This window comes from Clostridium tetani, assembly GCF_900167265.1.
GTDB lineage: Bacteria > Bacillota > Clostridia > Clostridiales > Clostridiaceae > Clostridium_G > Clostridium_G tetani.
The window spans coordinates 57672-115342 of the sequence record NZ_FUWT01000003.1 but is presented as its reverse complement, the minus strand read 5'-3'; the positions used below and the strand labels follow the sequence as shown (position 1 = coordinate 115342).

Genomic DNA, 57671 nt, shown 5'->3' with positions numbered 1-57671 from the left:
TTATCATTTATATTAATTTCATACTTTATTCTATCTTTAAATCTTATGGACTGAATTTTAAGATATAGTATAATATTTTCTATATCTTCTTCTAAAATAACTTTACTCCCTATGTGTTTTGAAGTATATCTTGAAAATTCTGCTAATAAAACAATCATTTCATAGGTTTTAGGGGAATCTTCTATTAATGCAAGTCTTGATATGGAATTTAATGCATTAAATAAAAAGTATGGATTTATTTTAGATTGCAATAGTGTTAACTTGGAAACTTTTAGTTCTTCCTCTAGTTTAATCCTATATTCCTTTTCTTTCATTAATTTTATATTATTAAAATTCAATTCTTCCTCAATAGATTTTAAATATGTTTTCTCAACTAGCTGATTAACAATAATTTGAACTAAGTATGCTATTGATTCTATTTTATAATAATCTAGGTACAAAATATTATTGTAATCATCTATAAATTCAGAACATTTTTTATGCTTTTTTAAATAGTAATTTGAATTATTAATTGACGATAGGTTATCATTATTAGTTCTAACCTGTCCAAAAAAAATTGCTCCAAGATAAGTATCATTTACAATTATGGGTATTGCAACATCTACCAAGCCGGCAGGGCATCTAAATATATATGGTTTTTTTCTTAATGCTGCTTCAAGCCCTGCGTGGGCATTGGCATCGCAACATATGCGTAATCCTTCATGAGTGCTCCTCATTTTTTTACAAAATGAAGAAAAATTTGAATATTCATTAATAGGTATTCCTTTAAAATTTACTATATTATAAGCAAGTCCTGTAATTTCCGCAAGTCTATCTTGAATGTTTTTTAGTATATTTACATCTATTAAATCATGTAAATTCCTATTATTTAACACAAAAATACCCCCTGTAGACTAATGTTGAATATTAATTAAATGTATAGTCCATATATCAATTATACAAACCTTTAAGAATATACACAACTATTTTTATTATATGAATATACTTTTAATTTATAATAAATATAATTCTCAATAACAAAATAAGGCTCTCTTAAACAAAAGAGAAGCCCTGTTTTGTTATTTATCATTTACTTTTTTAATAAATGCCCCTTCTTTCATAATAATTTCCATATTATCAGTATTTACATTGTGAATATCTTCTAATGGATTTTTGGATAAAACAAGAAGGTCAGCAAATTTTCCCTCTTCAAGAGTTCCTGTGATATCATCTATTCTAAGCATTTCTGCTCCATTTTTAGTAGCAGCCAAAATTGTTTCCATTTTTGTTAATCCAGCTTTATTAAGTGTATACATTTCTGTAATAGCATATTCACCATATGGAGTTAAACTACTACAAAATGAATCAGAACCAACAGTTATTCTAATGCCTTTTTTATTTGCGTTTTGCAAATTATCAATTATACGATTAAGCTCTTTTTCAGCAGTATTCTTACCTGGATACTTATCATGAATAGCTCTATATGGTGGTTCATATACAGTAAACCATTCATAGAAGAACTGTAAAGTTGGACAGAATGTAATATCCTTTTCTTTCATTATTTCAAGACATTCTTCATTTAGTTCTTGTCCATGAATAATTGCAGATACTCCAGCTTTACATGAATTTAGTGCTCCTTCATAGCCTTCTGCATGTGACCATACAGGAAGTCCAACCATGTTGCACTCATCCACAACAGCTTGTATTTCTTCCATACAATAATGTAAATCAGCCTTTGCATCAAGTCTCCATATGCCTCCACCTGTAGACCAAATTTTAATAGCATCTGGATTTTCACGAATTCTCCTTCTTATTGCTTTTCTAAGATCCCAAGGTCCATCTACTCTCTCAGCCCAAGGATGAGAGTCATTATTATAATCTAACGGTAATTTATGTGAATCACCATGTCCTGCTGTCCTACAGAAACCAAGTCCTGTTGTAACTACACGTGGTCCAGGAATTACTCCTTCTTCAATCATATTACGTATATATATACCTGAACGAGAAATTTCGCCTACAGATGTTAATCCATGTTCAAGAGCTTCACGAGCCTGAGCAACAGCTACAATTGTTTTTTGTATAACAGGATCTAGCACCCATTCAGTGTCATTATCAGTTCTATTTCCACTAAAATGAAGATGAGTGTCAATTAATCCAGGCATAATTATTTTTCCTGTAATATCTATTTTTTCATATTCTTCATTAACATCCATCATTGGTCCAGCATATTTAATTTTTTTATTATCAACAAGTAATAAGGAATTTTTTATAGGTTCCTTTCCTGTACCATCTATTAATAAACCACCTATAAATGCAATTTTACTCATGAAATTCCCCCCAAAACTATAACTTTTTAACTATTTATAATTAACTTTAGTTAGCACCACTATCTTTAGTTTCTACTTTTTTACCTCTAATTAGCATAAGTGCAAATCCTATTAAAAACCATGTAAGCACAACCATCCATTCAACAAAATTTAAAGAAGCAGGACTACCAGGAATAACTAACAATCCTATAATAATAAGCGAAGACATACATGCGAGTATTATTCCAACTTTTCCTCCTGGAACCTTATAAGGTCTTTTAATGTTAGGTTCCGTTCTTCTCATACGTAAACAAGCTAAACTTACCATAAAGCAAGCAAATATAAAGGCTAGTGAACTAACATTAGTAAGTGGAACCAACATATTTTTACCTAAAAATGGCCCTATTATAGTAAGTGTTGCCATTAAAATATTAGCAGTCTTTGGAGTTCCATTATTTTTATCTAGTTCCTTAAATTTTTCAGGAAGTTGTCCTTTACGTCCCATAGCCAATAAAATTCTAGCAGTAGCTCCAAAAAAGGAATTCATAGGTCCTAATGGTCCCATAATAGCAATAAGCATCATAACTTTTGAAAAAATTTTAAGTCCTATTACTGATAAAATAGTTAGTGCTGGAATAGTATAAGTAACAAACTTTTGCCAAGGAACTATGGTTCCAAAGGAATATATGCAAATTACATAAAATATACCTGAAGCAATTAAAACCATACTAATAACTTTCCCAAATTTATTCCAATCCAAATCTTCCGATGCTTCTTCAGCCTGTTGCGGAATAGTATCAAAACCTGCATAGAAAAATGGTGTCATAACAAGTACAGGAAGAATTCCTGCCCAAATAGATCTAGCATTACTAGCTTTAGGTTGATATATAGGTTGCAAGTTTTTAGGTCCTCCTCTAAATAAAGAAATAATCATGGCAATTACCATACCTGCAAGTAATAATTTAGTAAGAAACCCTTGAAGTTTAGCAGCCTCTGATGCACCTTTAAAGTTTAATCGAATAACATAAATAGCAAATGCAAGTGATATAAGTAGTGGTGGAAGATATACTGTAGCTCCCATAACTTCATATAATGGAATAACTTTAAGTGCTGGAATGAATTCTCCTACTAATGAAGAAATAGCAATTGCTTCCCATGGACAAAGAATTCCATTTCCTAAAGCAAGAAACCATCCAGTAAAATATGATGGCTTATTACCAAAAGTACGTGATACATATTCAACTATACCACCTGAAATTGGAATAGCAGATGTAAGCTCACCAAAAACAGCTCCTATAGGAAGTAAAAATAGTGATCCTATTAAAAATGCGATCATGGCAGCTATTGGTCCTCCCCCTATAATCATCCAATCGCCTACTAATAAAACCCATCCAGTACCTATGATAGCTCCAAATCCTATAGTGAAAAAATTCCATAGGGATAAAGTTTTTTTCATTCCTCCTCCTTTAGTAGATGTGTCAGCGGACATTTTTATTACCTCCTCTCTTATACATTAAATCGTTAGTAAAATTTTTTTCTGTACTAACAATATTTAGTATATTAGTCCTTTTCTCGATTTATGATGAATGATGTATTTTTTTTAATTGCATATTTAAAAATTTTCCTAAAGCTTTATCATTGCTTATTACAGCATCTACACCATTAATCTTTACCTTTTCAATTTTATGTGCACCACTTACATATTCCATTTCTCCACAAGCCAAACGCTGCTACATAAAAATGTTTTTTCCTGTTTTTCCGTTGACAAAATGTAAATCGACAAATTTATCACTTACATTACCTTTATCATCCTTAGAAAATTCTGCTCTATCAAATTTATAACCTTCTGGTAAATAAGAGGGGAAAATAACCTTAAAACAAGCATTCTTATTTATTTCATTAGGATCCTTTACTTCTAAAATCTTCTCTTTTCGTAATTTCTTTTCTTGTTCTACAGTTATTATTTTGCCATCTGAAAATTCAGCAATTTTTTCTCCCTTAGCTGTATACACTTCATCCTCTGCATTTTCTTTTGTAAATATTTCTATTTTATTTCTATGCTTATCAAAAATTTTACCTTTATATTCATCTAGAACAGGCATCTTTTCTATTTTAGGTCTTTCCTATTGTATAACACTTATATATCCCAGGGATATTGTTCTCACTACTTTATCTGCTAAAGTCTTTGCCAGTTTTAAAATTTCATTGTATTCTTGGGAATTTAAGTTATTGAACTCTTCTATACCATTAAAATAAGCATCTATATCTATATAAAATTTATCTTCAATGCTTTTTTAAACTTCTAAAATAATCATTTACTACATTTCTAGCTATAGCAAATACCCATACTTCAAATGGTGCTTTACTTTCAGAATATGTTTTAATTTTAAGCATAATTTTTTCAAAAACCTGGCTTGTTAAATCTTCTGTTGTATAATCACAATTAACTTGATAATATATATAGTTATAGACCCTTTTGTAGTACATTTGAAAAATATAAGTAAGTTCTTTTTCTTCCCCTATGGTTTCTTTAACTTCTCTTTCATTCGGAGTCTCATTCACTGCAGGCTGCCGCATATTTTAAAATTCTTCCTTTCATTAAATTTTTACTTAGCTAAGTACTTCATATGTTAATACGATTTATTGCGCTATTTTATAATCCCTCTTATTTCATCTAAACTTTGAATATTGTTATCTATCATGTATTTTTCCATACCTTGTATTATGTCTATTGAAATATCAGGTTTCATAAAGGATGCCGTACCAACTTGAACAGTAGTAGCACCAGCCATTATAAATTCTATAGCATCCTGCCATGTAGAGATTCCTCCAAGTCCCATAACAGGTATAGTTAATTCTTTAGCTACTTGATTTACCATTCTTAAAGCTATAGGTTTTATGGCAGGACCTGAAAGTCCAGCATAGCCATTATTAAATACAGATTTTCTTTTGTTTATGTCTATAGCAAGTCCTAAAAAAGTATTTACAAGGGATATTCCATTTGCCCCTTCTTCTTCACAAACTTTAGCTATTCCCACTATATCTTCAGCATTTGGAGAAAGTTTTACAACTAATTTATGTTTACAAACTTCTCTTATTTTTCTTACAACTTCCCTTGCAAAATCTGTCTTAACACCAAAATTCATTCCACCCTGTTTTACGTTTGGACAAGATATATTTAATTCTAATAAGTCTATTTTTTCTTTATTTAATAGCTCCACTGCCTGTAAATAATCATCCATAGAATGTCCGCCTAGATTAACTATATTCACAATATTCAAACTATTTATCCAATGTAAATCCTTTTCTATAAAGGCTTTTACCCCTGGATTTTCAAGTCCAACACTATTCATCATTCCACTGTCTGTTTCCCATACCCTTATTCCATCATTTCCTGCTCTTGGATTTAGTGTAAGTCCTTTAGAAGACAGCCCACCTAACTTTTCTATATCAAATATTTCACTATATTCTCTTCCAAAACCACAAGTTCCAGATGCTAATACCACAGGATTTTTAAATTTTACTCCTGCAAAGTCAACTTCTAATCTACTCACTTAAAACACATCCTCTCCTAAAAATACTGGTCCTTCTTTACAAGCTCTTTTATTCCCTTTTTTAGTCTTACAAGTACATACTAGGCAAACTCCAACTCCACAAGCCATTCTGTTTTCCATAGAAACATATAATTTAGTCTTTGAATTTTTAGTTTTATTGTATAAAACTTTCATCATTACCTCAGGTCCACAAGTAAATATATAATCATATTCATCAGGATTTATATCATCTGTTATAAATCCACCTAAATTAACTACAACCTTATCTGCCACTTTTTTATATTCTTCTTCTAATAAAGCTTCATCACTGAATCCTAAAAATATATCTACTGTAGTATCTTTGCTTGTTCCTTTTAAAACCTTAGATGCTAAATATAATGGAGCTATTCCAACTCCTCCCCCTACAAGTGCTATTTTTCCTTTAACTTTAGAAAATCCATTTCCATGTGGTCCATCTACCTTTATTTCATCTCCCTTTTTAAGAGTTGCCAATATTTCAGTTCCTTTTCCCACTACTTTGTATAAAAAAGTTATTCCTTCATGGTCTATATCATATATACTTATGGGTCTGGAGAGAGTAGGATATTTATCCCACGCTCTTAACATACAAAACTGACCCATTTCTCCATTAAAATTTCCTTCAACTTTCATAATATAAAAATCTTTTGATAGTTGTTTATTATAAATTATCTTCGACAAATTATTCTCCTCCAATACTTTAAATTTAGTTTTATATTAAGCAAAGAATCTTTCTTCTGCTCTTGTATTATCTTTGCATTTAAATGCTATGGAGATTACCATTAAACATAATATATTTATAAAGAACCCCCATAAAAATCCTGGAATTCCTAATGGTGTTACATTTAATATTCTTGTTGCAAACAATATTATTGTTCCTACAGTCATTCCAACTATTGCCCCTTCTTTTCTTGCATTTTTCCAGTATAGTCCTAATACAAAAGCTGGTGCCATTTGAGCAAGTCCAGTATAAGCAACATCCTGTACAACCTGAACTAAAGTTTTAGGAGGTCTTAGAGCTATTAATGATCCTATAATAACTATTGTCAATATTATTATTCTTGATAATATTAAGTTTTGTTTGTCTGTAACCTTGTCCTTTTTCTTCATAAGGATTAAATCTTGAGATACTATTTGTGATGTAACTAGTATCATAGAGTTTATTGTAGACATACCTGCAGCTACAGCAGCCGCCATTATAAGAGCAGCTAAAAACCAATTTGCATGATTATTCATTAATATTGGTAATACGTTATCTGCCGCATCTACTTTCCCTATTAATTGATGACCTGCTAGTCCTATAAATAATGTAGCAAATCCATATATTAATACTTGTGAAACTGGTATACTTAAAGCTGATCTTGATAAAGCTTTTTCATCCTTTGCCATTAATGATTTTATCCATACATGTGGACATAACCATATACCAAAAGGTAAAACTATAAACTGCATTATCCAATATTTACTATTATATAAACCCTTTGGACCTGGTCTAGATAATAACTCCGGAGTAGTCTCTATTGCTGTTTTAAATAGATTCTCAACTCCTCCTGCTGGTACTATAGCAACTGCTGCTGCTAAAACCATACCTACTAAAAGTATTACTGCTTGTATAGCATCTATTAAAACTACACTACTTGCTCCTCCTATTACAACATATAATAATGAAAATATTGCAGATACTAATATAGCAGACTTATAAGATATCATACCACCACTTATAACAGATATCGCCCTTGCATTTCCAACATATTGCATGGATAAAAACACTATAGTCATAAGTACAGATATACAAGATGCTAATACCTTTAAATAATCACTCTCATATCTGTCCTGAAAATAATCTCCTATGGACATATATCCGTATTTTTTACCTAATTTACATATCTTATTTCCAAAATAAATTACCATTAGTGCAACCCATACCTGGCTTAAAACTAATACCATGTATGAAATACCATGAGTATAATACATTCCTGGTGCTCCTAAAAAAGCAAATGTACTTTGCATAGCGGCTATCATTGTAAGGGGCAGTAAAAATGAGTTTACTCCTCTGTTAGCAAGAAAAAATCCTTCTGCATTACTAGCTTTACTTTTTCTTGAACTATGAATTGTTATTCCAAGCATTAATGCTAAATATATAACTATTATAAAAAAACTTAATAATCCTGTATTCATTATTTTACTTCCTCCTTTTTATCCTTTTGAGCACTCTTTACAAAACAACTACATACCCAAAGTATAAAAATAAGGTTTACAAACATAAGTATCCACCAATATAATAATGGAAAAGGCAACCACCCAAATATGTATGGTGATGGTTTAGAAGTAAATCCAAATGGCACCATTGCTGCACATAATAAAATAGCGAATATGCTTAATATTAATTTATTATTCATATTTTTCCCCCTTTTTAAGATAAAATAATTCTTTAAAAATATTTTGATTTTTATAACATTTTTAATTCATCCTTAATCTTTGTAAACTATATTTCCTTTACATATGGTATATTTTATTTTTCCATAAAGATTTTGTCCCTTAAAAGGAGAATTTGAAGATTTTGAGGCAAAACCTGAAACCACCCAATTTTCTGATGGATCAAATATTACTATATCTGCAATTGCTCCTTCAGCAATAAATCCTGTGTCTAAGTTATATAATTTAGCTGGATTTATAGTCATTTTCTCTATTAATTTCATTATAGTAAGATGTCCTTTTCTAACTAAATTAGATATACCTAATGCTAAGGATGTTTCAAGCCCTATTATTCCACTAGGAGCTTTTGTTAACTCTTTTTCTTTTTCTTCTATACTATGAGGAGCATGATCTGTAGCTATTATTTCTATAATGTCATCTTTTAACCCCTGTATTATTTTATACTTATCTTCCTCAGTCCTAAGTGGAGGATTCATTTTAGCATAAGTCTTATGCTCTAATACTGCTTCTTCAGTTAATGAAAAATGGTGAGGAGTAGCTTCTGCCACTACATTAGCTCCTAAAGATTTAACAAATCTTACGATGTCCACGGATATCCCCGAACTTATATGCTGTATATTTACTTTTGCTCCGGTTTTTAAAGCTAATATACAGTCTCTTGCTACCATAGTATCCTCAGCTACATTAGGTGCTCCTTTACCACAAAGTTTATCTGATATTTTTCCTTGATTTATTCCAGAACTTCCAATTAATGCAGGATCCTCTTCGTGAAAACTTAATGGTACGTTAAGTTCTTTAGCTTTAATCATAGCTTCCATAACTAATTTGCTATCCATTATTGGAACTCCATCATCACTAAATCCAACAGCACCTATTGATTTTAAATACTCCATATCTACTAATTCTTTTCCTTTAAATCCTTTTGTTATTGCTCCTACTTGCAATACATTTATTTTAGATTTTTCACTCTCTTTTTTTATGTAATTAAGGGTTTCTTCATTGTCCACTATAGGATTAGTATTTGCCATACAAACAACAGTAGTAAATCCACCTCTTGCTGCTGAATCAGAACCCGTTTGTATATCTTCCTTATAAGTAAAGCCTGGGTCTCTAAAGTGTACATGAACATCAATTAATCCTGGTGCCACTATTTTTCCTTTTGCATCTATAACAGTTTCATACTTATCACTTGATTGAAACTTACCTATCTTATAAATTTTATTATCTTTAATAATTAAATCTAAAATTTCATCTTTATTAGTTTTAGGATCTATTAATCTACCATCTTTAATAAGTATCATTTATATATTTCTCCCTTCAAATATTCATACATAACTTTGGTTCCATCAAGAATGCTCTCTAAAGACGTGAACTCATTTTTATTATGACTTATGCCCTTAGAACAAGGTATAAATATTAGAGCTGTATCACATATTTTTGGGAAAACCATAGCATCATGACCTGCTCCACTTGGAAGTATCTTATATGATATTTTTGTTTTTTTACAACATTCAGCCAATCTTTCTTGCATGTATTGACTCATTTTTACTGGAAGTAATTCACTTGTCTTTTCAATAAAAATTTCTACATTTCTTTTTTTAGATATGTTTTCTGAAACTTCTCTAATTTCTTCTTCCATACTATTTAAACTATTTTTATCTATGCCTCTTATGTCTACACCTAATTTAACTTCTCCTGGTATAACATTTAAAACATTTGGTGAATTATTAAGAACCCCAACTGTAGCAACCGATTTTTTCATTGCTTCTTTTTTTCCTATTTTTTCTATTGATAAAATAACTTCAGAAGCTGCACATAAAGCATCATATCTCATATTCATAGGTGTTGCTCCAGAATGTTCTGCCTCTCCTTGTATATATATATTAAATCTTCTTGGTGCTGCTATATCAGATACTACTCCTACTCTAACCCTGTATTCTTCAAGTACTTTTCCTTGTTCAATGTGAAGCTCTAAATACTGCTTTATATTAGATATCTTTTTAGGATTTAAGCTATACCCTTTTTTCCCAAATATTTCTTTTAATGTTTTTCCTTTTTTAGATACTAAATTTTCAATATCATTCTTACTAATTTCATTTGTAATAAGTCCACTTCCTATGGTACACATTCCAAAATTACTAGATTCTTCGCATCTAAAAGCTACTACTTTAATTGGTATGTTAAGCTTATCTTTCTTTGCCCATTTTAAAATCATAAGTCCCGCTATTACTCCTGCTACACCATCATATCTTCCACCATTAATAACAGAATCTAAGTGAGAACCGATTAAATAATGTTCATTACTTTCTTGATTATTTAATACATAAGTATTACCAACTTCGTCCTCATAAGTTTGGAATCCCTCTTCTTCTCCAATAAGCTTAAAAATATTATGCATTTTATCCTCTTCTTCAGAATATCCTAATCTGGTTACTCCACCTTGATTATTTGAACCAATTGTATAAAATTTATTAAATATATCCTCTAAATATTGCATGTCCTCTATTGTTGAAATCATTTTATAACCTCACCTTTATCTATTAATCTCATATTATCTACATTTTAACAATGTAAATACCTGTTTTCTATGTTCTATTAATTAAATATTCACTCATTTTTTTGTTGAATTTAACAAAATCTTATTTGCAAGCACAGCTAAGTATAATTTAAAGCTATCCTCATGAACTTTTACATCTAATCCTGTTATCTCTTTTATCTTTTGTAATCTGTATTTAACAGTATTTTTATGTATAAATAGTTCCATAGCAGTTTCATCTAAATTAGCATTACATTCATAGTACTTTATCAATGTATCTAGTAAATCCTTGTCCTTTACATTTTTTAAGACTAAATTCATTAAAGGTTCTGTACATTCTCCAATAACTTCTTTTAGAATACAATATATTTCCATATCTTTATAGTAAAATACTTTATTCTTCTCTTTAAATATGTTCCCTGATTTTATAGCTTTTATAGAATTAAAATAAGAATTCTTTATCCCCTCTATATTAGTTTCAATGCTTCCAACACCTATAAATAAATTTTTACCTTTCAAATAATGTTCTACCTGTAATAAAGCCCCTTTCTCTATGTATGGTAACATTTTTTCTATGTTGCTTTTTAAAGATGATTGAAAAATTATAGATACACTTCTATCCGCGTCTATATAGGGACTCAATTCAAAGTTTTTATTGTTTGTTACATATTTTGAAATTTCTTTAGCTACTCTTTTTAAACAATTCATGTGATTGTTATTTATTTCCTCATTCTCATCAAATTTTAGCGTAAATGCTACAAAATAGTCTCTATTAACATCTATACCTAATAAGTTTCCTCTTTGTACCATAAGTTTCTCATCCTCATAAATATCAAATATTATATCTTTTATATATTTTTGAATTATTGAATCAGCATCTCCTTCTTCAAAGATCAAATGCATAACATTCATTATAATATCTATATAGGATAATTCATAAGGTATCTCTATTAAAGGCATTTCACATTTATTAGCAATATATTTTATCTCCTTTGGAATTTTTTTAATATATTCTCCTACTTTTATAGCAACACATGAACAAGATGAACTTGATAAATCTTTTATGATTTCACACTGCTTTTTCACATCATCTTTTACTGAATATAAACTAGTAATTAAAAAATCATCCCCCCTCATCCATTTAACTATATTAGGAACTTCCATAACAGTTACATGCCTTACATTTTTATCTAATCCTTTTGCTCCCGCTACTACTTTAAAATTTGATAGTTTAGGTATCGCCAAAATTTCCCTCACTGTTGCCATAATAATCCCCCCCTTTTTAATTCACCTCTACAATCTAATTAAAAATCAAAATAACTAGATATTAGCATAATAATACTTCTATCTAGTTATTGAAATATATTAATTGAAAAACTTTTATGAAAGTTTATATAAGTTTATTATCAGACTAAATTTTAAACTTATCAATCTGTGCCATCATAGTTCCTGTCATATTACTTAACATTTGAGATGCAGCTGCTACTTCATCTGTAGAAAAATTCATCTCTTCTGTAGAGGATGCAATTTCTTCCGAGGATGCTGATACTTCTTCTGAAATTGATGATGTTGATTCTAACTTTTCTAATATAGATTGTTTTCTTTTATCCAAGATTATAGCTAATTTACTAGTTTCATTAATTTTAGGAATTACTATATCTACAGATTTAGTTATCTTTTCAAAAGAAGTCATTGCAATATCGATTTCTTTCTTTTGGCTATCTAACTGGATTTTAACATTTTCTGTAGTATCAATCATAATATCTGTGTCTTTTGATATGTTACTAACAATTACCGTAATACTTTCTGATGATTCCTTACTTTGTTCTGCTAATTTTCTAATTTCATCTGCAACTACACTGAATCCTTTTCCCGCTTCCCCTGCTCTTGCTGCTTCAATTGCTGCATTTAAAGCTAACAAATTAGTCTGTTCTGATATAGTATTGATAAGAGCCGTTATATCATTTATTTTTGTTATATTACTACCTACATTTTTAATTTTTACGATCAATTCATTGAAAGTATTATTAACTCTTTCAACAGAATTTATTACATTGTCCATATCCTTACTGCTTTTATCTGCTACAATTTTGATATCTTTATTGCTTGTATCAACTTCTTCTATATCTCTTACCATATCATCTAATTGAACACTAAAATCATTAAGTATACTAGTTATCTCCATTAAATCTGAAGCTTGTTCCCCTGCCCCTTTTGCGACATTTTGAATAGACATAGATACATTTTCAGATGAATTTGACATTTCTTGTGAAAGATTTGCTAAATTATCAGATTGCATATCTATATTACTTGAGTTTTCCTTAATATTTTTTATCATTTCTGTAATAGAGTTTTGCATTCCGTCAATAGCCTTAGCCATATATCCTATTTCATTTTCTTTATTTAAGTCATTTTGAGATACTTCAATACTAAAATCGCCATCTGCAATAACTCTTAAATGTTCTACATATCTTTTTATAGGTTTAGATATGCCTTCACTAATTAAATATGCTATAACTAATCCAACCCCTAAAAATACTAATGTCAATATACTCATATATTTATTTAATGAATTAATCTCATGCAATATTTCACCCTTGTCTACATCTATTCCAATTGACCAACCTGTGCCTTTTAATGGCGTATATGCTACATATTTTTCAACACCATCAGCTAAATATTCATCAGTTCCACTTTCACCCTTAATCATTTTTTTATGTACGTCCACTACAGATTGAAGATCAGAATTTTTTTTTACAGCATCAATGGCAGAATACATTTTTTTTACTAAATCTTTGTTCTTAGCAGCAATGACCATTCCTTGCTTATTTATAATAAATGCTCTTCCTGTTTCACCTATTTTAATTTTATTAGCAAAATCACTAAATACATTTGCATCTCTAACAGTAGTTATAACTCCTATAACCTTTCCATTTTTTTTAAGTGGTGAAGCATAAATTATAATAATACTCTTGTCTACTTTACTAACCATTGGATCAGTTACACTACTAACTCCTTTCAAGGCTTTTTTAAAAAATTCTCTATCACTTATATTAATTAAATCTCCTTCAGTTGTTTTAAGATTTCCATTTAAATCACCAATTCCCATGTTAACATGTCCACTTCTTTTTACCTCATTAGAGAGAAGCTTTAACTTATCATCAAGGGAAACTTTTTCATCTTTAAATATTTTTTCATTAGTCACTAATTCTAATTTATCTAATTCACCTTCAATGTAAGTCTCTATTGCTAAAGAGCCCTGTTTAACAATTTCAGGCATAGTCATTTTTACGGTATTTTCCAATGTATTTTTTGAGTTTATATAAGATACTCCACTTAACCCTATTCCTATTGCAATTAATAATATTCCAAAGTATAACATAATATAAACTTTTATACTTTTAGATCTAATTTTTCTCACGTAATTCCCTCCATCATTAGCATAAATTATTATATCGTCTTTGCTTAAAAATAGCATTAATTTAAATTATTACGAACTATCGAAAATCAAGCATCTAAAATGTCCTTGAAACAACCTCACAATTTTATTTATACTATTATTCAAATTAGGATGCTTTTTATGTACTCTCCCAAAATTTATTTGTGGTAGAAATAAATTTTTGTAGTTCATACAAATCCTCCTAGCTTTTAATAAGTAATCAAATTGCATAAATTAAAATTTAATTATGCATTACTTTATTTTATGTTGTTTCCAGTAATTATACAATCTACTACATATTTCAACATATGTTATACAATTCTTTTATTCGTAATAAATAAATTAAACTTAAGTATTTTCTAATATTTTTTATTTTTAAATAACTTATAAAATAAGAATATTATATGTTTTTTAGCATTAATCCTGTGAATTCCTTTACATCTTAATAACATGCATGTAAAAAATGCGTTGGTTCAAGAATGTTAATTCTATCTACAACGCATTTAATTTCATATTTTAATATTTATAAATTGATTTCATTTTCCAATGTATTATTTATTACCACTGTATTTTCCATTACTTGTGATGTATCAGGTTTTAGATAGACAAACCAATATATAAGACCTACAAATATAGCACCACCGATTATATTTCCAAGGGTTACAGGTATTAAATTATTGAATATAAAATTACTCCAATTTAAATTGGCTAACTCTTCTGGTGAAAGCTTAGATGCATTGACCCAATTAATATTTGATTTTGCTAATATTCCTGCAGGAATATAATACATATTAGCAATGCTCTGTTCAAAACCAGATGTGACAAAAAGCCCTATTGGACAGAATATTCCAAAAATCTTGCCTACCATGCTTTTCGCTCCATGGGCTAACCATACAGCTAAGCCAATAAGCCAATTTGCCATAATTCCTAAATACAGAGCAGGCATGAAAGATAAGCCAACCTTGTAAGCAGCAATTTTAATGGTTTGTCCACCTAGTATATGGGCTCCACTATTAAATAATCCTGATTCTACCATCATAAAGGCTATTATTAAAGAGCCTATTAGATTTCCCATATATACAGTACACCAATTTCTCAGCATTTCTCTTAATGTTACTTTTTTTTCTAAAACACTTATAATAATCAATGTATTTCCTGTAAATAGTTCTCCTCCTGCGAAAATAACTAGCATAAGTCCTATACCAAACATTGAACCAGCTAGAGCTTTTCCAAGTCCATAGGTTTCATGGTTTTCAAATAAATTAAATGCTGCCATATTAGATCCTTCAGATGCAAATGCAATGAATGCTCCTGCTAAAATCCCTAAAATCAACTGGTGTGAAAATGAAAGTTTTGCCTTTTTTACTCCTGTTTCCACCGTTGTAGTAGCGATTTCTGCAGGTGTTAAGTAATTTCTCGTATTCACTTTATAACCACCTTTTACTATAGTTGCTTAATATAAGCATTATAATCTAATTCTATTATAATGCTTTCTTGTCTATAAATCGTCTGTAAAATGCATATAATCTGAATTTTCATCCAAAACTTTGTATACAAATGAGATAGTGATCTAATTTAAAAGTTTAAAAATTGTTACCTGTCCCTCACTACATGTTCATTTTCTTCTCTTAATAAAAAAAGCTATAGCAGTTAATGCAGCAATAAATATAATAGTAATAACTGCAGTTGATCCTATTATTGCTATTATTGATAATGCCTTTTTAGATATAGGGATATATGTTTTCTTCTCAACTTTACATTTAGTTTCCATTTTGTTTTCAGTTAATTCACTATTAGGTTCTTTGCCAATTAAAATATAGTCAGTACTCACATTATAAATTCCACTTAATTTTATAACATTACTTATATCAGGATTAGATTGTCCACTTTCCCATTTTGAAATTGCCTGTCTAGATACACCGAGCATGTCCGCCAATTGCTCTTGTGAATAATTAGCTAGCTTTCTAAGTTGCTGTAATCTTTCAGATATTTCCATTCCTCTTGCCTCCTTTTTAAGAAAACCGCCTTATAATTTCTCTTCATATAATTTTTTAGTTAGGGAAAATCTCCTGCTAAATCTGAATATCACTTTATGGCAGTAGATTATATATAAAACTTGGCATATCACCGCAGATAGCTTTGGCAAATTCTTTAGTCATTTTAATTTTCCATCCCTTATCACTTTTCTCAAGTAAAAGTGTTACATCATATTTCTTTGTTTTATCCGTACTTCTTATTAAACTTATAAGCAAATTGTTTTCATCTCCATGATCTTCTTTAAAGGTCTCCTGTTCAAGTCGCCTATTTATATCTGATAAATCACGATTGGTAATCTGTACTTTTATTGTTGCAGTATTTTTCTTTTCTTCACTATGAATGATTTTATAAGAAAGTTTTGATACAATACTTTCTATGTAGTCTTTACTTTCACCATCAAGGTTATCCCCAAAAATAACATTATCCTTAAACACAATACCATTTCTTATAGTATCTACATATTTAATATATTCATTAAATTCTCTTGTATTCAATGAAGTCAAAGCATTAAAAGTAGCTTCTACTGCATCTATTGGTGATATATTTTTTGTTGAATGAACTATAGATGTATTTTGCATTACTTGTTTTGTATCCTTATTCTCTTTTTGCCCAGCACAAGCCATAAGAAAAGTTGAAAACACTACAATAAACATCATCAAAAAAATTTTTATCTGTTTCATTATTTATATCATACCTTTCATCTTTACATTGACCTTCCTTTAATAAAAAAAGCTATAGAAGTTAATTCAATAATAAATAAAATGGTAATAACTGCAGTTGACCCTATTATTGCAATTAATGTAACATATAAACATGGTTGCACACAACCAACAAGTGCTTAAATCTTGTCAATCTTTGGTTGCAAATCAGTATTTCTTAATTACATCTGAATATTTTCATAGAAAAAAACATTAAAATCTTATTGATGATGAAGATCGTGAAAATGAAGGAGGTCTTATTTCCCTGCTGAAACCATTACAATACCTCAAATGGTTCCTAATAATACATGTAAGTATGAAACTGCATTTACTATCTCAATTAAAGCTAAGAAAGGTGTTTCTGTCGCTGATAGAGTTACTCCAATTCTTACTGCTGTAAAGGATAACTGTAAACCTGAAGAACTATGTCATCCTGGTCATGTTTTCCCACTTCGTACACGTACAGGTGGTGTTTTGACTAGACATGGTCAAATCTTATGAGTTTAGTAGGATATAAACCAGCAAGAACTTTATGTGAACTTACAAATCCAGATGGAACCATGGCTCACCTACCACAGATAGTTGGCTTTGCTAAAAAATACAATATGCCGGTTGTTTCCATTGAGGATATTTGTGAATATAAACAAAATATAAAATCATACATTTGTTTTTAATTGAGGTAGTACCAGCGAAATGTCATGTACTGCAAAGTACGTGTATGGTTAATGACGTAATAGAGTGAATAGTACACAAGGTACTTGTGTACTATTCACTCTATGCCTTAGTATAGTTAAGCCGGAAATATTGGAGACACCTCTTATAGTAATTTTCACATAAAATTAATCCTTTGCTATCCTACATTATAACACCATCTTCTATCTTTACAATTCTATTACATTGATCAGCTATTTTAGAATCATGAGTTACTATAATAACTGTCTTACCCTCTCTATTTAAATCCTTAAAAATATTCATTACATCTTGTCCAGTTTTTTGATCTAATGCTCCTGTAGGTTCATCTGCAAGTATTATTTCAGGATCGTTAGCAATAGCTCTTGCGATTGCTACTCTCTGACACTCACCACCAGAAAGTTCTTTAATACTTTTATTTATTTTATCATCTAGTTTTAATTTTCGAAGTATACTATTTATTATTTCTTTTCTATCTTTATATTTTACTTTTGCATACTCTAAAGGTATTTCAATATTTTCAAATACTGTATATTCACTAATTAACGCAAAATGCTGAACTACAAATCCAAAAGTCTTGTTTCTAACTTGAGACAATTGAGAAATATTTAGTTTTTCAACTTGTTGATTCTTTAATAAATATTGTCCATCCGTAATTTTATCTAATGTTCCAATTATATTAAGTAAAGTAGATTTACCTGAACCAGATGGCCCAACTATTGCAATTAATTCTCCTTTGTTAATATTTAAATTTATATTGTTTAATGCATTTACTTTATTTTGTTTTGAAGAATATATCTTATTTACATTATTTAATTTTATAATTTCCATATCTATTCATCCCCTTTAACTAATTGACTAACATCTAAATTAAATATTCTTATTATGGGAATTAAGGCTGAAACTGTAGATATAGCTACCATTAAAATCAATAACATAAGTAAGCTATTAGTATTTATTAATCTTCCATCTCTATAGTATATAATTGATGCTGTAATCATATATGCCATAAAAAAAGTAATAAATATTTCTAAATACGTAATTCCAGCAATATCAGATAATTTTCCTCCACTCATAATATGTATACCATATTCCTTTTTTCTTTTATTTATAGAATCCAATATTGATATAATAAATGTTATACATACAAATATAATGACACTAATAGATGTTATAACTACTATTTCATATTGTTCTTTAAGCATGTCCAAATCTTGAGTTACATATTTTGTCAAATCCCTTATACCAGCTTCCCTTATAACAGGTATATCATTAAACATTTTTTTAATTTTTGTAAGCTCCTTATATATTTCAGATTCATTTGTAGAATTATCAAATAGAATGTAATTTGCATTATATAATGTCAAATCACATAAAATTAGTTTGCTTTCATAAATTGCATCTGTAGATATAATATAGTTATTTAAATTTATATATCTAATATCTGGCTGGCATATATCTCCGGGACCACACTCATCTTCTTTAAGTATTCCTATTATTTTGCCTATTCGTTTTTTACTTGAATCTAGTAGAAATTCATCTCCTACTTTAAAATATTTACCATAATTTGCTCCAACTACAATAGGAAATACAAAACTATCTTTACCAATAAAATCAAATTCATTACTGGTAAATAATCTTCCTTTTTCAACCTTTAACGGATAGGTTTTAAGATATGATTTATTTATACTATTATGCTTAAATTGAAAACATGTTTTACCATTAGAATTAGCTTCAAAATCACTTGCTGCAAATTGTTTATAATTATTAAAAGTAGGAATCATCTCTCCTGTCATTGTAGTTTTTATAAAAGTATACTTAGAACTATCTTCCATTATCCTGAAAGCATCCATTATTTTTTGAAATTCTATATCATTACTATTATAATTGATACTTTCAACCTCTAAGGCATAAGCTTTTTTATCTTTAAAAAATTTTTCTACCTTGTTTGTCTCCAAATTCATTTTTTTATATAAATTTATGTTTTCATACATAGAATAAAATCCAAAAATTAATTGAGCAATAATTAAAAATGAATAAAAAAATCTGCTTGATATTCCTCTAATAGCATATTTAAATTTCATAATTATACCTTCCCTTTGATAAGATAACTTATTTGAGTTTTATTTATATTAAATGCACTTATGCTGATAACTATACTTCCTATAATTAATATAAAAATAACACTAACAAGTATATTAAATATATTTAAAGTACTATTTTGTATTTGAAGTACATTACTTAATATCAATAACTTTTGAAATATAAGTGCTATAACTAGTGAAACTCCTGATATACTTAAATATCTTTTAGCTATATGTAAAATAATATTTTTATTTGAAGCTCCATACATTCTTCTTACGCCTAGTTCCAAAGCTATTTTATCTATCCAGTGTGCTGTAGCTCTTGTAAGAGATATAATAATACATAGTATTATAAGCGAAAAATTAAGTAATAAAGTTCTAGAATTTTGTATAGCGCTTATTAATGGACTAACTCTTTTATCTTCATAAATTGTTTTTATAAAATTGCTATTATATTTTTTATTAACTACATCAATACTATCTTTTAAATGGCTTTCACTTTTTAATACACTATCTAAATTCCACCTCTGCTGTAAGTAGTTTATATCTTTCTCCTGAAAATCCATATTTAAATTATATAAAATACGAGAATCGTATTGTGTGTCCCTGTTTTTCTTTCCTATTACTCCTATAACTAAAAATTTATCATTACCTCTATATATGTATCTTTTGCCATTCTCTGTTTCTACATTATCTATAAGTTTTTTACCAATAACTACTACCTTTTCATCTTTTTCAAAATCCCCCAAAGAAAAAAATCTTCCTTCTAATAAATTGTACCCATTTTTATACATTCCATTAAAATAAATTCCGAATTGAGACGCACCTGGAATAAAGACTCGTCCTCCTTCATGAGTTATTATTATATTTTTTTGTAATTCAATTTCTTTTAAAGATTTTATTATATTCTCTGAACTTAAATTCCTTCCATCAAAATAAAAAGAAACACTATTAATTGTTTTAAAATTATTTGCTTCTAACATCATTTGGTATATCTTTTCAACATGTCCCACCATTAATGATATGAAAATTAGTATGGAAGTTAAACATAAAATTAGAAATTGTGTTTTTCTAAGATATTTTTTGAAAATTTTCATAGAATGCCTCCAAATTATTTAACGTTAATTGGAATATTTTAAAAAGGTTCATCATGAAGTTTTCTGATGAACCTTTCTTTTATTTTTTAAGTTTATAATCTACTCTGTGTATTTCAGTAGCTGTTAAATTTCCAGGAGCACATACACTTGTAGTTTGTGCATAATGTTTATCATGAACCTCCCGACCCTCACCACCAGGAAGTTTTATTTTACTGCCAACGCTATATCCATAACAACCACAAGCTGCTAATGCATAGGTCTGGTTTGCACTTGTGTTATGTGTTATTCTAATTTTTACACTATGTTCTGGTCCATTATCTTGGCTACACATTGTATCGTCACCGTTATATCTTTCAGTAAAATAACTATGACCTGAACCCATGGCCAATACTGGAGTAGCCATCATTGTGGCTATCATTCCACTAAATAATAATGTTTTCAATTTCATTACAATTCCCCCTTAAATATTAAATAATTAGTCGCTTGCAAAACCTCAAGCCCGTTAGGGCTCAACGAATTTCAAGCTCTATCAAAAATGATTTCCCCCACTAAATGTCGAATTTATATAAGTACTATCCAATATAAATTTAAGGAGAAACCTTTATGATCAATTTAAAAAACCAAATTCATCTTTGTAATATTTATGAAGAAGTCGTAGACTGTTTTGAAGAAGATAAGCCTAAATTTATTAAGCTTTTTGAAAAACATATTAACATGAAGATGTTAATACCTCAAAGTTTTTACAATGCCTACTATTCTTCAAGTGGTCGTCCTAGAGAATACTCTCTTTCCTCAATGCTAACCGCATTTATAGTTCAAAAGATACTTGGTATCTCTGAAACTGAATTATTTATAAATATATTGAATTTATCTAAAGAATTAAGATCCCTTTGTAATTTCAATAAAGTACCTCATGAATCACAGTTCTCTAGATTTAAATCTAACTTTATTCAACATCTTCATAGTTTCTTCAACCGTTTAGTTGATATTACTGAACCTATTTGTAGAAAACTTAATTCTGAGTTATCTAAAATAATAATTGCTGATACTGCTGGTATTGAAGCTTATGTTAAAGAAAATAATCCTAAATATTTTGAATCTCTTTTAAATACTGGTAAAGTTGCTAAAAAGAAAAGTTCAAATATTGTTCCTTATAAATTCGGTCATTATTGTTATGCACTTAAATCAACTACTCTTGTTAATGCTCTTGGAATCTTAAGACATATTGATTTTAACGATACTCAATCAATGGATTTTGAAAACAATGTTTCTGCTAAACAAGCTAAAGATGAATATGATTCAAAAACCTTAATTCCTATGATGAAACGTTATTTAGCTATGCATAAAGATTTCAAATATAATTATTTTCTAGGTGATGCTGCTTATGATCGTGATGACAATTATAAATATCTAATTAAAGATTGCAACATAATACCCATTATTCCAATTAACCCTCGTAATTCTTCTGATTTACCACAGCCTAGCGGCTTTACTGATAATGGAATTCCATTATGTCCGAAGGACTCTTCTCTTCCAATGAAACTTGATGGAGTCACAAGAGAAAAAGGACGTTCTATGCGAGTTAAATGGCTTTGCCCTAAATCTAAAAAAGTAAGAATTAATGGCAAAACTAAGTATATACTTTCCTGTGAAAATCCATGTACATCTTCACCTTGTGGAAGAATATATCATCCAACCATCAATAAAGACCTTAGACTTAATTGTCCTATTCCTCGGAATACAGAAAAGTGGAATAACTTATATAAAATCAGAACTACTACTGAAAGAACCAACAATATTATTAAACACCCGCTAGGTCTATCGACCTTAAAGATTAATAAGACGAATTCTTTAAAAGCTGAATTATTATTAGCAGGCATAACTCAATTAATTACTGTAATTATTGGATATAAAATTAATAATAAAAATAAGATACTCTCAATAAAATCATTAATTGCTTAATCTATAGGTTGTTTTTTAAATTTAATATTTATATCTTAAGGTCAGTATTTAATTTTTTAAAGCATTAGTTTTGCAATCAACTATATTAAATAATGCTTTTTTGTAAGTATATATTATATTATACATAAAAAACTAATTTTTTTAATATAATTTCAATAAATACGTATATTAGAAAAATAATATACGTATTAACTAATAAAAGCAGAGCATTCAATGGATTTATTAAGGGGTAATTATGAATGCATAATTTCAATCATAGGATATCAAAATAAGAAAACATTTTAATAATGATATAATATCTCTAAGTTAATGCCCTTTTAAGAAGGAGTACCATATTTAATAATAATTCGGAGATGAAAGAATTATAATAGTTTATATAAGTAAGTTAAGAGATAAGATAGAAATAATTATATTATTCATATTAAATTAAGGAGAGGTTAAAAATGATGAAAAGCGAAAAAGAAAAAATGTTATCAGGTGATTTTTATAATGCTAATGATAAAGAATTGGTTAAAGAAAGAGACTATGCAAGAAATTTAACTTTTGAGTTTAATCATATAAATCCGACTGAAAAAGAAAAAAGACGAGAAATTATAAACCAATTAATTAATACCAAAGGTTCATTTCATATTGAAGCACCCTTTAATTGTGATTATGGTTATAATATTGAAGTTGGTGAAAACTTTTATGCTAATTATGGATGTACCATATTAGATGTAAATAAGGTTAAAGTTGGAGACAATGTACTTTTAGCACCGAATGTTCAAATCTATACTGCTACTCATCCCACCAATCCTACAGAAAGACTCACTGGCAAAGAATACTCTACACCAATTGTTATAGGAAATAATGTTTGGGTTGGTGGTGGAACAATAATATGCCCTGGAGTAAAAATTGGAAATAATGTAACTATAGGAGCAGGTAGTGTTGTGGCTAAAGACATACCTGATAATGTAATTGCTGTAGGAAATCCTTGCAAAGTTATTAAAAAGGCTACCATACTATAAAAATTTTGTGAAGCGAAATTTTTATTAATGAACAAGGAATAATGAATAATGAACAATTATGGATATTTAGCCTTCCTAAACGAATTAATCCGTAGGTTAGCTATCTATAGTTTATAATAAAATTTACCTTAATTGTTCATTGTTAGTTATTCATTAAAAGTGCGTCGCACTTTTTTATATTGCCCAGTTTTGTGCTTTTTCCATTTCATTATACATATTATAATATCTCTTTTTATTTTCAATTAATTCTTTATGACTGCCTTTTTCTTCTATATAACCTTCATTTAATACTATAATTTGATCTGCATCTTTTATAGTATTTAACCTGTGGGCTATTACTATTACGGTTTTATTTTCTGTAAGTTTTTTTATAGCTTTTCTAATTTCAAGCTCATTATCTGCATCTAGAGAAGCAGTAGCTTCATCTAAAAGAACTATATGTGCATCCTTTAATATAGCTCTAGCTATGGATATTCTTTGTTTTTCTCCACCTGATAGGGTTGATCCTCCTTCCCCTACCATAGTGTCATATTTATTTTCTAGCTTATCTATAAATTCATGACAATTTGCAACCTTAGCTGCCTTTATAACCTGTTCTTTCGTAGCTTCTGGGTTTCCTAATTTTATATTGTTGTATATGGTATCATTTAAAAGATATACATCCTGAAATACCATACTTATATGCTTTAATAATGAATCTGGCTTTATATTTTTTATATCCTGTCTTCCTATTTTTATTGTTCCACTATTTACATCCCAAAACCTTGCTATAAGACTTGTAACTGTGGTTTTTCCTGATCCAGAAGGCCCTACTAAAGCTGTCATAGTGCCTTCCTTTGCTTTAAAACTTAAACTATTAATAGTATTTTCTCCTTCTTCATATTGAAAACTTACATTATCAAATTGGATATCATGATTTTCAAATTTTGCTTCTTCATATTTATAACTCATTTCTGGATGATTATAGGTACTTATTAATTTTTGTGATGCAAGTTTCATATACCTAAAGGTTCCATATTGTGCACCAAAAGCCCTTAATACATTTGTAAGCGCCATGTTTATTATAATAAATGTTAAAAAAGCTTTCCTATCAATGCTTGTCATCCCAAATTTCATTGTAGCTATAAGTAATAATATAGGGAAACTTATATCAACTATTACTTGAAATATAAGCACAAAAGGAACAATTGAAATTTCTGTTCTTATACTTTCCCTTTTCAAATCTCTAAAGGATTTTTCCAATCTTTTAAACTTTTCACCTGCTAAGTTATGAGCTTTAAACACCTGTATACCGCTAAGATACTCAACCATTCTTGATATAACTTCATTCATAACTTTCTTTTTTTCTCTACCTATAGTGCCAACCCTTTTTCCTCCCATTAAAATAATAGGAATAGCCACAATTACAAATATAAGTTGAATAGTAGCTAATTGAATATCAATAAAAAACGTTATTATAAGTAGATAAGAACTAAGAATTACTGTTTTTATTAAATCACTAGTATTATGAGTTATAATTTTTTCAAAATCTTGTAAGTCATTAGTCATTATATTAGATAAACTTCCTATACTATTTTTATTAAAAAATCCTAAGTTTATATTTCTAATATGATCTCCTAAGGATATTCGCATACTTTGAATTCCCCTTGCACCTTTAGCTTGTATTCCTGTATATCCTATGGCATTGACTATAACTCTAAATACAAAAGCTATTATCATTGCTATAGTATAATTCTTAATTTTATCAAAACTTAACTGTGAATTAATTAAATCTAACAATACAAAATACAACATTGAATAAAAAAACATATTAAATAAACTATCTATGGTTAACAAAATTATGGGTTTTCTAAGTTTTTTACTATGCTCACCTAATAATATCTTTATATCACCTACCATATTACATCCCCCCTGCCACTTGTGGTGTTTTTGTAATTTCATAATCGTACATGTCCCAAAGATGCTTATATAAGCCTTTTTTATTCATAAGGTAATTATGTTTTCCCTGTTCTATAATTTTCCCTTCATCTAAAACCACAATTTTATCTGTATTTTTTATAGTATAAAGTCTATGTGCTATAATTATAGCTGTTTTATCCTTTAATAAATTTCTAAGGGCTTTTTGTATTCTACTTTCATTTTCTATATCTGAATAGGAGGTAACTTCATCTAAAATTACAATAGGGCTATCCTTTAATATGGCTCTAGCAATAGAAATCCTTTGTTTTTCTCCTCCACTAAGTTTAATTCCATCCTCTCCAAGAGATGTATCATATCCATCAGGTAAACTCATTATAAAGTCATGAATTTGTGCCTTTTTACTAGCTTCAATAACCTGTTTTATAGTTTTATTAGAACCCATTTTAATATTTTCTAATATGCTATCCTGAAGCATAAATACATCCTGAAATACAAAAGATACTTTGTCCATAAGTTCTTCCATTTTTATATCTTTTATATCTACATCATCAATAGTAATGTTACCTTCTTTCACATCCCAAAACCTTCCTAGCAATTGACCTAATGTAGTTTTTCCTGAACCTGAAGGTCCTACAAGCGCAACCATAGTTTTAGGCTCTATAGTTAAAGACAAATTTTTTATAACTTCCTCTTTATCATATTTAAATGTAACCTTATTGAACTTTATCTTTCCATTAATATCTTTATCTAAGCTTTTATTTCCTTCTGCTTGTACCTCTTTATCAAGTATATCTCTTACCTTTCCAGCTCCTTCTAATAACATTGAAAAAGTTCCCCCAAATTCCAATAACTGTTTAAAAGAAGTAAGAAAGTTTGCACTTAAAATTAAAAATAATATATAGGTAGGTGCGTTTATACTTCCCTTTAAAAACATAAATCCACCAATAGGAATTATAAATAAAAGTCCTGAATCTATAAGAACTAAAAACACCCCGTAAAGTGGAGCAGTTTTCATGCTTAAATCAATCCAATAATCTGCATATTCTTCTGTAACATCTTTATAATTTTTAAAAGATTTTGCAGATAAATTAAAGGCCTTCATTACGTTCATGCCGTTTATATACTGAATAATAGTAGAGTTAAGCCTTTTAACTAACTCATGATAATGAGCCATCATATCTTTCATACCTTTAAACATACTTATTTGACTTAAAAAGCCTAAAATAATTGGAATAAATAAAACTAAAGCCAGTTTCCAATTTAAATATAAAAGATAACCTATAATTATAATAGGAGCTACAACAGCTGAAGATAGATCTGGAATTTGATGTGCTATAAAATTTTCTAGTTTTTCTATATCTTCATTAATTGTTTTTTTAACATTTCCTATAGTATTTCCTGTGAAAAACCCCATGTTAAGCTTTGACATATGATTTATTGCTTTTATTCTAAGTTCATACAATATTGTAAAAGCTGCTATATGGGAAAATACTCCCGATAGTAGAAATATAGCCATTCTAGCAACTATGGTAATGCTTACAATTATGGCCATAGATTTAATTTTTTCATAATCCACTGCATTGCCAAAAAGCTCTAAAACTATATTGTACATCAAAATATATGGTACTATAGCAAGTAGCGAACTTATTATGCTAAACAAAGCAGCTAAATATAATTTAAATTTTTCCCTACCAGATATCTCTAGAAGAAATCCTAAATTTGATTGTTTTTTCATAATCATCCTCCCTTATTCTTTTTTATTTGCATTATCTACTTAAAATTTTATTGTAAGTATAAAAATAACCTTTCTAAGTCATTATAATTGATATTGATTATCATTATCTACTCCAAAAGAAATAAAAAATGCTCCAAAAAACAAAACTAAGTAATTTTGTTAAATTTGAAGCATTTCCTTATTTCAATATTTGGTTATATTTAATTTTCTATATTTTAGTGGAGTTACATTATTATATTCTTTAAATGCATTAGCAAATTTACTTGGATTTTCATATCCTATTTCATTTGCAATTTCTAAAACTGACATATTTGTACTCTTTAGTAAGTATTTAGCCTTTTCCATTCTAACTTTTTTTATATATTCATAAACCGTACACCCTATTACATTTTTAAATTCTTCTTGCAATTTATATATGCTTATATTTAAATTACAAGCTAACTCTTTAACTGATGGTACTCTTTGGAGATTTTTGTTTATTATTTCTTTAGCATTAACTATAATCTCTGTTTCTTGTTTGTTTAAATTTTTTTTATTAAATTTGTCTTTAAAAAAAGTAGATAAAAGTTCTATAGTCTTAAGTTTTAAATTTATATAATCTAACATATTCTTTATTGGAATATTCTCTATTTGCTCTGCTATTTTTCTTATTTTATCAGTAGCCCTTTCAATTATTAATGTATCATCTTTAAATATTTCATTTATATGATTTTCCCAATCTGTTATCATTTTGTCTTCCCATATTGGATTTATCACATTTTTAATAATACTAAAATCCATATGAATAGACATAGTTTTACAATTATCATATTTAAATTTAAAATAATCCACATCGTTTAATGATTTATAAATACAAATTTGCCCTTTTTTAAATATATACTTTTTGTTCTGTGGCAAAGTTCTAATTTCTCCAATGCCGCTATAACAATAGCTTATTTCTAAAATATCATCCTTATACATCCTATTATCAAAATGTGTATCTGCTTTATACATATGAAATATTGAAATTTCTATTCCATCTTCTATTTTCATTCTTGAAAGATTACCAATTCCAAATTGTTTAGCAATAATATATTTTTTCCCTAGTATTTCTTCAGAAGTTTTACAGTCAAATTCTTTTTCAATGTATTTACAGTAACTATTTACAGTATCCTTTTTAATATCCAAAAACCTCCCCCCACTTACCAATTAATTTTAGTAAAATTTAATACTTATAGTAACTTAGTACCATTTATAACTAAATCAAATTTAGAATCTAAAAAATCTGCTGCCTTTCTACACATCATCATACGATTTAAAAATATTTCAAAATACTCCATTAAAGAAGAAATAGTAATGTCGATTTTCATTTCTAATAAAATAATTCTTTTTTCGCTATTAACTTTAACCTCTGCATCTTCAACTGCATAGTTTACTCGATCATGAATGTCAAAAGTAGCAAAATCCCTGTTTCTTACTCTGCTTCTTCTAACGTCACTTTTATCTGCTAATATTAATGCTGCTGATACTGTATTTACCGGTTGACCTGTGCCTTCATCATGGTTTCCAATAGAGGAAACTATAGTAGCAATTTCTTCAGGAGGCATTTCCATTCTAGTTAAAATATCAAAAGCTAATATAGCACCTGTTTGAGCATGATCAATTCTATTTATCATATTGCCAATATCATGAATATATCCAGCTATTTTCCCAAGTTCTCTTTCCCTTTCACTATATCCTAAACTAGCTAATATACTATCTGCAGTATAAGAAACCTTGCCTGCATGTATAAAGGAATGTTCAGTATATCCCATAACTCCAAGTAGTTCATCGCCTTTTTGAATATATGTTTGGAATTCTTTATTATTTTTTATATCTTCAAAAGTTATATGTTTCATATGTATCTCCCCTTAACATTTTATCTAAGTTATAATTTAGCTTACTTCCTCATTACTAAATTCTAAAATTGCCTCAGTATATGTAATATATTCTAATTCTATATATAAATATTATGCCCAATCTTGTTAATTATTTTCTCACTTAAGTATAATCCAATGCCTGTAGAGCAACAATATACTTAAATTATAACAAATCTCCTTAAGCAATATAACAACTTTATTACACTGTTATAAATAATGGGTTGCCTCAAAATAAAACTTTGAGGCAACCCATTATTTAAAACTATTAATATTATTTAAATATTCTCTAATTGCACTTACCACCATATTATGATCTTCTTCTTCAGTAAGACCTGATACAGTTATTACTCCTACAACACCTACATCTTTCATTATTATAGGAAATGCTCCACCATAAGGACAATATTCAAAAGAACTTATATGATACATTTCTTCTATAGATTTTTTCTCATCTTTTAATAATATTCCTATGTATAAAGAACTATTATAAAACCTATTTACTACTCTATTTTTTCTAGTTATCCAATCATCATTATCTGGTGAAGTTCCATCAAATGCATAATGAAATATTTGTTGCTTATTTTTTTCTATATTTATAGTAATTTTTTTATTATCTTTTTTAGCATTTTCTATTATTATTAGTCCTATATTAAGTGCTGTTTCATTTGTAAACTCAGAAAATACTAACTCTTTTTCTTGTTGTTCTAAGTCTTTTAACATCTTTTTATAATCCTTCATATTAATACCTCTGTTTTATTATTAATAAACATTTACAAATCTTTTATTTTTATAAGATTTGTAAATAGCTGAAGTTATTCTAACTACATTTAAACCTGCTTCACCTGAAACAGGTAATTCTTCATTGTTTATAACTGCATCTGAAAAAGCTTGAATTTCTTTCTCATAACGGTCAACTGGATTTATAGATAGTTCTTCTAAAGTATAATCTGAGAAATCTATTTCTCCATTTTCTCCAGATAATTTAATTAAAACTTTACCTACATCTTCTCTTCCAATTGTGTCATAACAAACTATAGAACCTTTTGTACCGTAAATTTCCATAGTATTATTTGATATACTATTTGGAATATTAAAGTGAAAATTAAAAGCACCATATACTCCATTTTCCATCTCACACATTATTTGAGCTGAATCTTCAACTTCATAGTTAAAAGTTTTTGTTCCAAGCATTGCTGAAACAGTTTTTATTTTGGTATCTAATAAGTATTGTATTAAGTCAATGCAATGGCTGCCTAAATCTACTACTGTACCACCACCACTTAATTTTGGATCAAGCCTCCAAACATTATCATCTGGATACCACCAACTATATTGTATTCTTGTATTAATAATATCTCCTATTATATTTTCTTTTAATAACTTTCTAACTTTTCTATGATGTTCCCCAAATCTCATCATAAAAGCAATTCCTAATTTAACGTCATTTTCTTTTGTAACCTTTATCATTTCTTCGCACTCTTCTGTAGTTAATCCCATAGGTTTTTCAAGAAATATATGTTTTTTAGCCTTTGCAGATAAAATAACACTATTTTTATGATCAAAAACAGGTGTTGCAATATATACTGCATCAACCTCTTTATCATTCAATAAATCTTCTACATTTGAATATACTTTTTTTATATTATATTTTTCTCTAATTTTTTCAGCTTTTTCTATACTTCTACTCATAACTGCAACTACTTCTGAATTATTAGTTTTTAATATTCCAGGTATAGTGCATTCATCAGCTATACCACTTGCACCAATGATACCCCATCTTAATTTCATTTAAATCCCTCCCTTATATAATTTAATAACTCTTTTCTTATATAAAAACTCACATTTATAAATGTGAGTTTTTACTTTATCGTACTATCTATTTTCTTTCATAAACATTTCAACTTCTGTAAGCTTTGGAAGTGATGGTTGAGCACCTATTTTCGTAACTGTCAATGCTCCAACTGCACATGCAAATTCTAAAGACTTTACATTTCCTAATCCATTAGCTAATGAATAAGCAAATGCACCTATAAATGAATCTCCAGCTGCAGTTGTATCAACTGGTTTAACTTTAAATGATTCTTGAAATATTTCCTCATTATTATTTACAAGTAATACCCCTTTTTCTCCTAGTGTAATTATAACATTTTTACATCCTAAATTAAGGAGACTTTTAGCTGCTTTTCTAGCACTTTCAATACTATTTACTTTAATGCCAGTTAATAGTGAAGCCTCTGATTCATTAGGAACTATATAATCAACTAGTTCTACAAAATGTTCCTTTAATTTGGCTGCCGGTGCCGGATTTAAAATTATTGTCTTTCCATGTTTATGTGCTAATTCAATAGTCTTATATACAGTTTCAAATGGGATTTCAAGTTGAAGTATTACTATATCTGAGCTTTTAATATTGTCTTCAAGATCCTCAACTTCTTTAGGAGTTAACTTTAAGTTTGCTCCAGGAATAACAATTATTCTATTGTTTCCGTTTTCTTCTAATGTTATGTGACCTACTCCAGAACTTTCTACATCATCAAATAGTACATAGTCATGATTTATACCTTCTCTTCTTAAGGATTCTATATGAGCTTCTCCAAAGCTATCCTTTCCAAGTTTTCCAATCATAGTGACATATGCACCTAATCTAGCAGCCGCTACTGCTTGATTTGCACCTTTTCCTCCTGTAAACTGACTAAATGACTTTCCTATAATTGTTTCACCCTCTATTGGTGCTCTTGGAGTTTGTGCCACTAGATCCATCATAAAACTACCTATTACTAGTATCTTCTTCACATTCATTCTCCTTTTATTAAAGCTTTTTCATCTCATTAAACAATCTCTTACCTAGACTTCCGCCGGGATGAAATACTGCAAAATTTTCCCTCTTAAATTCTTTAAGTTGAGAAAGAGTTATGGCAAGTGCATCTCCTAAAACTAAAGCTACAGTAGAACTACTAGTTGGTGCAAGATTTAATGGGTCCGCTTCATGATCAACCTTTGCTTCAAGTGCTACATCACTTTCTTTTGCAAGGGAAGAATTGTTATTTCCTGTAATTGATATTATCTTACTTCCTATGTACTTTATAGATGAAATTATTGAAAGTACTTCTTTAGTTTCTCCACTATTTGATATAGCAATAACTATATCTTTTTCTTCTATCATTCCTAAATCTCCATGAAGAGCTTCTGTTGAGTGCACAAAGAAAGCTGGTGTTCCAGTACTTGCAAATGTTGCTGCAAGCTTTTCTCCTATATGTCCTGATTTACCTACTCCAGTAAAAACAACTTTTCCTTTACAGTTATGAATTAAATCTACTGCTTTCTCGTAATTCTCGTCTAGATTTTCACAAACGTTTTTTATAGCTTTTATTTCTTCTTCCATTACTTCTTTTATAGAAAATAATACATCTTTATTCATCAACTATCTCTCCCATTCTTCTATATAAAAACTTAAATATCAGAATACTTATTATTTATTTTTTTCTGGATATAAAACTTTTTGTACTTCTGGATCGTTTATATTTTCTTTTGTAACTATCGTAACACCTGTATCTATTCTTTTTTCTACTGTTTCACCCTTCATAAGAGCAAGAACATTTTTAACCCCTTCTTCTCCCATTTTATAAGGATTTTGTACTATAAGAGCTGTTATTGAACCATCTTCAATGCCTTTAATTTCATCTGGATCAGCATCAAAAGCTACAACTTTTACTTTACCAGCAACTCCCTTTCCTTTAAGTGCTTGTGCTACACCTAAAGCTGAACGGTTATTAGCTGCAAAAATTGCTTTTACATCTGGATTGGCAGTAAGAATATCTTCTGTTATAGCCATGGCTTTTGATTTGTCACTTTGTGAATATTGTGTTTTAAGTAACTCTATTCCGCTATGTTTACTCATTCCATCTCTAAATCCTTTTTCTCTTTGAACTGCTGTTGAAACACCTGGTACAAAGTTTACTACTCCAACCTTACCTGATTTTCCAATAAGTTCTGCACAAACATCAGCTGCTTGACTTGCTGCCTTTTCGTTATCTGTTGCTATAAAACTTGCTACCTTATCAGAATCCACTCCTGAGTCAACAGTTACTAAAGGTATTTTTGCATTTATAGCATTCTCAACTGGTTGAATAAGAGCCTTTGTATCGCTAGCTGCAAGTACTATTCCATCAACTTTTTGATTTATAGCATCTTCAACTATATTTACTTCTCCTTGAATATCTTGTTCTGTAGCAGGTCCTTTAAATATTATATTTGCCCCTGCTTCTTTAGCAGCTTTCTCTGCTCCTGCCTTTACGCTAAGCCAGTATTCAGAATCTGTTGACTTAACTATTAGTGCAATATTTTTCTTTGTAGAATCACTTGCTGATTTTTGTCCGCATCCCGCTAAAACTCCTGCTGACAACATTACTGACATTGTTATTAAAGCTAATCTTTTCTTTAACATTTGATATTCCCCCTAAAATTATTTTATTTTTATATTATATTTAAATAACATAAACTAATTTAATTTTTTATTTTTCAACTTATCTCCATATACAGCAGCTATAATTATAGCTCCTATAACTATTTGTTGCCAAAATGCTGAAACATTTAAAAGGTTAAGTCCATTTCTTAATACACCCATTATTAAAGCCCCTATTATAGTTCCTGTTATAGTTCCTTCTCCACCTGCAAGACTAGCTCCTCCAATAACAGCCGCAGCTATAGCATCTAATTCATAGCCTGTCCCAGCTGTTGGTTGTGCAGATATAAGTCTTGCTGTAAGTAATATACCAGCTATTCCTGCTAATAATCCACTTAATCCATAAACCGTAATTTTAACTCTATCTGTATTTATTCCTGAAAGCTTTGTAGCTTCTTCATTACTTCCTATAGCATAAGTATATCTTCCTATAAGTGTTTTTCTTAATATCAGGGTAAAAATCATGGCTAAAATAATCATTATCACTGCTGGAACTGGAATAACCCCAAATAATTTTCCAGTACCTAATACTTGAAAGCCATCTGGTAATCCTGAAACAGGTAAGCCTTGTGTAACAACTAATGAAGCACCTCTAACTATACTCATCATACCAAGTGTTACTATAAACTCTGGAATATTTCCTTTAGCTACTATAAATCCATTAATTAATCCACAAGCTGTACTTATAAGTATACCAAGCATGCAAGCTAGGATCATATTCATACCATCTCTCATAAAAATAGCACTAGCAACACCTGAGATTGCAACTAAAGATCCTACAGAAAGATCTATACCAGATGTTATTATTACTAAAGTTTCACCTATAGCTATAACCGCAATAACAGCTGTTTGAAGTAAGATTGTCATAATATTATTTCTAGTCATAAAAACAGGTTTCATAACTGTTAGAGCAATCATCAGCATTACTAAAATCAAAACTGTACTAAACTTTTGTATAATATCCTTTTTACTAACTTTATTATTTTCTCTGCTTAATTCAGTCATATTTTTTCCTCCTATCACTTTCCTATTGCATATTTCATTATTTTTTCTTCTACATCTTTTTTATTTTGTATATCATTTTCAATAGAACCAGACACACAGCTATTACTCATGACAACTATTCTATCTGATAATCCTATAATTTCAGGCATTTCAGAAGATATAAGTATTATAGCATGTCCTTTTTTTGCTAAGTCCTTTATTAATTTATATATTTCCGCCTTAGACCCAATATCTATACCCCTTGTTGGTTCATCAAATATGTAAATTTTACTATTTCTCTGAAGCCATTTTGCTATGGCAACTTTTTGTTGATTACCTCCACTTAAGTTTTTCACTTTTTGTAAGGCGCTTGGAGTTTTTATCTTTAAGCTTTCTATAAATTTATTTGCTACTTCTTTTTCTTCTTTTTCACTTATTACTCCACTACTAGAAACCTTATCCATACTTGATAAACTAATATTTTCACCTACACTAAAACCAACTACTACTCCAAGATTTCTTCTATCTTCGCTTACATAAGCTATTCCTGCCCTAACAGCATCTTTTGGATGTTTAATTTTCACTTCTTTATTTTCAATATATAATTTGCCAGACTTTATCTTATCATATCCAAATATAGCCATTGCGGTTTCAGTTCTTCCACTTCCCATAAGACCGTATAGTCCAACTATTTCTCCTGCTCTAACTTCAAATGAAACATTGTTGATTTTATTAGTAACTATGTTTTCAGCTTTGAATATAATTTCTCCTTTTTTAATATATTCATCACTAAATCTATTACCAAGCTCTCTTCCTATCATCAATTTTACTAATTCATCTTCTGATGTATTTTTAAATTCTACAGTTTTTACATACTCTCCGTCTCTCATTATTGTAATTCTGTCGGCAATATATTTAAACTCTTCAAATTTATGAGATATATAGACTATTGCAACACCTTGTTTTTTTAGTTTATTTACAATTTGAAATAGTTTTTCACATTCCTTATCAGTTAAAGATGACGTAGGTTCATCCATAACTATTATTCTCGCATCAAAAGAAACTGATTTAGCAATTTCAATCATTTGTTTTTGTCCAATACTTAGATTTTTCACTAATTCATTTGGTTTTACTTCTATATCTAGTTCTCTTAATATGCTCTCTGTTTTACTATTCATGGTCTTGTAGTCTACAATTTTTAGTTTTTTATTTTTTAAATTCTCATTTCCAATAAAAATATTTTCAGCAACAGTTAAGTGGTCAATTAAGTTTAACTCTTGGAATATTATTGATATCCCTTTTGCTTTGGCTTCATTAACACTAACTATTTCGGTTTCTTCACCTTCTAGATATATCTTTCCTGAATCTTTTGTATAAACCCCGCCCAATATTTTCATTAGTGTAGATTTTCCAGCACCATTTTCACCTAGAAGAACGTGTACTTCTCCTTTTCTCAATTCTAAATTTGCATTTTTTAAAGCTTTTACTCCTGGAAAACTTTTAGTTATGTCCTCCATTGAGAGTACTATGTTAGATTCCATAAACTCACCTCTTTAAAATATAGTAATCCTTTACTATAAATAAAATACTTATCCTTATAAAAGGAATTAAATTATATCTTAATGATTTTAATAAATTAGTCTATATTAAAGATTTAATAGAATTCCCTTCACAGAATTCGTTAATCAATACTACTTCTTTAAAATTATCCTCTTTACTTTTACCATTTAGCTTATCTAAAATCACTTCTCCTGCTTTTTGTCCCATAAGAAAAGGATTCTGTTTTATACATGTGATTTTTGGTTCTATAAATTCTTGATTGGTTATTTCTCCAAATGATACCAATGAGATGTCTTCAGGAATTCTTACTTTTTCACTTTTAAGTGCTTTCATGATTCCCTCTGTCATACTATTATTGGCTGATAATAAAGCAGTTGGAAGCTTTCCTTTCCTTATCAAATTTCTAGTTTCAACAAATGCAATACTAGCACTGTAATTTCCTTGCAATATAAAGTCTTTATCTATTTTAAGACCATACTTATTCATAGCAGCTCTATATCCATTAAATCTTTCTATTGCAGTGGTTACGTTCAAGCAACCGTTTACTATTGCGATATCTTTGTGCCCTTTCTTTATTAAGCTCTCTGTAAGTAAAAATGAACCATTGAAATTATCATTAGCAATATAATCTAAAGTAACATCATCTACTTTTCTATCAATTAATACTAATTTAATGCCACTTGCTATTATGCTTTTTATTGCTGATGAATCAATATTGGATGATGCTATTACTATTCCGTCTACTTTTTTTTCAAGCATCATATTTAATAATTTTACTTCCTTATCTGGTGATTCATCTGTACTAGATAAAATAAGATTGTATTCTTCTGAAACTACACTTTCTACTCCTCTTGCCACACTCATGAAAAATGGATTTGATATATCTGCAACGATAATACCTATTAAGTTTGTCTTATTCTTCTTAAGACTTCTTGCTACTCCATTTGGCTTATAATTCAGTTCTGAGGCAGCCTTCAAAACTTCCTTTCTTGCTTCATCACTTACGGGATAGTTATTATTCAAAACTCTAGATACAGTTGCCGTAGATACATTTGCTCTTTTCGCTACTTCTTTTATTGTTATTTTACTCATAATTCCCTCCATATACCCCATACGATCTAAAAATTTTAACTACACAACTCCAACTGTAAGTAATATATTAGCAAATATTCTTTTCTCACCGGTTGCTATTGCTAATCTTATATTATTCTCTTTTGATTCATCATAAAATTCAAATCTTCCTAATTCATCTAATTGAATTTCATTGCTGAGAATTTCTCTAAATTCATTAAATATAGTAGGTTCTTCTCCTTCGCCAGGTGTCATTACTTGTGCTCTTTCAATGTTTATGCTTTCAACCAATACTTTCAATACATCAGTAACCATTGGAATTCCATGTGTCAACTGTAGATAAACCTTTTCTGTTGTTTCACTAGTACAAGAATCTATTGGATAATTGCCATCACATATCAAAATTTTATCACCATGTCCACAATGAGCTAAAGCCCTTATTAGTTGTGGATTTAAACATTTAATTTTTAACATATCTATCCTCCTAGGTCATTTTCGGTAAACTATTGCTACAAATATATAAAATAAACTATGATATATTAATAAACATTATTGTTAAACATCAATTTTACTGATTAAACTATAAGATATAGTTCATTACTATATATTGTTTTCCACCAGTAATATGTAATAACTGTAGTAAACGATTACTACAGTTTAATTATAACATCATTTTTTCAAATGTCAATATCTCAAAAATAATCCTTTTTTCGTTGTTTTTAATCCTTATATGAGTAGATAGTATATATTATATTTTTATATATTTGATAAAGCAAACAATTGTATTACTGTACTTGTAGAAGTTGGCTCATCTTCAGTTTTACCTCGTACTGTTGGAACAAAAGATGACAATATAGTAAATGAAATTTTAGGTAATTTAATACTATTTATATTAGTCTCATCAGTAACTGTTACTGTTTTAGGATGCTTTTTTACTGAAAACTTACTTATGTTTTCAGTAGCTATGATGCAACTTATGTATCTAATACAACAAACTGCACTATATACGATTATATCAATCTATGGTGGAGATGAAAAAGTAGTATTAATGAGAGTAGCCCTTAGAATTTTAATGTTTACATTTATACCTACATGTGGAATAGGTCAAGGTCTTCAACCTATAGTGGGCATGAACTTTGGTGCAAAAGATAGCATTAAAGAAGACCTTGAATCCAAAATTCAAAGTCTTCTTTAAAAAATATAGCTTAATATTTACACTATATTAGGTTAAAATATATCTAAATCCTTACCAGAAACTACATTTCCTGAAAACTTACTCTTAACTTCTTCTACCAACTCTTTATCTCTTAGGGCTATTTCATTTGATAAATTTTCATCTTCACTTTGCATATTCATCATGTAAAGCTGATGGTATAAAACCACTAGTTTAGGTTTAGCTTTTTGGGCTATTTCCCCTAATTCATAAGAAGATGTGTGAACAGAACTATGATATTTTCTCCATTCTTCTGTTCTTGATTTAAATCCTTCAAAATGATATACCTCATGAACAAGTATATCACAGCCTTTTGCTATTTCAACCATAATATCTACAGGTGCAGTATCTCCAGATATAACAATAGTTTTATCTGGTGTATGGAATTTGTAAGCATATGCTTCAAAAGCTCCATGTTTTACAGGGAATGCTTCTACTGTTACTTTTTCATCTTCAAATATAACTCCTGATTCTATCTCTGTTACATCAACTTTCCATCCATTTTTATTAGCAGGTTCTAAACCATAAACTCTTTCGTCTATATCCATTTTATATGCAGCTAATATGTGTTCTGTCATTGATTTTAATCCCTTAGGCCCAAAAACTTTTAATGGTTCTTCTCTTTCTAGCACCCAGGGAGTAAATATAAGATCTGGATATCCTGTTGTATGATCTGAATGTAAATGTGTTAAAAAAGCAGTTTTTAGGTTTTTAGCTAAAAGAGCATGCACTCCTTTTTTATAAGCTTTAGCAGCTTGTCTTACGACTCCTGGTCCAAAATCTACAATATAAGAATTATCCCCTACAACTACGGCAACAGAAGCACCTGATCTATCTGGATCTGCATTAGGTGTACCTGTTCCAAGTAATATTAATTTAGTTTCATTATTCATATCCATTCCTCCAATTATATCAAATTATCTTTTTATTAAATTTACATAGCTTCTGTTGATATTTTTTCTTGTTCATAAAATTTATTCGTTGTATCTATTTTAGCTATTCCAATTCCAGTGTAAGCCATAACTATATTTATAAAAATATCTATAAAAGCAAAAAATACAAAAGGTATAAATTTAAAAGGTTCTACTCCTAGAATATTAGAAGCGAATATAGCATGAACACTCCATGGCACTAGTATTATACCTACGGTTCCTACTGTTTCAGCTACTCTAGATAAATTCTTAACTTCAAGTCCTCTTTCTTCAAATACTTTTGAAAACATTCTTGCAGGTATCATTATAGCTAAAATTTGTGCACCTGTTGCAAAACTTATAAATAATCCACTAAACATGGAAGATATTATTATACCTCTGTCAGAATGTACTACTTTTTTTATAGTATTTAAAATTGTTTTTAAAGAACCTATTTCCTCTAATATTCCCCCTAAAGCAGAAGCCATAATTATTAATATTATAGTTCCTCCCATAGAATTAATTCCTCCCCTTGATAAAAGACTATCCAACATCTTTATTCCCGTATTACTTTCATATCCAAAAGTTGCAATTTTAAATAATTTAGTAATATGAACACCTTGAAATATCATTGCAAATATACCACTAATAATAGATGTTGCTAAAAGAGATGGAATAGTTGGAATTTTTTTAAGTGCAAAAATTATACTTAGTAAAGGCACTAATATTAAAATTGGATTTATATTAAAATTAGCACTTAGTCCATTGGATAATTGTTCTATTGTACTCCAATTTGTATTAACACCTGAAATAAAATTTATACCTATAAAATAGTAAATTACTATAGAAATAAATAATGCTATTAATGCACTTATCATCATATGAAATACATGTTCAAATATATTGCATCCAGACATTGATGATGCTACAGTTGTAGTATCTGAAAGTGGAGATATCTTGTCTCCAAAATAAGCTCCTGAAAGAACTGCACCAGCAACTATATGAGGTGGAAAACCCATAGTAGTTCCTACTACCATTAAAGCAAGACCAATGGTTGCGATGGAATTAAAGGAAGTACCTGTAGCGGTAGCTATTATAGCTGTAACTAATGCCGCTGAAGGTATAAATAATCTTGGAGTTATCATAGTTAATCCATAATAAGTCAAAGTTGGTATGATCCCACTTGCTATAAATAATCCAATAATTGTTCCCACTATTATTAAAATAAATACTGCTGGCATTGCCCTAGAAGCACCTCTCATAAGTCCTTTTTCCATATCATTCCAAGAAATTCCAATGTACTTTCCTACAAAGCAACTTACTATTATAGAACAAATAAGTGGAACATTCATTCCAAACTTCCATTTAACTGCTGAGGCTAAAGCCATAAGAATAAGAGATATTATAGGTAATAAAGCTAAAAATAGATTTGATTTTTTTTGATTATTCATAAAATCATCCCCCTATATTTTTCAATTAGTAGGTTTTTGTAGAATGAGTTTTATGAATGATAGACTTGAGTGTTAAAATGAATTTATTAAAACTAATTAAAGCATAAGAATTACTAATCTTACACTAAATTTATACTACAAAATATACTTGGTAAACTTATAAAGTTACTATACTACCATACTACAAGTCAATATTAAATTCACTACAAATACTACCATACTACTAAAAACTACTGTTTGATTAAAGATAATACATTATTTAAATATTATTGTCAATAAAAATATTACTACTAGTATCCTTATCTATATCCATAATTTGGAATAGGTTCTAAGTTATATTATATATTTTATAATTTTATTTTCAAATATTGATTCTATTTCGTTTGTAAAAAAGTATTTTATATCATGTAATTGTTCTTTTGTATATATAAATTTACCATATCCAAATTGTCCATATTTATATTTTCTTTCTTCATCATTCATTGGTAGGGTTGTTTGTGGAAATACTTCTAATATTATATTCTTAGCTCTTGTTGTGTATCTATGAGAAATAACTTCAAATATTAAAGGATATTTTAAATCTTTTGGAATTTCTTCATGTAATTTTAATAGTAACTCCCTATAATCTTCTTTCCAATTATCATATAAAAATATAGGAGCTATTATAAAACCTAAAGGGTACCCTGCTTTAGCTACCTTTATACTTGCTTTTATTCTTTTAGCCATTGATGCTGTTCCCTTTTCATATTCATTAATTACTTTATCAGTATTTAATGTGAATCTTATCTCCGTATTACCATTGTGAACTAAATTCAGTAGTCCATCTACATCATTGTATTTTGTGACAAATCTAAACCTACCATTATCATATTTACTAAAGAACTCTATTGCTCTTGCTAAAGAATGAACATAGGGTTCAACAGGTATGGGATCTGAAGTGGCAGATCCTTCAAATATAGTTGTTTCTGGTAATCTTTCATTTATATATTTTTCGGCTTGACAAAGTATATCATCTATGTTTGCATTAACTTTTATATAAGGTCTATCTCCTAAGTTTGTATTTAAATAACAATATTCACATTGTCCTATACAACCTGATATTAATGGTAACTGATAGTGAGCTGAAGGCTTACATGATTGAAATTTAAAGCCCTTTTTTATTCCAACCACTAAAGTACCTTTTCCTTGTCTATAAAAATCATATAAATTATCTCCAGGAATTTGTTGTTTTACTTTGTTAGAATTTAATTTTATAATTTCAATATCACTATGATCTTTAAATGTATTATATATATTTTTACCTATTTCATAATCTAAAGAACCTTTTTCAAAAATTATTCTTCTTGGAATGAACATATCTTACTCTCCTCTACTAATTTATATGTTTTTATTCTTTACATTTCATTAAAAATTTATCCTATAACTTTAAATGCGTATTCTAATCATGTGTTAACTTTGATCTGTTTTCACTTGCAGGTATTTCTTCGATGTGGCAAATATAACTTCTCCAATAAATCTAACAATAAGAAATACATTTTTATTGTTTCTATAAATAAAGCTAGAATTTTAGTTTATAGCAACTAAAATTCTAGCTTTATATTCTATTTTCTTGCCTTACCTGAAATATGTTCTATATCTATTCTAATAACTTTTGTTCTATTACCAGAACCTTTTACATGTTTAGCTCCCGCTTCTTTATATTCTTTTGAATATTTGTCTAAAAGAGATGATAAAGCTGTAATCTTTTCTTCATCAAAAACTTCAAAAGCTTTTCCAAAAATAATTACACTTTCATATTTGATGCTAAATTTATTAGGTAAGAGCTCTGTTTTACCAACTACAGAAAAGGATACATTATTATTTAACTTAATGCTATCTAATTTATATCCTTCTATAGCACAATGAAAATAAATGCAATTGTCCATATAAACATAGTTAATTGGTACTCCATAGGGATAACCCTCATTAGTTATTACAGACAAAACCCCATATTGCCCTTCATTTAGCATTTCCATAGCTTCTGAAATATTAATACTTCTTTCTTTTTTTCTCATTTCCCTAAGCATTTATTTCTCCCCCTTATTTTATATTCTAATATCTATCTGTTATAACCCCAATAGATGCTACTTTTATATGTGGATTTTCTACCAATTTTTTTAGTTCATCCTTTGTTCCATATACTATTACTCCTATAACAGGTATACTAGATGAATCTTTATAACCTTTTTTAATTAATTCCTTATATATAGCATTATATCTCTTATTGCCACTACTTTCCATAAAATTAAGTAAAGTATCAATAACATAAAAACTTCTGATTTTTAATTAAATTTATTTTAGATAAATAGCTTTTACAGGACACTTTTTGATTATTTCATATATACTATCTTTTTTAGTAGGCAAAATTTTTTTATTTATAACCTTTGCTTTTCCATCAACTAAATTAAAATTTTCTGGAGATATTTTTGTACACACACCACAGCCTATACAATACTGTTCTTTAATCTCCAATATATCCCCTTTTTCTTTTTCTATTTCATATGGTATATCATCATTCTTAATTAATTTTGACATAATATATGCCATAATAAATATTGATATAGTGGTTAAAATCCATCTAATTCCCATAAATTTAAATCCTAAAAATTTTGCTTCATTTGCAAGCATTGGAACTTTAACAACTGCCCATGAACTTAATATTATAACAATATTTGAAATACTAGCACCTTTTTTAAGAAGCATTTTGCATACTGGAAATGCTGCATATATTGGTCCTGCCGAAAAGCTTCCAAGAATAAAAGATAATATTGAACCTTTAAATCCAGAACCTTCCCCAAAACCTTTTATTATTGTGTCCCTTGGAACCCATGCTTCTATAAGAGAAGTTAAAATAAATATAACAGGCATAATTTGAAGCATTTCCTTTACATAGTACATACTATTTTTACCCGATTGAAATGCTTTTTGAGGCATTGTAAACATTAAGGCTATATATGCAAATGCTACTAAAAACAATAATTTGTTCTTTTTAAAAGCTTTATATATATTCATATCACCACCCCCATTGCCAAGGAAATAATAACAGCAAAAATAAAACTTAATATATTTCTTGCTATTGTAAACTTTTTCCCAAACTCTTCTTTTTCAAGAGAGAACGTTACCAAACCTACCATTGTTAAAGTAGTTAAAAACGCAACTGATGGCATTATACTTATTCCCGCATCTACAAGAGATCCAACCAATGGAAATGCTACAAATGCTGGTATTAATGTTATACTACCTACTATAGCTGAAATAATTGTGGATAGAAAAACATTAGCTTTTTCTGCTACTGATTTAATTGTTGCAGGCGGAATAAAGGTTAATATAAGCCCTATTAAAAATAATATAGCTATTATCTCCCCTATCATATTTTTCATCATACCTTTTGCCATTGTCATAGAATTTAGTGTTTTATGCTTGTCCTTTATCATTGATATAATAAAAGCTATGAAAGTTGTAATCCAAAGAGATAAAGTAAATATATCCATAAGTTCCTCCTAAATTTTTTATTGCAAAATTACTTTAATATTGAACTTTAATATATTATAATTCTTAACATATTAATATACAGTAACCATAGTTACTAATTTGAGGTGGTACATGATGATTATAGAAAATTATATACAAGCAATTAACAATATGGAACTCTTTAAGGAATTTACAGAAAAAGAACTTATAAAAATATTTAAAACAAATAACTATTTTATTGAAAAATATAAAAAATCCACAATAATACATCTTCAAAATGAAATATGTAATACCATGGACATTATTCTTTCTGGTCGTGTCTCTGTACAAAATATAGATAAAAACGGAAATATACTAACCATTTCAAATTTTACATCTGGTGATATTTTAGCTGCTAACTTAATATTTTCGAATAAAAACTGTTATCCTATGACTGTTTTAGCCATTTCTGATGTTATAATATTACATCTAAATAAAGAATTAATACTTCAGTTATGCCAAACTAATATAGGTTTTTTAAAAAGTCTAATAAAATCTATTTCTAATAAAACCATAACTCTAACTAATAAGATTAATTCCATTTCTTTAAAAAGTATTAGGGAATGTATTATTGACTTTCTAACTTACGAATATTACCTTCAAAATAGTAATATAATTAAACTCAATATGTCTAAAAAAGATTTGGCTGAAAGATTTGGAATTCAAAGACCCTCCCTTTCTCGAGAATTAAATAAAATGAGAAAAGACGGTCTCTTAGAATACGATGCTAAGACTATAACAATTAAAGATATGAGTATTATAACGTAGTTTTAACTTGTCATTACATTTAATGTATGTTTTCCCTTTTATCATCTATATATTTTTTATATACCCAGTAGTATAATTGGCTTGTACAACATTTTAGGAGGTATTATATATGGATAATCAGGAAAAAACTTTAGAAAGAATTTTAAGGGAACTTCAAGATATTAAAGTAATACTAGAAGAAAATTGTGATGCCACTAAGATTAGTTTGCCAGAAAAAGAAACAGTTGAAAAATAAAAGTTTTGCATAACAAAACCTTTATTTAATAAACAAGAAATAATGAATAATGAACAATTATGGATGGCTTTTCTCATTAGCATTTCGAAAAGCTTTTAATTTCATAAAATCTTGATGTTTAGCTTTGCTAAACGAACTAATTCATATATTAACTATTTGTATTATCTAATAAAATTAAAGATTTTCTGACCAAAGAAGGAAAATCCACCTAAATTATTCATTATTCATTGTTAATTATTCTTACTATAAAAAGCTACATAGTAATTTTTTTATAATACGAATACCTATGTATGGCAATATTTATTCCTGCCCAAAACATTGCCGCAGACCATCCTGCTAATACATCACTTAGATAATGTACTCTTAAATAAACTCTGCTAAATCCTATAGCTATAGCTAGAATTACAAGGCATGAAGATACAAAATATGCCTTAAATTTATTTTTAGAATATATTAATATTAGGTATGAAAGAATAATAGCAAAAGCTAAAAATGTCATTGAATGACCACTTGGAAAGCTATATCCACTGGCTTCAATTATCCTAATAGTAGGCCTATCTCTTCTAAAAGATCTCTTTAATAGTTCATTAAAAATAGCTACACCTAGTATATTTAAACCGAAAAACACACTTTCATTTTTCATTTTCTTAAAATATAATATGGCAGTAATTATTAATGTAATTATTATTACTGTATACGGATCTCCTATATAAGTAATAGATTTAAATAGTCTACTTAGGCTATCATTTTCTACACTTTGAACATAGTTTATAGCTGAAACATCCATTTCAAAGCTACCTTTTCCTTTAAAATATAATTGTACTATATTTATAAAAATCGCCAAAGATATAAAGGCTAAAATTATACCTATAAAAAAAAACTTCCATCTTTCATCATTTGCTTTATATTTTTTTATAAAATTTTTATAAGATTTATCTTTAGATTCTTCCAACAATATCACCTCTATATAATTCACTAGGAATTATAAGTATATATTAGCTTTTCCCATGTTGTCAATTCGCAAAATAAAAAAACTGCGTGGCAGTTTTTTTAATGAACAACTAACAATCAATAATGAACAATTTAGGTGGATTTTCTTCTGCTTTGCTATAGAAAATCTTCGATTTTGTTTTTTATGCTCGTTTGCTTAGCTAAACATTGCAGCTCTTATTAAGAACCACTTAATGTATAAATTTACAATTAAAATTTTTTCGTAATGTTAATGGAGAAAAAATATCCACAATTGTTCATTAATCATTGTTCATTAATAAAAATTTTGTTACGCAAAATTTTTATTTTGTTTTTTATAACACCAATACCAATCTATACAGCAAAGTTCTGGATTATCTTTTCTCCTATTTATTAATTCATTATATGTTTTAGGAGGTGGTACCATAACAGGACGTCCTGGTATCCAATTAGCTGGTGTTACTACTTTTTCTTCATCTGTAGTTTGAAGTGCACATACCATTCTTAAAATCTCCCCTATATTCCTACCATTTGTAAGGGGATAAGTTAATATTGTTCTAATTATACCATCTTCATCTATTATAAAAACGCTTCTTACTGTTTCAGTAGAACTTATATAAGGTGAAACCATTCCATACATTCTTGAAATAGAGCCATCCCTATCAGCTATTATAGGAAATGGAATTTGTATTCCTGTATTTATATATATGTTATATACCCAAGCTAAATGGGATGGATTACTATCTATACTCAATCCTAAAAGCTGTACATTTCTTTTTTTAAAATATGGATAACATTGCGCAAATCCAATAAATTCAGTTGTACAAACAGGTGTAAAGTCACCAGGATGAGAAAATAATATAACCCACTTCCCCCTAAAATCAGAAAGTCTAATACTTCCAAAAGTTGTTGTTGCACAAAAGTCTGGTGCTTTCATTCCTATATTTAAGCACTTATGCTTCTCCTCTTTACAATCTTTCATAAATTACACCACCAATATAGATATTTATTACTACATTACTATGATACACAATCAATATATTTATGGTGCATGTAAAATTTTAATCTAAAAAAAATGTAAGACCATTAAATGACTTACATTCTTTTTAAATTGATTTTTACTCATCTTTATTGACGTTATATAAAAATCTATTTATTTTCTCATATACATTACCATTTCCTATTACTACTATTACATCTTCCTCTTGAAACACATAGTTAGGACCTGGTGAGATTATAATATTTCCCTTTCTTCTATAAGCAAGTATAGTTGCTCCTGTAGCTTGCCAAAATCTTAATTCGTTAACTTTTTTGCCCAATACAACACACTCTTTTTTTACTTCTACTTCTATTAAAGTAAATGGGGTTATATTTTTAAACCTATCTGTAAAATCCAATATTTTATCAAAGTTGATTTGAATTTCATTATCTATTTTTTTCTTTCTATCCATAAGTTCTACTATATTTTCCCTAACTGTAGCCAAATATTCATTATCTTTATGTTTTTCTATAAATCTTTCAGCTGCAGAAACAGATAAAATTTCTATACCACTACCTTTAGTAGAAAGTACAACATCCATATCTTCTAATAAAGCAATAGCCCGTCTTATAGTTTCAGGTGATACATTATACATACTTGCTAAAGTAGACCTTCCGCTTATTTTTTCATCAATCTTAAGTTCGCCCATCACAATTCTATTGGCAATATCAAGTGCTATATTTTTATATAACGCCCCACCTTGGTGACATTTCATACTATTTCCTCCATTTACTATATATTTTATTATTATAAATAATAGTCATCCATTACTATATATATAATTATATTGATATATTTTCTTTATATTTTTTCATTTTCTTCAAAATATTTTATAGTTCCTCTATAAATAGCTCTTTCAAAATAATCATCACTTTTATCTGTAAACATCTCTTTGTCTAATCTTATTAACTTTTGAATTATTGGAAATAACTGAATTCCATATAAGTTCATGCATTCCTCAGGTTTTACACCTGGCCATGCATTGCAGCCTACTACAATCCTTCTATTTTTACTTATAACTCCTTCTGGAATTGTTTTATACATTTCATCTTCTTCATATATTACAGGCTTATCCAATGTTCCTGTAGGTATACCTTCTACAGCTTTTACTTGGATTGGATTTACATCTGTTAAATATGGATCCGCCGTTAAATCTAAAATTATAGCGTGTGATTTTAAATAACCTATTAATTCGTTTGATACTATATATTTTGATGTATCATCTCTAGTGGTGGCATCCACTAATATATCTGTTTCTTTAATAATTTTTATAAGTTCCTCTTTGTCAGAAGTAATACTTCTTGATAGTAAATTAACCTTTACACCCTTTGTACCTAATTCTCTCATCTTTGAATTAAGTTCTAAATTTCCATATTTTCCTGCTGACTTTGCTGCATATAAACCAACCATTCCCATTCCCAATATGGTAACATTAATAACATCTCTTTCTTTTAAGTAAAAATCTTTCATACTTTTAGAAAGCTCTTGAAATGCCATTTCTATTCCATTACCAGAAGTTCCATTATAGTTAACTACTATTCTTTCTAAAAAGTCATTTCTTAGTGAGTCCATAGAAACACCAAATACATTTTTAGATTTTAGTTTTTTCACTCTTGTAGCTCTGGTTGGATAATGTAACATGCTCACTAAAGAACTTCCATCTTTCATATAATCTATTTCATTAAATTCTGGTGATCTTAAAACTACCACTATGTCTTTTTCATAACATTCTTTGTTAGAAACAAATTTTATATGTTCATTTGCTTTTAAATATTCTTCCTCTGATATTCCCATGGAAGATCCATATCCTTGTTCTAAATAAAAATCTGCTTTTTCACTTTTCATCATTCTAAAAAAATCAGGTAGAAAATCTCTTTTTTCATTTTGTTCTTTATGCATTCTCGGGAAGCCTAAACTAACCATATAAACACCTCTTTTATTTTAATATATTTTAAAGTTTTAAATCAAATTTTTACTTTTATTTCCTAAATAAAAGTTTTTGACAAGGAAATACTACTATAGTATAATATTATTATTATTTTAGTTACAACTTCATTATATGCTATAAGTTGTAATTTTTCAATATATTTATTAGCTAGGAGGAATGAAATTTTGGACAGCATAAATAACCTATTTAAAACAGATGGTTTTGAATTTGCAATGTCTATGGATTGTGAAGGAACTAATTTTGATAAGAACTTAGAAAACAACGTGAAAAACTTGGAAAGATTTCTTAAATTAGCTTCTGATAATAGTATTTGTACTATTTTATTTATATCTCCATACTTTGCAGATATGTTAAATAAGTTAAATTTAATTGAAAAAATTAAACAGTATAAAGTCATTTTTGGTCTTCATATTCATCCTGATAATTTACCTGATGAAATAAAATCAAAATGTAACTTTATAAAAGAAAATGAAGAACTTTTATCTTCTTACTCTTATGAGGAACAAAAAATGATAATTAATAATTCCATGGATTACCTTCGTAAAAAAGGTATAAATCCTATTGAAATATATAGAGGTGGATATTTTTCTATGAACGACTACACCTCAAAAGCATTACTTGAATTAACGGATATAAAGTATGAATCTCATAATATCTACAGAGAACAATATAGTGTTACAAATAATCTTTTAAATTCAATTCCTGTATATGCTTTTGATAAAGATACCGAACTTAGATTAGATTCCACCCCTTCTAAACAACTATCCCAAATGTTATTAGATGCTATTAAAACTAATAAAAAAGTACTCGGCATAACTCACAGTTATCTATTAGATCCTAATGATTTCCATTATAAAAGAGATAATATCGAAGAAGATATACATTTTAAATTAAGTGAACTTATAAAAATAATGAAAAATTCTATTTCTCTAGAAAATATATAGTTTAGGAGGTATCATATGAAAGATTACAAAACAATAGAATTATGGAAAGATATAACTGAAGATCAGTGGAATGATTGGAAATGGCAAGTAAAAAACAGAATTACTACTATAGACCAATTAAAAAAGATTATAAATTTATTACCTGAAGAAGAAGAGGCAATAGATAAATGTTTGAAAACCCTGAGGATGGGTATATCACCATATTATGCAACTCTAATACATCCTGATGATCCAAATGACCCCGTTAGGAAACAAGCTGTACCAACTCTCCATGAGTTAAGTTTCTCTGAAGCAGACATGTTTGACCCACTACACGAAGATGCATCTTCTCCAGTTCCAGGGCTAACTCATGCATATCCTGATAGAGTATTACTACTTGTTACTGACATGTGTTCTATGTACTGTAGACACTGTACTAGAAGACGATTTGCAGGTCATACTGATAATTCTATGCCCCAAAATAGAATTGATATGGCTCTTGACTATATAAGAAACACTCCAACCGTTAGGGATGTTCTTTTATCCGGTGGTGACGGTTTCATGATATCCGATGAAAACATTGACTATATACTTAAAAATTTACGTGAAATACCTCACGTTGAAATAATTAGATTTGGAACAAGAACACCTGTTGTTAATCCTATGAGAATAACAGATAATCTAGTTAACATATTAAAAAAATACCATCCTATTTGGGTAAATACTCACTTCAATCACCCAAATGAAATTACAGAGTATTCAATAAAAGCTTGTGAAAAATTGGCCAACGCAGGTATACCTATTGGAAATCAAACTGTTCTTTTAAGAGGTATAAATGATTGTGTTTACATTCAAAAAGATCTTGTTCATAAATTAGTGAAAATGAGAGTTAGACCATATTATTTATATCAATGTGATTTATCACAAGGGATTGAACACTTTAGAACAAAGGTTTCTAAAGGTATCGAAATAATTGAAGGTTTAAGAGGACATACCTCTGGATTCGCTGTTCCAACTTTTGTAGTAGATGCTCCAGGTGGAGGAGGTAAAATACCAGTTATGCCTCAATATCTAATAAGCCAATCTCCTACTAAAGTAGTTCTTAGAAATTACGAAGGAGTTATAACAACTTACACTGAACCTAATCATGCCGAAGACGAAAAGTGCAATTGTCCTATTTGCACCAGTGATGATCCAAAAGAAACCACAGGAATACTTTCACTTCTAGAAAATAAGAGAATTAACTTAGAACCTAAAAGCCTTTACAGAAAAGAAAGAATTGCTCACTATAAAGAAATTAATAAAAAGTAAGGGTTTATCCCTTACTTTTTATTCTATCTTAAAGCTTTTAACTTCTCCTATTAACTTTTGTGTCATATTATTTAAATCTTCTGCTAAAGCACTTATTTGTTCCATTTCAGCATTTTGCTCTTCTGTAGCTCCACATACATTTTGTGTAGCTTCAGCTACACCTTCTGCCATAAAGGATACCTGTTCTACTACTGATATTAAATTAGTCTTACAGCTATCAACACTAAATAAGCTTTCAGATATTGTATTAATTTTTTCTACAATTCCTTCTATTGAAGTATTTATTTCTTTAAATGTATCTTTTGTAATATTAACTGCTTCATTTTGTTCTATTCCCACTTCCTCTATTTGTTTAATTGTACCTTGAGCAAGTTTAATATCTTTTTGTATATTGCTTATAATAGATTTTACATTATTAGTTGATTCTGCTGTATTCTCTGATAATTTCCTTACTTCTTCTGCCACTACTGAAAATCCTTTTCCTGCTTCTCCTGCTCTTGCTGCCTCTATGGCTGCATTTAAAGCTAGTAAATTTGTTTCTTCTGAAATAGAGTTTATAGTTTCTACTATTGTTCCTATATTATTTGCTTTTTCACTTAAAGAATTTATAACTTCTGTAACTTCCCTTGAAACTACACTACTTCTTTCATTTTTCTCTTCTAACTTTCTAATAACTTCAAACCCATTATTAGATATGTTATATACATTTTTAGAGGATTCTTCACTTTCTACTATCTTTTTAGAAACTGAGTCCAATTCCTTTGATAAATCAGTGGCTGATTTAACTCCATCTTTTGCATTTTCTGATCCTTTTTCTATATCTACTGCTACATTGGTCATACTTTCAGCAACTTCATTTATAGAACTTGATGTCTGCTGAGTAGAAGCTAATAAACTTTCAGTTGCATTTGTTACAACTTCTGTAACTTCTTTTATATTAAATATAAGTGCTTTCATATTATCGATCATATTATTAAAAGATATACTTAATGCACCTATTTCATCTTCTGAATGATAGTCTGATTTAACCGTCAAATCTCCCTTTGCCGCTCTTTGTGTTAATTCTGATAAATTGGTTAAAGGTTTAATAAGTCTTGCAGATACTATATAAGATAATATTATGGCTAATAGTAATACTATAAATCCTACTATCATAATCCTATTTCTAATATCATATATCATTGCAAAAGCGTCTTTTTCTTTTTGGGTTGTTATTACCGCCCAATTATCTGAATCTCCTGGAAGATTTATAGTTCCATAAGAACTTATTACTTTTTCTCCATCTTTATCTTTATATTCTACTATTCCATGTTTACCGGTTAATGCCAGCCCTACTATTTCCTTTAATTTATCTACTACTTCTATAGTTTCTGTTTTTGTTACTGGTACATCATTTTTATCTTTTATCACTTTACCTGATGAATCCTTTTGTCTGACAGTTTTTTGTAATGTTTTATAATTATATATTTCTTGGACTTTTTCTTTATTAGGATGTGCTATAACTGCCCCATTCCCATCTATTACATATGCATAAGTATTATCTGTACTATATTTTTCAACCATTTTTTGAAGCTCATCAAGTTTTAGATCTGCATCCATTACTCCTCGCATCTGCCCTTTATTATCTATAATGGGAAATATGATGGAATTTATAGCTTCACTATTATCATTTACCGTTAAATAAGATTTACTTACAAAAGGCTTTTTGGTTTTGACACTTTGTTTAAACCACCATCTATCTGCTCTATTGGCTAAATGCCCCCTACTTCTAGCTGTCTGATCTCCTTTCATGTTCTGTATACAAAACAAGTCAAAATATGGATTTCTCTTTATGGCATCCTTTACAGCCAAATTTTGCTTCTCGGCATTAAACTCTCTAACATAATCATTACTTATCAATTCTTCTGTTAAAGCATAGGCCTTAGTCATATAATCTGCTACACCATTAGCTATCGTATTAGATAGTATATTATGATCTTCGTGTATATGAGGTCTAAGATTTTTATTCATATAATAATTAGAAATAAAAATAGATAAACAGACAGGAATAGCTACTAAAAATATGGATATTGTCACAAGCTTATTTTTTAAAGATTTGATTTTAATCCCCTCCCTCACAATATTAATCTAAAAAATATATACCTCGCTAAAACTCATATCACCCCCTTTTGATATAATATAATTAGTGTAGTAAAGATTAAATTAACTCTCTTTTAAAATATTTATAACATCTTTCACCGCTGCAGCAGCTGCTCCTTTAGGACTTGACGCCCCTCCAAAAACAAATATATTTCCCATTTCTTCGGTACAAAATACTATACCTTTATTTGTTCCATTTACAAAATTCAATTCATTGTTTTTTTCTATTAGCTTTGGTGACACTTTTATGTTGGCTTCACCATTCTCATAAAATACTTCACTTATGAGTTTTATTACCTTGTCCTCTTTTTTAGCTCTTTTTATATACTTTTTATCTATATTTTGTATCCCCTGAATTTTTACATCCTCTAAACTAAAGTCAGTATTTAATACACTATTTGATATTATAAGCATTTTACTAGCACTATCAATTCCTTCTATATCCAAAGAAGCATCACTTTCTGCAATCCCTTGCTCCTTTGCTTCTTGTAGCGCCTCTTCAAAAGAACAATACTCTTCAAACATTTTCGTAAGAATATAATTAGTTGTTCCATTTAATATTCCATATATAGATGTAATATTAGCCCCTGCTAAACTATAATAAGCAGTATCTATAGTTGGTAATGCTGCCGAAGTAGCACCACTGTATTTAAGTTTTATATTTTTATTTTTAGTAAGTTCCTTAAGATAACTAAAATTATTAGTCAATGCTCCTTTGGATACTAATACAATATCCATCTCTCTATCTATGGCATTTATTATATATTCAAATGAGTGACCTTCTGTCATTATGTCACTTTTACTGCACTCTATAAATATATCCCCCTCAAATACAGGATAATTATAAAAAGTATCAATATATATCTTTGAATAATTAATAATTGCCTCTGAACCTTTTCCGCACTCTAACAGTATATTTAAATTTAATCCTAAATCTTGAAAAATACATCCATTACTCCCTACAATACCGCATATCACAAGGTCTAAATTATACATATATTTATAATATTCCTTATTTTTCTGTATTAGTTTCACTATTTCTCTACCAATATTACCATATCCTGATATTAATATCCTTTTTTCCATAAAATCCCCCAATTCCAAGCAATTTTAAGAAAACGTTTTCTTTATTTTATTTTTCATTTTTTCTCTAATTATATCATATTATTACCATTTTATTAATGATTTCTTTTTTATTCATATAAATCTTTATAAACTATGTTAAATACTTTCAAGGCTTCTTCTATATTTTGTTTTAGTAGTTGTTTTCTTTCTTCCAAGTCCTTTTTTCCACTTTCTGTTATAGTATATATCTTTTGCATTTTATTATTTCTATCATCCCATCTACCCTCTACTAAATTCTCCTTTTCAAACTTCTTTAATAAAGGATAAATGCCCCCTGTACTCGGTATCCAAAGTCCATTTGTTTTTTTACCTATTTGAGTTGCTATATCATTTCCATTTGTGGGAGATATGCTTAGTATTTGAAGAACATATAGAGGCAGCAAACCTTTAGTAAACACCTGGCCTACTGCTTTATTTTCCTTTTCAACTTTTTTAAAGTTTTTTAGCTCCTTTTTATATTTATCGTAATTATATCCTTTATCATCGGATAATTTTTTCGTCATTTGAATTAAAACTCCTCTACTATAAGTATCCCTACAAGTCCAGGACCACTATGAGCACCAGCTACAGGACTTATTTCTCCCCTAAGCTCTATTCCTGCTACATTATTTAATTTTCTTATATTTTCATAGACATTTTTACAAATTTCCAAACCATTACCATGACCCATATATATGTATCCTCTACTATTTACCAATGTCTTCTTTACTATATCTATTAATTTATTCATGGACTGTTTTCTACCCCTAGCTTTATCAATTGTATAATATTTTCCATCATTTTTATCAACACCTATTATAGGCTTTATATTTAGTAATTCTCCAATTGTACCAGAAACTTTACCTATTCTCCCACCTCGTTTTAAATACTCCAAAGTATCCACCATGAAAAATAAATTACATCTATTTTTAAGATTATCCATTTCTTTTATTATATTATCAAACTTCTCATTTTTCTTTATCATTTCAGCACAAGTTTCTACAAGTACAGCTTCTCCTATGGATATACTTTTTGAATCACACACATAAGTATTTATTTCTGGATGGTTTTCACTTATTAACTTTACAGCATTATATATGCCTGACAACCCAGATGATAATACTACAGCTATTGCATGGGTATATCCTTCTTTTTTTAACTTTAAAAATAAGTTCTCCATATCCTCAATTGATGGTAATGAAGATTTTGGCATCTCTTTATCTAAGTTTTCATATACTTCCTTTGGTGTAATATCCACTCTATCCTTATATTCTCTATCCTTGTATATAATTCTAAATGGTAGTACATTTATATTGTATTTATTTATAATATTTTCAGATAGATCCGCAGTTGTATCTGTTATTAATGCAATCTTTTCCATATAAATTCCTCCTAAATATAGATTTTATATTTATAATATTATCAATAGTGATATATGTCAATAGTGATATATATCACTATTGATACCAATTAATATTAATATGTATAAAAGCACTAGTATAATACTAGTGCCTTACATAGTTTCTTTAATTATAATATAATTTACAATATCTATCTATATTATTTTTAAACTCTCTTATATTTAAATATCTTGATTCTCTTAGAGTTTCTTTGCCTTTTATATAAAATAAGATAATAGGAACAGTAAATACTGAAAATTTCGATTGTACTCCCTTTACTTTATCTAACTCTATATCATAGCACTTTATATTAGAATATGCTTTTATGACTTCTTCTACTTTTAGTTTTAAATCGTGACATACGTTGCAGCTATTTCCCCATATATATATAAGAACCATTTCATTTTGTTTTATTTTATTTTCTATTTCTTTTATATCCTTTAATTCTTCCATACTTACCTCTCCATTATATATCAATAATTAAGTTTTAGACTTAAATTTAAAAATACATCTTGGACAAGTTACTAATATATTGCCTTTTTTTCTAGGAAGTCTTAATTTTTGTGAGCAATTAGGACACCTAAGGATTAAAAATTCTCGTCTTTCCTTTATTTTTGCCTTTATACTTTTGCTTAAAGCATCTAAAGAAATGTCTTCTCTTGCTTTCGCAAAACTACTTTCAGATTTAGTTTTCCAAAAAGCATCCAAAATAAAACCCCTCCTATGAATCAACTGTTTTACCACATTATTTATAAATGGAATATCTATTTAAATATATATTATCATAAATTTCTTCATTTCTTTATTAAAATTCTATAAATTTTTATTTAATACACATATACCCTAGCTATTGACCCATTTTTTAGAGGCATTCCATCTATAGATTCTATACCTTCTACTAATAAATAATATTCTTTATCAGTACTTAGATCTTCCTTGCATTTTATATGAATCTCATTACCTTTATCTATAGTATATTCTAATTGAATTTCCTGAAAAAAAGCTCCCTCTACTAATTTTACATTTAATTCATTTGCAGTTCTAGGTCGAATATCCTTATTAAATTTTACAATAAGTTCAGTATCTTTACTACTCTTAGTTAAGCTATCCATAGTTTTTAAGTTCTCAAAATAAAAGTCATTGCTTATTTTATTTTTATCAAATTTTACCCAATTATCTTTATTTCCAATCTCTATATTCTCCCCATCAGAACTTTCTATAATATATTTAAAAGCACT

At 28.6% G+C, this 57671-nt stretch carries 59 protein-coding genes and 1 pseudogene (2 of these 60 cut by a window edge); 8 read left to right on the top strand and 52 right to left on the bottom strand.

What is annotated here, in order from left to right; translation table 11 throughout:
* From B5D21_RS02805 to B5D21_RS02730, 17 genes are all read right to left on the bottom strand, one after another.
* On the bottom strand, nucleotides 1-875 hold the 5' portion of the coding sequence (locus B5D21_RS02805) for a sensor histidine kinase (protein ID WP_011099188.1). Its footprint begins 346 nt before the window's first position; the window shows 875 of its 1221 coding nt (coding positions 1-875); it begins with the start codon at nucleotides 873-875; its stop codon lies beyond the left edge, outside the window.
* A gap of 183 nt (nucleotides 876-1058) precedes the next feature.
* The gene (locus B5D21_RS02800) at nucleotides 1059-2306 is read right to left on the bottom strand and encodes a metal-dependent hydrolase family protein (RefSeq protein ID WP_011099187.1); all 1248 of its coding nucleotides are present in this window, start codon (nucleotides 2304-2306) and stop codon (nucleotides 1059-1061) included.
* Nucleotides 2307-2352: 46 nt separating this feature from the next.
* Nucleotides 2353-3774, bottom strand: coding sequence for an APC family permease (locus B5D21_RS02795; RefSeq protein ID WP_011099186.1), 1422 nt, complete (start codon nucleotides 3772-3774; stop codon nucleotides 2353-2355).
* Between the two features lie 88 nt (nucleotides 3775-3862).
* A complete protein-coding gene (locus tag B5D21_RS14360) occupies nucleotides 3863-3994 on the bottom strand; it encodes a hypothetical protein (protein WP_274542156.1) in 132 nt (43 codons plus the stop codon).
* Nucleotides 3995-4015: 21 nt separating this feature from the next.
* Nucleotides 4016-4387, bottom strand: coding sequence for a hypothetical protein (locus tag B5D21_RS02790; RefSeq protein ID WP_011099185.1), 372 nt, complete (start codon nucleotides 4385-4387; stop codon nucleotides 4016-4018).
* A 181-nt stretch (nucleotides 4388-4568) separates the two neighbouring features.
* Entirely contained in the window at nucleotides 4569-4847 is a 279-nt protein-coding gene (locus tag B5D21_RS02785) for a sigma factor (RefSeq protein ID WP_242651256.1), read from the bottom strand.
* 86 nt (nucleotides 4848-4933) lie between these two features.
* A complete protein-coding gene (locus B5D21_RS02780) occupies nucleotides 4934-5839 on the bottom strand; it encodes a dihydroorotate dehydrogenase (protein WP_011099184.1) in 906 nt (301 codons plus the stop codon).
* Nucleotides 5840-6553 carry a dihydroorotate dehydrogenase electron transfer subunit gene (locus tag B5D21_RS02775; RefSeq protein ID WP_011099183.1) on the bottom strand — a complete coding sequence of 238 codons (714 nt, stop codon included), beginning with the start codon at nucleotides 6551-6553 and terminating at the stop codon, nucleotides 5840-5842.
* Between the two features lie 21 nt (nucleotides 6554-6574).
* The gene (locus tag B5D21_RS02770; RefSeq protein ID WP_011099182.1) at nucleotides 6575-8035 is read right to left on the bottom strand and encodes a sodium/pantothenate symporter; all 1461 of its coding nucleotides are present in this window, start codon (nucleotides 8033-8035) and stop codon (nucleotides 6575-6577) included.
* A complete protein-coding gene (locus B5D21_RS02765; RefSeq protein WP_035125361.1) occupies nucleotides 8035-8256 on the bottom strand; it encodes a hypothetical protein in 222 nt (73 codons plus the stop codon). The genes B5D21_RS02770 and B5D21_RS02765 overlap by 1 nt, the downstream gene beginning before the upstream one ends.
* A 72-nt stretch (nucleotides 8257-8328) precedes the next feature.
* The gene (locus B5D21_RS02760; protein ID WP_011099181.1) at nucleotides 8329-9594 is read right to left on the bottom strand and encodes a dihydroorotase; all 1266 of its coding nucleotides are present in this window, start codon (nucleotides 9592-9594) and stop codon (nucleotides 8329-8331) included.
* A complete protein-coding gene (locus tag B5D21_RS02755; RefSeq protein WP_011099180.1) occupies nucleotides 9591-10811 on the bottom strand; it encodes a Zn-dependent hydrolase in 1221 nt (406 codons plus the stop codon). The genes B5D21_RS02760 and B5D21_RS02755 overlap by 4 nt, the downstream gene beginning before the upstream one ends.
* Nucleotides 10812-10904: 93 nt before the next feature.
* Nucleotides 10905-12095, bottom strand: coding sequence for a PucR family transcriptional regulator (locus tag B5D21_RS02750; protein ID WP_011099179.1), 1191 nt, complete (start codon nucleotides 12093-12095; stop codon nucleotides 10905-10907).
* Between the two features lie 145 nt (nucleotides 12096-12240).
* Nucleotides 12241-14250 carry a methyl-accepting chemotaxis protein gene (locus B5D21_RS02745; protein WP_052040379.1) on the bottom strand — a complete coding sequence of 670 codons (2010 nt, stop codon included), beginning with the start codon at nucleotides 14248-14250 and terminating at the stop codon, nucleotides 12241-12243.
* A 541-nt stretch (nucleotides 14251-14791) separates the two neighbouring features.
* Nucleotides 14792-15694: a formate/nitrite transporter family protein gene (locus B5D21_RS02740; protein ID WP_011099177.1), complete on the bottom strand. Its 903-nt coding sequence runs from the start codon at nucleotides 15692-15694 to the stop codon at nucleotides 14792-14794.
* Nucleotides 15695-15883: 189 nt separating this feature from the next.
* Nucleotides 15884-16264 (bottom strand): helix-turn-helix domain-containing protein, encoded by a 381-nt coding sequence (locus B5D21_RS02735; protein ID WP_011099176.1) that lies wholly within the window; start codon nucleotides 16262-16264, stop codon nucleotides 15884-15886.
* A 94-nt stretch (nucleotides 16265-16358) separates the two neighbouring features.
* Nucleotides 16359-16985, bottom strand: coding sequence for a hypothetical protein (locus B5D21_RS02730; protein ID WP_011099175.1), 627 nt, complete (start codon nucleotides 16983-16985; stop codon nucleotides 16359-16361).
* 238 nt (nucleotides 16986-17223) lie between these two features.
* Here B5D21_RS02730 and B5D21_RS02725 point away from each other — a divergent pair.
* A pseudogene (locus B5D21_RS02725) lies at nucleotides 17224-17677 on the top strand (3,4-dihydroxy-2-butanone-4-phosphate synthase); the annotation flags it as partial.
* Between the two features lie 181 nt (nucleotides 17678-17858).
* Here the strand turns inward: B5D21_RS02725 and B5D21_RS02720 are convergent.
* The 4 genes from B5D21_RS02720 to B5D21_RS02705 form a co-directional block, all read right to left on the bottom strand.
* Nucleotides 17859-18524, bottom strand: coding sequence for an ABC transporter ATP-binding protein (locus B5D21_RS02720; RefSeq protein ID WP_011099174.1), 666 nt, complete (start codon nucleotides 18522-18524; stop codon nucleotides 17859-17861).
* Nucleotides 18525-18526: 2 nt separating this feature from the next.
* Complete coding sequence (locus B5D21_RS02715) at nucleotides 18527-19777, bottom strand: ABC transporter permease family protein (RefSeq protein ID WP_011099173.1); 1251 nt, start codon at nucleotides 19775-19777, stop codon at nucleotides 18527-18529.
* A 2-nt stretch (nucleotides 19778-19779) separates the two neighbouring features.
* Nucleotides 19780-20874 (bottom strand): ABC transporter permease, encoded by a 1095-nt coding sequence (locus B5D21_RS02710; RefSeq protein ID WP_011099172.1) that lies wholly within the window; start codon nucleotides 20872-20874, stop codon nucleotides 19780-19782.
* A 79-nt stretch (nucleotides 20875-20953) separates the two neighbouring features.
* A complete protein-coding gene (locus B5D21_RS02705) occupies nucleotides 20954-21322 on the bottom strand; it encodes a hypothetical protein (RefSeq protein ID WP_035110180.1) in 369 nt (122 codons plus the stop codon).
* 155 nt (nucleotides 21323-21477) lie between these two features.
* Between B5D21_RS02705 and B5D21_RS02700 the strand changes: the two genes are divergently transcribed.
* A complete protein-coding gene (locus B5D21_RS02700; RefSeq protein ID WP_011099171.1) occupies nucleotides 21478-22836 on the top strand; it encodes a transposase in 1359 nt (452 codons plus the stop codon).
* A 446-nt stretch (nucleotides 22837-23282) separates the two neighbouring features.
* Complete coding sequence (locus tag B5D21_RS02695; protein WP_035125413.1) at nucleotides 23283-23843, top strand: sugar O-acetyltransferase; 561 nt, start codon at nucleotides 23283-23285, stop codon at nucleotides 23841-23843.
* Nucleotides 23844-24017: 174 nt separating this feature from the next.
* On the opposite strand, the gene B5D21_RS02690 is transcribed toward B5D21_RS02695, so the two are convergent.
* The 13 genes from B5D21_RS02690 to B5D21_RS02630 all read right to left on the bottom strand — a co-directional run bounded on the left by B5D21_RS02690 (nucleotide 24018) and on the right by B5D21_RS02630 (nucleotide 37947).
* A complete protein-coding gene (locus B5D21_RS02690; RefSeq protein WP_035125363.1) occupies nucleotides 24018-25742 on the bottom strand; it encodes an ABC transporter ATP-binding protein in 1725 nt (574 codons plus the stop codon).
* Between the two features lies 1 nt (nucleotide 25743).
* Nucleotides 25744-27498: an ABC transporter ATP-binding protein gene (locus tag B5D21_RS02685; RefSeq protein ID WP_035125364.1), complete on the bottom strand. Its 1755-nt coding sequence runs from the start codon at nucleotides 27496-27498 to the stop codon at nucleotides 25744-25746.
* A 183-nt stretch (nucleotides 27499-27681) separates the two neighbouring features.
* The gene (locus tag B5D21_RS02680) at nucleotides 27682-28665 is read right to left on the bottom strand and encodes a helix-turn-helix domain-containing protein (RefSeq protein ID WP_035125366.1); all 984 of its coding nucleotides are present in this window, start codon (nucleotides 28663-28665) and stop codon (nucleotides 27682-27684) included.
* 44 nt (nucleotides 28666-28709) lie between these two features.
* Nucleotides 28710-29375, bottom strand: a complete 666-nt coding sequence (locus B5D21_RS02675; RefSeq protein ID WP_011099166.1) for an HD domain-containing protein — start codon at nucleotides 29373-29375, stop codon at nucleotides 28710-28712.
* A 273-nt stretch (nucleotides 29376-29648) separates the two neighbouring features.
* On the bottom strand, nucleotides 29649-30134 hold the full coding sequence (locus tag B5D21_RS02670; protein ID WP_035127523.1) for a heme-degrading domain-containing protein: 486 nt from the start codon (nucleotides 30132-30134) through the stop codon (nucleotides 29649-29651).
* A gap of 21 nt (nucleotides 30135-30155) precedes the next feature.
* Complete coding sequence (locus B5D21_RS02665) at nucleotides 30156-31184, bottom strand: Gfo/Idh/MocA family protein (RefSeq protein WP_011099164.1); 1029 nt, start codon at nucleotides 31182-31184, stop codon at nucleotides 30156-30158.
* Nucleotides 31185-31268: 84 nt separating this feature from the next.
* Nucleotides 31269-32195: a ribokinase gene (gene rbsK, locus B5D21_RS02660; protein ID WP_011099163.1), complete on the bottom strand. Its 927-nt coding sequence runs from the start codon at nucleotides 32193-32195 to the stop codon at nucleotides 31269-31271.
* A gap of 10 nt (nucleotides 32196-32205) precedes the next feature.
* Complete coding sequence (locus B5D21_RS02655) at nucleotides 32206-32814, bottom strand: KpsF/GutQ family sugar-phosphate isomerase (protein ID WP_023437760.1); 609 nt, start codon at nucleotides 32812-32814, stop codon at nucleotides 32206-32208.
* Nucleotides 32815-32865: 51 nt separating this feature from the next.
* Nucleotides 32866-33840: an ABC transporter substrate-binding protein gene (locus B5D21_RS02650; RefSeq protein ID WP_011099161.1), complete on the bottom strand. Its 975-nt coding sequence runs from the start codon at nucleotides 33838-33840 to the stop codon at nucleotides 32866-32868.
* A gap of 54 nt (nucleotides 33841-33894) precedes the next feature.
* On the bottom strand, nucleotides 33895-34863 hold the full coding sequence (locus tag B5D21_RS02645) for an ABC transporter permease (RefSeq protein ID WP_046655445.1): 969 nt from the start codon (nucleotides 34861-34863) through the stop codon (nucleotides 33895-33897).
* A 14-nt stretch (nucleotides 34864-34877) separates the two neighbouring features.
* Nucleotides 34878-36383, bottom strand: a complete 1506-nt coding sequence (locus tag B5D21_RS02640) for a sugar ABC transporter ATP-binding protein (protein ID WP_011099159.1) — start codon at nucleotides 36381-36383, stop codon at nucleotides 34878-34880.
* 100 nt (nucleotides 36384-36483) lie between these two features.
* Nucleotides 36484-37494 carry a LacI family DNA-binding transcriptional regulator gene (locus tag B5D21_RS02635; protein ID WP_035110186.1) on the bottom strand — a complete coding sequence of 337 codons (1011 nt, stop codon included), beginning with the start codon at nucleotides 37492-37494 and terminating at the stop codon, nucleotides 36484-36486.
* A 39-nt stretch (nucleotides 37495-37533) separates the two neighbouring features.
* Complete coding sequence (locus B5D21_RS02630) at nucleotides 37534-37947, bottom strand: RbsD/FucU family protein (protein WP_011099157.1); 414 nt, start codon at nucleotides 37945-37947, stop codon at nucleotides 37534-37536.
* A 475-nt stretch (nucleotides 37948-38422) separates the two neighbouring features.
* On the opposite strand from B5D21_RS02630, the gene B5D21_RS14240 reads away from it, so the two are divergent.
* Nucleotides 38423-38668 (top strand): MATE family efflux transporter, encoded by a 246-nt coding sequence (locus B5D21_RS14240; RefSeq protein WP_035110189.1) that lies wholly within the window; start codon nucleotides 38423-38425, stop codon nucleotides 38666-38668.
* 32 nt (nucleotides 38669-38700) lie between these two features.
* Here B5D21_RS14240 and B5D21_RS02620 read toward each other — a convergent pair whose 3' ends face one another.
* The 7 genes from B5D21_RS02620 to B5D21_RS02590 all read right to left on the bottom strand — a co-directional run bounded on the left by B5D21_RS02620 (nucleotide 38701) and on the right by B5D21_RS02590 (nucleotide 44578).
* On the bottom strand, nucleotides 38701-39579 hold the full coding sequence (locus B5D21_RS02620) for an MBL fold metallo-hydrolase (RefSeq protein WP_115604543.1): 879 nt from the start codon (nucleotides 39577-39579) through the stop codon (nucleotides 38701-38703).
* Nucleotides 39580-39620: 41 nt separating this feature from the next.
* A complete protein-coding gene (gene nhaC, locus B5D21_RS02615) occupies nucleotides 39621-41048 on the bottom strand; it encodes a Na+/H+ antiporter NhaC (RefSeq protein ID WP_011099155.1) in 1428 nt (475 codons plus the stop codon).
* Between the two features lie 333 nt (nucleotides 41049-41381).
* Nucleotides 41382-42404, bottom strand: coding sequence for a spore photoproduct lyase (gene splB / locus B5D21_RS02610; protein WP_011099154.1), 1023 nt, complete (start codon nucleotides 42402-42404; stop codon nucleotides 41382-41384).
* 245 nt (nucleotides 42405-42649) lie between these two features.
* A complete protein-coding gene (locus tag B5D21_RS02605; protein ID WP_011099153.1) occupies nucleotides 42650-43114 on the bottom strand; it encodes a pyridoxamine 5'-phosphate oxidase family protein in 465 nt (154 codons plus the stop codon).
* Nucleotides 43115-43139: 25 nt separating this feature from the next.
* Nucleotides 43140-43328 carry an anti sigma factor C-terminal domain-containing protein gene (locus B5D21_RS02600; protein ID WP_035125370.1) on the bottom strand — a complete coding sequence of 63 codons (189 nt, stop codon included), beginning with the start codon at nucleotides 43326-43328 and terminating at the stop codon, nucleotides 43140-43142.
* Nucleotides 43329-43379: 51 nt separating this feature from the next.
* Entirely contained in the window at nucleotides 43380-44099 is a 720-nt protein-coding gene (locus B5D21_RS02595; protein WP_011099152.1) for a permease, read from the bottom strand.
* Complete coding sequence (locus B5D21_RS02590; RefSeq protein ID WP_011099151.1) at nucleotides 44096-44578, bottom strand: permease; 483 nt, start codon at nucleotides 44576-44578, stop codon at nucleotides 44096-44098. Before B5D21_RS02590 ends, B5D21_RS02595 begins: the two co-directional genes overlap by 4 nt.
* Nucleotides 44579-44693: 115 nt before the next feature.
* On the opposite strand from B5D21_RS02590, the gene B5D21_RS02585 reads away from it, so the two are divergent.
* Nucleotides 44694-45365: a Crp/Fnr family transcriptional regulator gene (locus B5D21_RS02585; RefSeq protein ID WP_035110196.1), complete on the top strand. Its 672-nt coding sequence runs from the start codon at nucleotides 44694-44696 to the stop codon at nucleotides 45363-45365.
* A gap of 109 nt (nucleotides 45366-45474) precedes the next feature.
* Nucleotides 45475-45600: a hypothetical protein gene (locus B5D21_RS14355; RefSeq protein ID WP_274542157.1), complete on the top strand. Its 126-nt coding sequence runs from the start codon at nucleotides 45475-45477 to the stop codon at nucleotides 45598-45600.
* Between the two features lie 253 nt (nucleotides 45601-45853).
* Here the strand turns inward: B5D21_RS14355 and B5D21_RS02580 are convergent, their stop codons facing one another.
* The 4 genes from B5D21_RS02580 to B5D21_RS02565 form a co-directional block, all read right to left on the bottom strand.
* Nucleotides 45854-46552, bottom strand: coding sequence for a phosphatase PAP2 family protein (locus B5D21_RS02580; RefSeq protein WP_052041027.1), 699 nt, complete (start codon nucleotides 46550-46552; stop codon nucleotides 45854-45856).
* 327 nt (nucleotides 46553-46879) lie between these two features.
* Nucleotides 46880-47551, bottom strand: coding sequence for a peroxiredoxin (locus B5D21_RS02575; RefSeq protein ID WP_011099148.1), 672 nt, complete (start codon nucleotides 47549-47551; stop codon nucleotides 46880-46882).
* Between the two features lie 136 nt (nucleotides 47552-47687).
* Complete coding sequence (locus tag B5D21_RS02570) at nucleotides 47688-48323, bottom strand: GntR family transcriptional regulator (protein WP_011099147.1); 636 nt, start codon at nucleotides 48321-48323, stop codon at nucleotides 47688-47690.
* 86 nt (nucleotides 48324-48409) lie between these two features.
* A complete protein-coding gene (locus B5D21_RS02565; protein ID WP_011099146.1) occupies nucleotides 48410-49531 on the bottom strand; it encodes an alanine dehydrogenase in 1122 nt (373 codons plus the stop codon).
* Nucleotides 49532-49720: 189 nt separating this feature from the next.
* Between B5D21_RS02565 and B5D21_RS02560 the strand changes: the two genes are divergently transcribed.
* Together B5D21_RS02560 and kamA are read left to right on the top strand one after the other, a co-directional pair.
* On the top strand, nucleotides 49721-50500 hold the full coding sequence (locus B5D21_RS02560; RefSeq protein WP_011099145.1) for a polysaccharide deacetylase family protein: 780 nt from the start codon (nucleotides 49721-49723) through the stop codon (nucleotides 50498-50500).
* A gap of 15 nt (nucleotides 50501-50515) precedes the next feature.
* Nucleotides 50516-51790, top strand: coding sequence for a lysine 2,3-aminomutase (gene kamA / locus B5D21_RS02555; RefSeq protein ID WP_011099144.1), 1275 nt, complete (start codon nucleotides 50516-50518; stop codon nucleotides 51788-51790).
* An 18-nt stretch (nucleotides 51791-51808) separates the two neighbouring features.
* Here kamA and B5D21_RS02550 read toward each other — a convergent pair whose 3' ends face one another.
* From B5D21_RS02550 to B5D21_RS02520, 7 genes are all read right to left on the bottom strand, one after another.
* A complete protein-coding gene (locus B5D21_RS02550) occupies nucleotides 51809-53866 on the bottom strand; it encodes a methyl-accepting chemotaxis protein (protein WP_052040383.1) in 2058 nt (685 codons plus the stop codon).
* A 126-nt stretch (nucleotides 53867-53992) separates the two neighbouring features.
* Nucleotides 53993-55015, bottom strand: a complete 1023-nt coding sequence (locus B5D21_RS02545; protein ID WP_035125372.1) for a homoserine dehydrogenase — start codon at nucleotides 55013-55015, stop codon at nucleotides 53993-53995.
* 107 nt (nucleotides 55016-55122) lie between these two features.
* A complete protein-coding gene (locus tag B5D21_RS02540) occupies nucleotides 55123-55557 on the bottom strand; it encodes a PadR family transcriptional regulator (RefSeq protein WP_011099141.1) in 435 nt (144 codons plus the stop codon).
* Between the two features lie 5 nt (nucleotides 55558-55562).
* Nucleotides 55563-56414: a DegV family protein gene (locus B5D21_RS02535; protein ID WP_011099140.1), complete on the bottom strand. Its 852-nt coding sequence runs from the start codon at nucleotides 56412-56414 to the stop codon at nucleotides 55563-55565.
* 145 nt (nucleotides 56415-56559) lie between these two features.
* Entirely contained in the window at nucleotides 56560-56886 is a 327-nt protein-coding gene (locus tag B5D21_RS02530; RefSeq protein WP_035110201.1) for a thioredoxin family protein, read from the bottom strand.
* Between the two features lie 27 nt (nucleotides 56887-56913).
* Nucleotides 56914-57141, bottom strand: coding sequence for a hypothetical protein (locus B5D21_RS02525; RefSeq protein WP_052040384.1), 228 nt, complete (start codon nucleotides 57139-57141; stop codon nucleotides 56914-56916).
* A 119-nt stretch (nucleotides 57142-57260) separates the two neighbouring features.
* On the bottom strand, nucleotides 57261-57671 hold the end of the coding sequence (locus B5D21_RS02520; RefSeq protein ID WP_011099138.1) for a S41 family peptidase. 1281 nt of this gene lie beyond the right edge of the window; 411 of the gene's 1692 nt are visible here — the last part of the coding sequence; its start codon lies off the right edge, out of view; it ends in the stop codon at nucleotides 57261-57263.

Excerpts from the sequence above, each read along its gene's own strand:
- B5D21_RS02800 (WP_011099187.1), bottom strand. The coding sequence starts at position 2,306 with ATGAGTAAAATTGCATTTATAGGTGGTTTATTAATAGATGGTACAGGA.
- B5D21_RS02795 (WP_011099186.1), bottom strand. The coding sequence starts at position 3,774 with ATGTCCGCTGACACATCTACTAAAGGAGGAGGAATGAAAAAAACTTTA.
- B5D21_RS14360 (WP_274542156.1), bottom strand. The coding sequence starts at position 3,994 with ATGGAATATGTAAGTGGTGCACATAAAATTGAAAAGGTAAAGATTAAT.
- B5D21_RS02790 (WP_011099185.1), bottom strand. The coding sequence starts at position 4,387 with ATGCCTGTTCTAGATGAATATAAAGGTAAAATTTTTGATAAGCATAGA.
- B5D21_RS02770 (WP_011099182.1), bottom strand. The coding sequence starts at position 8,035 with ATGAATACAGGATTATTAAGTTTTTTTATAATAGTTATATATTTAGCA.
- B5D21_RS02765 (WP_035125361.1), bottom strand. The coding sequence starts at position 8,256 with ATGAATAATAAATTAATATTAAGCATATTCGCTATTTTATTATGTGCA.
- B5D21_RS02760 (WP_011099181.1), bottom strand. The coding sequence starts at position 9,594 with ATGATACTTATTAAAGATGGTAGATTAATAGATCCTAAAACTAATAAA.
- B5D21_RS02755 (WP_011099180.1), bottom strand. The coding sequence starts at position 10,811 with ATGATTTCAACAATAGAGGACATGCAATATTTAGAGGATATATTTAAT.
- B5D21_RS02750 (WP_011099179.1), bottom strand. The coding sequence starts at position 12,095 with ATGGCAACAGTGAGGGAAATTTTGGCGATACCTAAACTATCAAATTTT.
- B5D21_RS02735 (WP_011099176.1), bottom strand. The coding sequence starts at position 16,264 with ATGGAAATATCTGAAAGATTACAGCAACTTAGAAAGCTAGCTAATTAT.
- B5D21_RS02730 (WP_011099175.1), bottom strand. The coding sequence starts at position 16,985 with ATGAAACAGATAAAAATTTTTTTGATGATGTTTATTGTAGTGTTTTCA.
- B5D21_RS02720 (WP_011099174.1), bottom strand. The coding sequence starts at position 18,524 with ATGGAAATTATAAAATTAAATAATGTAAATAAGATATATTCTTCAAAA.
- B5D21_RS02715 (WP_011099173.1), bottom strand. The coding sequence starts at position 19,777 with ATGAAATTTAAATATGCTATTAGAGGAATATCAAGCAGATTTTTTTAT.
- B5D21_RS02710 (WP_011099172.1), bottom strand. The coding sequence starts at position 20,874 with ATGAAAATTTTCAAAAAATATCTTAGAAAAACACAATTTCTAATTTTA.
- B5D21_RS02705 (WP_035110180.1), bottom strand. The coding sequence starts at position 21,322 with ATGAAATTGAAAACATTATTATTTAGTGGAATGATAGCCACAATGATG.
- B5D21_RS02700 (WP_011099171.1), top strand. The coding sequence starts at position 21,478 with ATGATCAATTTAAAAAACCAAATTCATCTTTGTAATATTTATGAAGAA.
- B5D21_RS02695 (WP_035125413.1), top strand. The coding sequence starts at position 23,283 with ATGAAAAGCGAAAAAGAAAAAATGTTATCAGGTGATTTTTATAATGCT.
- B5D21_RS02690 (WP_035125363.1), bottom strand. The coding sequence starts at position 25,742 with ATGGTAGGTGATATAAAGATATTATTAGGTGAGCATAGTAAAAAACTT.
- B5D21_RS02685 (WP_035125364.1), bottom strand. The coding sequence starts at position 27,498 with ATGAAAAAACAATCAAATTTAGGATTTCTTCTAGAGATATCTGGTAGG.
- B5D21_RS02675 (WP_011099166.1), bottom strand. The coding sequence starts at position 29,375 with ATGAAACATATAACTTTTGAAGATATAAAAAATAATAAAGAATTCCAA.
- B5D21_RS02670 (WP_035127523.1), bottom strand. The coding sequence starts at position 30,134 with ATGAAGGATTATAAAAAGATGTTAAAAGACTTAGAACAACAAGAAAAA.
- B5D21_RS02665 (WP_011099164.1), bottom strand. The coding sequence starts at position 31,184 with ATGAAATTAAGATGGGGTATCATTGGTGCAAGTGGTATAGCTGATGAA.
- rbsK (WP_011099163.1), bottom strand. The coding sequence starts at position 32,195 with ATGAATGTGAAGAAGATACTAGTAATAGGTAGTTTTATGATGGATCTA.
- B5D21_RS02655 (WP_023437760.1), bottom strand. The coding sequence starts at position 32,814 with ATGAATAAAGATGTATTATTTTCTATAAAAGAAGTAATGGAAGAAGAA.
- B5D21_RS02650 (WP_011099161.1), bottom strand. The coding sequence starts at position 33,840 with ATGTTAAAGAAAAGATTAGCTTTAATAACAATGTCAGTAATGTTGTCA.
- B5D21_RS02645 (WP_046655445.1), bottom strand. The coding sequence starts at position 34,863 with ATGACTGAATTAAGCAGAGAAAATAATAAAGTTAGTAAAAAGGATATT.
- B5D21_RS02640 (WP_011099159.1), bottom strand. The coding sequence starts at position 36,383 with ATGGAATCTAACATAGTACTCTCAATGGAGGACATAACTAAAAGTTTT.
- B5D21_RS02635 (WP_035110186.1), bottom strand. The coding sequence starts at position 37,494 with ATGAGTAAAATAACAATAAAAGAAGTAGCGAAAAGAGCAAATGTATCT.
- B5D21_RS02630 (WP_011099157.1), bottom strand. The coding sequence starts at position 37,947 with ATGTTAAAAATTAAATGTTTAAATCCACAACTAATAAGGGCTTTAGCT.
- B5D21_RS14240 (WP_035110189.1), top strand. The coding sequence starts at position 38,423 with ATGTTTTCAGTAGCTATGATGCAACTTATGTATCTAATACAACAAACT.
- B5D21_RS02620 (WP_115604543.1), bottom strand. The coding sequence starts at position 39,579 with ATGAATAATGAAACTAAATTAATATTACTTGGAACAGGTACACCTAAT.
- nhaC (WP_011099155.1), bottom strand. The coding sequence starts at position 41,048 with ATGAATAATCAAAAAAAATCAAATCTATTTTTAGCTTTATTACCTATA.
- splB (WP_011099154.1), bottom strand. The coding sequence starts at position 42,404 with ATGTTCATTCCAAGAAGAATAATTTTTGAAAAAGGTTCTTTAGATTAT.
- B5D21_RS02605 (WP_011099153.1), bottom strand. The coding sequence starts at position 43,114 with ATGCTTAGGGAAATGAGAAAAAAAGAAAGAAGTATTAATATTTCAGAA.
- B5D21_RS02600 (WP_035125370.1), bottom strand. The coding sequence starts at position 43,328 with ATGGAAAGTAGTGGCAATAAGAGATATAATGCTATATATAAGGAATTA.
- B5D21_RS02595 (WP_011099152.1), bottom strand. The coding sequence starts at position 44,099 with ATGAATATATATAAAGCTTTTAAAAAGAACAAATTATTGTTTTTAGTA.
- B5D21_RS02590 (WP_011099151.1), bottom strand. The coding sequence starts at position 44,578 with ATGGATATATTTACTTTATCTCTTTGGATTACAACTTTCATAGCTTTT.
- B5D21_RS02585 (WP_035110196.1), top strand. The coding sequence starts at position 44,694 with ATGATTATAGAAAATTATATACAAGCAATTAACAATATGGAACTCTTT.
- B5D21_RS14355 (WP_274542157.1), top strand. The coding sequence starts at position 45,475 with ATGGATAATCAGGAAAAAACTTTAGAAAGAATTTTAAGGGAACTTCAA.
- B5D21_RS02575 (WP_011099148.1), bottom strand. The coding sequence starts at position 47,551 with ATGAAAGATTGTAAAGAGGAGAAGCATAAGTGCTTAAATATAGGAATG.
- B5D21_RS02570 (WP_011099147.1), bottom strand. The coding sequence starts at position 48,323 with ATGAAATGTCACCAAGGTGGGGCGTTATATAAAAATATAGCACTTGAT.
- B5D21_RS02565 (WP_011099146.1), bottom strand. The coding sequence starts at position 49,531 with ATGGTTAGTTTAGGCTTCCCGAGAATGCATAAAGAACAAAATGAAAAA.
- kamA (WP_011099144.1), top strand. The coding sequence starts at position 50,516 with ATGAAAGATTACAAAACAATAGAATTATGGAAAGATATAACTGAAGAT.
- B5D21_RS02545 (WP_035125372.1), bottom strand. The coding sequence starts at position 55,015 with ATGGAAAAAAGGATATTAATATCAGGATATGGTAATATTGGTAGAGAA.
- B5D21_RS02540 (WP_011099141.1), bottom strand. The coding sequence starts at position 55,557 with ATGACGAAAAAATTATCCGATGATAAAGGATATAATTACGATAAATAT.
- B5D21_RS02535 (WP_011099140.1), bottom strand. The coding sequence starts at position 56,414 with ATGGAAAAGATTGCATTAATAACAGATACAACTGCGGATCTATCTGAA.
- B5D21_RS02530 (WP_035110201.1), bottom strand. The coding sequence starts at position 56,886 with ATGGAAGAATTAAAGGATATAAAAGAAATAGAAAATAAAATAAAACAA.